The sequence below is a fragment of the Streptomyces sp. NPDC001530 genome, from assembly GCF_042894545.1.
Lineage (GTDB): Bacteria > Actinomycetota > Actinomycetes > Streptomycetales > Streptomycetaceae > Streptomyces.
Genome location: NZ_JBIAVS010000027.1, coordinates 1 through 57,671 on the forward strand (window position 1 = coordinate 1; position 57,671 = coordinate 57,671).

The 57,671-nt window shown below is 70.1% G+C and carries 44 protein-coding genes and 4 pseudogenes (1 of these 48 running past the window's edge); 11 read left to right on the forward strand and 37 right to left on the reverse strand.

What is annotated here, in order from left to right; genetic code table 11:
* The first annotated feature begins 434 nt into the window (after window positions 1-434).
* From ACFY0T_RS41300 to ACFY0T_RS41315, 4 genes and pseudogenes are all read left to right on the forward strand, one after another.
* Window positions 435-725 carry a hypothetical protein gene (locus ACFY0T_RS41300; RefSeq protein ID WP_388883251.1) on the forward strand — a complete coding sequence of 97 codons (291 nt, stop codon included), beginning with the start codon at window positions 435-437 and terminating at the stop codon, window positions 723-725.
* A gap of 465 nt (window positions 726-1,190) precedes the next feature.
* Window positions 1,191-1,781 (forward strand): hypothetical protein, encoded by a 591-nt coding sequence (locus ACFY0T_RS41305; protein WP_388883253.1) that lies wholly within the window; start codon window positions 1,191-1,193, stop codon window positions 1,779-1,781.
* 60 nt (window positions 1,782-1,841) lie between these two features.
* A pseudogene (locus ACFY0T_RS41310) lies at window positions 1,842-2,198 on the forward strand (S9 family peptidase); the annotation flags it as partial.
* 1,002 nt (window positions 2,199-3,200) lie between these two features.
* A pseudogene (locus tag ACFY0T_RS41315) lies at window positions 3,201-3,365 on the forward strand (AraC family transcriptional regulator); the annotation flags it as partial.
* A 71-nt stretch (window positions 3,366-3,436) separates the two neighbouring features.
* Here the strand turns inward: ACFY0T_RS41315 and ACFY0T_RS41320 are convergent.
* From ACFY0T_RS41320 to ACFY0T_RS41365, 10 genes are all read right to left on the reverse strand, one after another.
* Complete coding sequence (locus ACFY0T_RS41320) at window positions 3,437-4,039, reverse strand: sarcosine oxidase subunit gamma (protein WP_388883255.1); 603 nt, start codon at window positions 4,037-4,039, stop codon at window positions 3,437-3,439.
* A complete protein-coding gene (locus ACFY0T_RS41325; RefSeq protein ID WP_388883257.1) occupies window positions 4,032-7,325 on the reverse strand; it encodes a sarcosine oxidase subunit alpha family protein in 3,294 nt (1,097 codons plus the stop codon). Before ACFY0T_RS41325 ends, ACFY0T_RS41320 begins: the two co-directional genes overlap by 8 nt.
* Window positions 7,326-7,337: 12 nt before the next feature.
* Window positions 7,338-8,570, reverse strand: a complete 1,233-nt coding sequence (locus tag ACFY0T_RS41330) for a sarcosine oxidase subunit beta family protein (RefSeq protein WP_388883259.1) — start codon at window positions 8,568-8,570, stop codon at window positions 7,338-7,340.
* A complete protein-coding gene (gene glyA / locus ACFY0T_RS41335; protein WP_388883261.1) occupies window positions 8,567-9,859 on the reverse strand; it encodes a serine hydroxymethyltransferase in 1,293 nt (430 codons plus the stop codon). Before glyA ends, ACFY0T_RS41330 begins: the two co-directional genes overlap by 4 nt.
* The gene (locus tag ACFY0T_RS41340; protein ID WP_388883263.1) at window positions 9,856-10,716 is read right to left on the reverse strand and encodes a bifunctional methylenetetrahydrofolate dehydrogenase/methenyltetrahydrofolate cyclohydrolase; all 861 of its coding nucleotides are present in this window, start codon (window positions 10,714-10,716) and stop codon (window positions 9,856-9,858) included. The genes glyA and ACFY0T_RS41340 overlap by 4 nt, the downstream gene beginning before the upstream one ends.
* Before the next feature lie 36 nt (window positions 10,717-10,752).
* On the reverse strand, window positions 10,753-13,191 hold the full coding sequence (locus tag ACFY0T_RS41345; protein WP_388883265.1) for an FAD-dependent oxidoreductase: 2,439 nt from the start codon (window positions 13,189-13,191) through the stop codon (window positions 10,753-10,755).
* Between the two features lie 237 nt (window positions 13,192-13,428).
* Window positions 13,429-14,397, reverse strand: a complete 969-nt coding sequence (locus ACFY0T_RS41350; protein ID WP_388883267.1) for an ABC transporter substrate-binding protein — start codon at window positions 14,395-14,397, stop codon at window positions 13,429-13,431.
* A gap of 13 nt (window positions 14,398-14,410) precedes the next feature.
* Window positions 14,411-16,420 carry an ABC transporter permease gene (locus ACFY0T_RS41355; protein ID WP_388883269.1) on the reverse strand — a complete coding sequence of 670 codons (2,010 nt, stop codon included), beginning with the start codon at window positions 16,418-16,420 and terminating at the stop codon, window positions 14,411-14,413.
* A complete protein-coding gene (locus ACFY0T_RS41360; RefSeq protein WP_388883271.1) occupies window positions 16,420-17,508 on the reverse strand; it encodes a glycine betaine/L-proline ABC transporter ATP-binding protein in 1,089 nt (362 codons plus the stop codon). The genes ACFY0T_RS41355 and ACFY0T_RS41360 overlap by 1 nt, the downstream gene beginning before the upstream one ends.
* A 20-nt stretch (window positions 17,509-17,528) precedes the next feature.
* Window positions 17,529-18,998, reverse strand: coding sequence for an aldehyde dehydrogenase family protein (locus ACFY0T_RS41365; RefSeq protein WP_388883273.1), 1,470 nt, complete (start codon window positions 18,996-18,998; stop codon window positions 17,529-17,531).
* A gap of 219 nt (window positions 18,999-19,217) precedes the next feature.
* On the opposite strand from ACFY0T_RS41365, the gene purU reads away from it, so the two are divergent.
* Window positions 19,218-20,090, forward strand: coding sequence for a formyltetrahydrofolate deformylase (purU, locus tag ACFY0T_RS41370; protein ID WP_388883275.1), 873 nt, complete (start codon window positions 19,218-19,220; stop codon window positions 20,088-20,090).
* 248 nt (window positions 20,091-20,338) lie between these two features.
* Here the strand turns inward: purU and ACFY0T_RS41375 are convergent, their stop codons facing one another.
* On the reverse strand, window positions 20,339-21,175 hold the full coding sequence (locus tag ACFY0T_RS41375; RefSeq protein ID WP_388883277.1) for a 5,10-methylenetetrahydrofolate reductase: 837 nt from the start codon (window positions 21,173-21,175) through the stop codon (window positions 20,339-20,341).
* 3 nt (window positions 21,176-21,178) lie between these two features.
* The gene (gene betA, locus ACFY0T_RS41380) at window positions 21,179-22,849 is read right to left on the reverse strand and encodes a choline dehydrogenase (protein ID WP_388883279.1); all 1,671 of its coding nucleotides are present in this window, start codon (window positions 22,847-22,849) and stop codon (window positions 21,179-21,181) included.
* 201 nt (window positions 22,850-23,050) lie between these two features.
* Here betA and ACFY0T_RS41385 point away from each other — a divergent pair.
* The 4 genes and pseudogenes from ACFY0T_RS41385 to ACFY0T_RS41400 all read left to right on the forward strand — a co-directional run.
* Window positions 23,051-23,197: pseudogene (locus tag ACFY0T_RS41385) on the forward strand (IS5/IS1182 family transposase); the annotation flags it as partial.
* A gap of 491 nt (window positions 23,198-23,688) precedes the next feature.
* Window positions 23,689-24,162, forward strand: coding sequence for a DUF1348 family protein (locus ACFY0T_RS41390; protein ID WP_388883281.1), 474 nt, complete (start codon window positions 23,689-23,691; stop codon window positions 24,160-24,162).
* An 848-nt stretch (window positions 24,163-25,010) separates the two neighbouring features.
* Complete coding sequence (locus ACFY0T_RS41395; protein WP_388883440.1) at window positions 25,011-25,421, forward strand: ATP-binding protein; 411 nt, start codon at window positions 25,011-25,013, stop codon at window positions 25,419-25,421.
* A gap of 115 nt (window positions 25,422-25,536) precedes the next feature.
* The gene (locus tag ACFY0T_RS41400) at window positions 25,537-26,139 is read left to right on the forward strand and encodes a TetR/AcrR family transcriptional regulator (RefSeq protein ID WP_388883283.1); all 603 of its coding nucleotides are present in this window, start codon (window positions 25,537-25,539) and stop codon (window positions 26,137-26,139) included.
* An 80-nt stretch (window positions 26,140-26,219) separates the two neighbouring features.
* Here ACFY0T_RS41400 and ACFY0T_RS41405 read toward each other — a convergent pair.
* The 3 genes and pseudogenes from ACFY0T_RS41405 to ACFY0T_RS41415 all read right to left on the reverse strand — a co-directional run.
* Window positions 26,220-26,500, reverse strand: a pseudogene (locus ACFY0T_RS41405) (IS5/IS1182 family transposase); the annotation flags it as partial.
* Window positions 26,501-26,815: 315 nt separating this feature from the next.
* On the reverse strand, window positions 26,816-27,286 hold the full coding sequence (cynS, locus tag ACFY0T_RS41410) for a cyanase (RefSeq protein ID WP_388883285.1): 471 nt from the start codon (window positions 27,284-27,286) through the stop codon (window positions 26,816-26,818).
* A 110-nt stretch (window positions 27,287-27,396) separates the two neighbouring features.
* Window positions 27,397-28,005, reverse strand: coding sequence for a carbonic anhydrase (locus ACFY0T_RS41415; protein WP_388883287.1), 609 nt, complete (start codon window positions 28,003-28,005; stop codon window positions 27,397-27,399).
* A 123-nt stretch (window positions 28,006-28,128) separates the two neighbouring features.
* Between ACFY0T_RS41415 and cynR the strand changes: the two genes are divergently transcribed.
* Window positions 28,129-29,037 carry a transcriptional regulator CynR gene (cynR, locus tag ACFY0T_RS41420; RefSeq protein WP_388883289.1) on the forward strand — a complete coding sequence of 303 codons (909 nt, stop codon included), beginning with the start codon at window positions 28,129-28,131 and terminating at the stop codon, window positions 29,035-29,037.
* Between the two features lie 429 nt (window positions 29,038-29,466).
* Here the strand turns inward: cynR and ACFY0T_RS41425 are convergent, their stop codons facing one another.
* On the reverse strand, window positions 29,467-30,285 hold the full coding sequence (locus ACFY0T_RS41425) for a hypothetical protein (protein WP_388883291.1): 819 nt from the start codon (window positions 30,283-30,285) through the stop codon (window positions 29,467-29,469).
* 65 nt (window positions 30,286-30,350) lie between these two features.
* Between ACFY0T_RS41425 and ACFY0T_RS41430 the strand changes: the two genes are divergently transcribed.
* Complete coding sequence (locus ACFY0T_RS41430) at window positions 30,351-31,037, forward strand: phosphatase PAP2 family protein (RefSeq protein WP_388883293.1); 687 nt, start codon at window positions 30,351-30,353, stop codon at window positions 31,035-31,037.
* Between the two features lie 7 nt (window positions 31,038-31,044).
* On the opposite strand, the gene ACFY0T_RS41435 is transcribed toward ACFY0T_RS41430, so the two are convergent.
* From ACFY0T_RS41435 to ACFY0T_RS41535, 21 genes are all read right to left on the reverse strand, one after another.
* On the reverse strand, window positions 31,045-32,370 hold the full coding sequence (locus ACFY0T_RS41435) for a glutamate-1-semialdehyde 2,1-aminomutase (RefSeq protein ID WP_388883295.1): 1,326 nt from the start codon (window positions 32,368-32,370) through the stop codon (window positions 31,045-31,047).
* Between the two features lie 7 nt (window positions 32,371-32,377).
* Window positions 32,378-32,929 carry a dTDP-4-dehydrorhamnose 3,5-epimerase gene (gene rfbC / locus ACFY0T_RS41440; protein ID WP_388883297.1) on the reverse strand — a complete coding sequence of 184 codons (552 nt, stop codon included), beginning with the start codon at window positions 32,927-32,929 and terminating at the stop codon, window positions 32,378-32,380.
* On the reverse strand, window positions 32,926-34,158 hold the full coding sequence (locus ACFY0T_RS41445) for a polysaccharide pyruvyl transferase family protein (RefSeq protein ID WP_388883299.1): 1,233 nt from the start codon (window positions 34,156-34,158) through the stop codon (window positions 32,926-32,928). Before ACFY0T_RS41445 ends, rfbC begins: the two co-directional genes overlap by 4 nt.
* Entirely contained in the window at window positions 34,155-35,102 is a 948-nt protein-coding gene (locus ACFY0T_RS41450) for a glycosyltransferase family 2 protein (protein ID WP_388883301.1), read from the reverse strand. The genes ACFY0T_RS41445 and ACFY0T_RS41450 overlap by 4 nt, the downstream gene beginning before the upstream one ends.
* Entirely contained in the window at window positions 35,099-36,397 is a 1,299-nt protein-coding gene (locus ACFY0T_RS41455; RefSeq protein ID WP_388883303.1) for a hypothetical protein, read from the reverse strand. The genes ACFY0T_RS41450 and ACFY0T_RS41455 overlap by 4 nt, the downstream gene beginning before the upstream one ends.
* Window positions 36,394-37,668, reverse strand: coding sequence for a DUF4910 domain-containing protein (locus ACFY0T_RS41460; protein WP_388883305.1), 1,275 nt, complete (start codon window positions 37,666-37,668; stop codon window positions 36,394-36,396). Before ACFY0T_RS41460 ends, ACFY0T_RS41455 begins: the two co-directional genes overlap by 4 nt.
* Complete coding sequence (locus ACFY0T_RS41465; RefSeq protein WP_388883307.1) at window positions 37,665-38,690, reverse strand: NAD-dependent epimerase/dehydratase family protein; 1,026 nt, start codon at window positions 38,688-38,690, stop codon at window positions 37,665-37,667. The genes ACFY0T_RS41460 and ACFY0T_RS41465 overlap by 4 nt, the downstream gene beginning before the upstream one ends.
* Window positions 38,691-38,693: 3 nt before the next feature.
* Window positions 38,694-39,341, reverse strand: coding sequence for a PIG-L deacetylase family protein (locus tag ACFY0T_RS41470; RefSeq protein ID WP_388883309.1), 648 nt, complete (start codon window positions 39,339-39,341; stop codon window positions 38,694-38,696).
* A complete protein-coding gene (locus tag ACFY0T_RS41475; RefSeq protein WP_388883311.1) occupies window positions 39,338-40,147 on the reverse strand; it encodes a sugar phosphate nucleotidyltransferase in 810 nt (269 codons plus the stop codon). The genes ACFY0T_RS41470 and ACFY0T_RS41475 overlap by 4 nt, the downstream gene beginning before the upstream one ends.
* Entirely contained in the window at window positions 40,144-41,379 is a 1,236-nt protein-coding gene (locus tag ACFY0T_RS41480; RefSeq protein ID WP_388883313.1) for a class I SAM-dependent methyltransferase, read from the reverse strand. The genes ACFY0T_RS41475 and ACFY0T_RS41480 overlap by 4 nt, the downstream gene beginning before the upstream one ends.
* Window positions 41,376-42,620, reverse strand: a complete 1,245-nt coding sequence (locus ACFY0T_RS41485; protein ID WP_388883315.1) for a glycosyltransferase — start codon at window positions 42,618-42,620, stop codon at window positions 41,376-41,378. Before ACFY0T_RS41485 ends, ACFY0T_RS41480 begins: the two co-directional genes overlap by 4 nt.
* A 2-nt stretch (window positions 42,621-42,622) precedes the next feature.
* The gene (locus ACFY0T_RS41490; RefSeq protein ID WP_388883317.1) at window positions 42,623-43,927 is read right to left on the reverse strand and encodes an O-antigen ligase domain-containing protein; all 1,305 of its coding nucleotides are present in this window, start codon (window positions 43,925-43,927) and stop codon (window positions 42,623-42,625) included.
* 1 nt (window position 43,928) lies between these two features.
* Window positions 43,929-45,461 carry a right-handed parallel beta-helix repeat-containing protein gene (locus ACFY0T_RS41495; RefSeq protein ID WP_388883319.1) on the reverse strand — a complete coding sequence of 511 codons (1,533 nt, stop codon included), beginning with the start codon at window positions 45,459-45,461 and terminating at the stop codon, window positions 43,929-43,931.
* A gap of 8 nt (window positions 45,462-45,469) precedes the next feature.
* The gene (locus tag ACFY0T_RS41500) at window positions 45,470-47,437 is read right to left on the reverse strand and encodes an alginate lyase family protein (protein ID WP_388883321.1); all 1,968 of its coding nucleotides are present in this window, start codon (window positions 47,435-47,437) and stop codon (window positions 45,470-45,472) included.
* Window positions 47,434-49,623, reverse strand: coding sequence for a bi-domain-containing oxidoreductase (locus tag ACFY0T_RS41505; RefSeq protein ID WP_388883323.1), 2,190 nt, complete (start codon window positions 49,621-49,623; stop codon window positions 47,434-47,436). The genes ACFY0T_RS41500 and ACFY0T_RS41505 overlap by 4 nt, the downstream gene beginning before the upstream one ends.
* Window positions 49,624-49,660: 37 nt before the next feature.
* On the reverse strand, window positions 49,661-51,595 hold the full coding sequence (gene asnB / locus ACFY0T_RS41510; protein WP_388883325.1) for an asparagine synthase (glutamine-hydrolyzing): 1,935 nt from the start codon (window positions 51,593-51,595) through the stop codon (window positions 49,661-49,663).
* Window positions 51,596-51,598: 3 nt separating this feature from the next.
* Window positions 51,599-53,113, reverse strand: a complete 1,515-nt coding sequence (locus ACFY0T_RS41515; protein WP_388883327.1) for a Wzz/FepE/Etk N-terminal domain-containing protein — start codon at window positions 53,111-53,113, stop codon at window positions 51,599-51,601.
* On the reverse strand, window positions 53,110-54,477 hold the full coding sequence (locus tag ACFY0T_RS41520; RefSeq protein WP_388883329.1) for a Wzz/FepE/Etk N-terminal domain-containing protein: 1,368 nt from the start codon (window positions 54,475-54,477) through the stop codon (window positions 53,110-53,112). The genes ACFY0T_RS41515 and ACFY0T_RS41520 overlap by 4 nt, the downstream gene beginning before the upstream one ends.
* On the reverse strand, window positions 54,474-55,739 hold the full coding sequence (locus ACFY0T_RS41525; protein ID WP_388883331.1) for a glycosyltransferase family 4 protein: 1,266 nt from the start codon (window positions 55,737-55,739) through the stop codon (window positions 54,474-54,476). The genes ACFY0T_RS41520 and ACFY0T_RS41525 overlap by 4 nt, the downstream gene beginning before the upstream one ends.
* Window positions 55,729-57,045 carry a nucleotide sugar dehydrogenase gene (locus ACFY0T_RS41530; protein WP_388883333.1) on the reverse strand — a complete coding sequence of 439 codons (1,317 nt, stop codon included), beginning with the start codon at window positions 57,043-57,045 and terminating at the stop codon, window positions 55,729-55,731. Before ACFY0T_RS41530 ends, ACFY0T_RS41525 begins: the two co-directional genes overlap by 11 nt.
* A gap of 70 nt (window positions 57,046-57,115) precedes the next feature.
* Window positions 57,116-57,671, reverse strand: the final stretch of a protein-coding gene (locus ACFY0T_RS41535) for a sugar transferase (protein WP_388883335.1). It continues 923 nt past the right edge of the window; 556 of the gene's 1,479 nt are visible here — the last part of the coding sequence; the start codon falls outside the window, past its right edge; it ends in the stop codon at window positions 57,116-57,118.

Genomic DNA, 57,671 nt, shown 5'->3' on the forward strand with positions numbered 1-57,671 from the left:
CCCGGTCTTTTCACACTTTTTTGCGGTCGGGGGGCCCCCCCTTGTTTTTGCCCCACTCGCCCCCCTTTTAACCTCGGGGTTTTTGGCCCCCGCGGGGGGGGGGGGGGGGGGGGGCCCCCCCCCCGACGCTCCTTGGAGAGGGCCTTTCAGCCACGCTGGGCGAACACGAGGCGTGGCATCCAGCGCGCGGCTGTCACAGCTCCCGCAGCTGTTCGGTCAATGCGGGTGGCGGCTTGCACGCCACCCGCACAAGCCCTCGCAGCGAGGAAGGGAGCACGTATGGCCTCAGAAGTCAGGGCTCGCCGATGTATCCGTGCGACACCTGTGCACGGGTCCCTTGGCCGGCCGGGCCAGCCTCAGGGCATCCGCATCGCCAGGTCCCAGTCGTCCCCCAAGGTTTCGTACGACTCCCGGCTTGAGCCGAAGAAAGACGCATGATGCCCCGAGATCCTGACAAACACTCCGATCCTGCCGCCTCCAGCGTGTCTCTGGCAGCCGAAGCCGCTCTGCTCGAGGCCCGCGTCCGCCTGCTTCAAGAGGAAATTGACACTGTCGACGCACGCATCAAGGCAGTCTCCGACGCGCTGCGCCTGCTGCGCCGCACATCCTCCGCCTCCCCCCAAGCTGCAGACAACGCAGATCAGTGCGGGCCATCCGGCCGCAAGGACGCCGACGGTCCCACCGACGACGCCGGGGAGGCGGCGAAGCGTTCCACGCCCTGCTGACCGCGACAGTGCGGAACGGCCGGCAGGACTCGGCCCGCACATACCGGTGGGCGGCGTGGTCCGTCCACCGGTTTCGGGGCTGCACTCGGAAGAAGGCGGGCCGAAGACCATCAGACTACTGACAACCACCGTTTTCATACCCGTTGCGCCTGCCGCAACCAGTGGCAATAATCGGTGTGATACTTTACTCAGTGTGTGCCGCACTGTCCTCAGCATCCTCCGGTGGGTCGGCCGTTCCCACTGCCTCCGGGACAGCCTTCCGGCTCCACGGTGACCTGCCCTGTTTCGCGTCCCGTCATCAGTGGGTTGCGTCTGTCGGGAACCAGTGGGGCCCGTCTGGTGCATCTACATTCAGAACGGGTCACTGCATATGATGTCCGGGGGAACCCATTCCCGCGTTCAGACCGAGCGGCACCGCACGTGAGTCTTGGGCGCGGCACGAGGGGTTGAGGATGAGAGGAACACATGGTCTCTGTAAGCGACACGGCGCATAACATTGAGATCACCGCTGAGAGCCTTCAAGAGGAACTTGCCCGCCTGCAGGTCCAGAAGCAGGCGCTGGAAAGGGAACTGGCCGCGGTCGTGGCGCATCTCGGCTCGGTGCAGCGGGCCCTCAGTGCCCTCGAGACCCTGATGCTCAACGCAGCCGTTGCGGCCTCGACGGCTACGGCCGGTGCTGCAGGCACGCAGCGCGGCCAAGCTCTGGCGACCGCCGAACCGCAGACCGACAGTGTCTCCGCCGAGCCTGCGGACACCACAACGAAGGCCGCGCTGCAGCCTCGGAAGCCGCAGAGCGGCAAGGCCGCGAAACGTCCTCTTGCTGCCGGCACAGACACGGACGGGCAGAAGCAATACGGCAAGCTCACCGAGCAGATCATGGAGTACTTCGCGAGCGTCGGCGACGTAGACGTGCGGGCCCGTGATGTTGCCGCGGCGCTCGGCCGTGACACCGACAGCGGAAGCATCAACGGCGTCCGCAGCACCCTCGACCGCCTTGTCGGTACCTCCCGTGTCCAGCGGACCGGCCGGGGCCTCTACCGCGCCAAGCGTTCCTAGACGGCAGCCCCCGCAACCGGCAGCAGGCTGGACGCCTTCCGTATCGAGCGGGGTCTGCCCAGCGCCCCCTTTCCGCTGACGCCGGTGGGCGGCGGTCTTCGCTGGGCCGAGCCGGTTGTGGATCTCGAGCAGGGCGAAGTCCGCTGTGTGCTGGAGGAGTTCACCGGCAAGGGTGGCGGTGATGTCCGGCGCATCCACGCCGCGGTGCCCCTGAACGGGTCGGCGGCCGCAGACCGCCTGGCCGTCCGGGAACTGTCGTCGGCAGCACACCGCTTCATCTCCCAGGCACGGCTGTCGCCCGATGGACGCCGCGCCGCATGGCTTGCCTGGGACCACCCCCACCTGCCCTGGGACGCGGCTGAACTGCGCATCGCCGAAGTGAGCGACGACGGCTACCTGCGGCAGGCCCGGACTCTGCGAGCCGTCGCCCGCGGCCGGTTCCCGTCCCTCCGTCCGAAACAAAGGCCTGCGGGGCGCCATCGGGCCCAAGGTCTCTGCGGAGCAGTCGACAGCCTCTGTGGCGCCAGCTGGGCCAACGGGGCGGTGGATGCTCCCGGGCGCCACCCATCGGGGGATCGCGTGGCGCCCGGGCGCTGCACCTGCGGGCTCTAGTCGCAGGTGTCGCGTTCCGGACACCGATCACGGGGGATGTGTCCACGGCACCCGGAACGCTGTGATCAGCCTATCAAAGCTTTGCTTTCCTACTGACCGATCCGACACTGACGCGAAGACAGTGTTCGGCGTGGGCGGATCAACAATTCGGCACCTTTTGCCCGATATGCCCGCATGCCTTGCCAGCTTGAAACGGGACAAATCACCGAATCGATGTAAGTGCGAGTGCCTCGCGGCGGATCCCCGTATCAGTGTCATGACATGCTTCACAATGTCTTGAGTGTGGTCGATCGTGGGCGCAGCATCTGGGAAGTGTGAACCGAGCAGCGCTACCACGTCGCCGGCACAGGTCCCGTGTGCATCGCCCGCTCCGGAGGGCCCGGCATCGACTGGGAGTATCTGCGCATGCCCCTACACGCGGTGATCGAGCACCTCGCACTGCGCGAGATCGCCCTGCTCGGCCATGGACTGCGCATATATGCCGCACCCTCGCGGGGCGAAGGCCCGCCTTTCCACGTCCGAGCGGAGCTGTCCGGCGTTGGCGCGCCCACGCTGGTCCTGGTCGGAGAGGCCGACTTCATCTGCGGGCCGCGCCCTCGAAGGACCGGCCGCGGCGGCGGACCGGCACGAAAGGCGGCGCCTGGGGCTGGTCTGTATGCCGGTGCGTGCCATCAGGCCTCCCCCGCACGGCGGGTCCCGGTGGGCTGCCGCAGCGTGTGCTCGCGGCCCCCCGGCGGTCAGGGGGTGACGTGGCGGATCCGGTCCGCAGTGCAGACGTGAGCTGAGCGGCGCCGGTGGTCCAACGATCCGCGCCGCCGCTTGCTCGCGGCGGCCGGCGAAGAAGGCCGTTGCGGACCGCAGGGTCTGGAACTCACCCCGCCGTACGGCCTGAAGGCGATCTCCCGGGCGGGCACGGTGGTCGTGCCGGCCCGTCGCTCGATTACCTCGCCGCCGTCGGAGGAGGCGACGGATCCGGACAACATCGGCCTGTCGGCCGCGGCCTCCTCCCAACTGCTGTGAAGATAACGCCCTGTTGAGCTCGTTCAGACGTATTCCGCCGCCGCGTCCAGCAGCCAGTCCGCCAGGTAGCCGGCGAAGGAGGAACGGACCAGTACCCAGAATCCGGCCCTGGGTTCGTCCCGAGCGACCAGGACGATCTGTGTACGGCCCAGGGTGGTCTGGGCGCAGCATCCGGCGCCGAAGACACGCGGGTGCAGATCCAGCGGGCAGCCGTGTGCCAGCAGGTCGCGGGCGCGTGGACCCGCGACGAGGAGGGTGGTGCGCTGGGCGGAGACGTCGGTGACAGACACGGGCTCGTCGCCGCTCGCCGCCCTGATCCGGCTCTCCAGGTCCCGCTGGCTGCCGGGCGGACCCACCACCAGCCATTCGTCGGGGCCGAGCCACACAGCGGTCAGCTCCCCTGCGCGTACGACGGTGTTGGGTTCGAGGGGCAGTTGGAGGCCCAGCGCGAGCCCGATGGCGTCCGCCGCCGCTCCCTTGGCGTCGAGCCGGACGTTGACCTGGGCCAGGAAGGGGAGTTCGGCGAGCCTGACCGCGCCCCGGGAAGTGCGTGTTGCGGCGGCCAGGCGATCGGCGGCCCCTGACAGGGGACTGCGGCGCGGGACGGTAAGGGCGGTGTCAGCCATCGCGGCGGGCTCCCTCGGGGTCGTAGAGGACGGGGCTTGCGACGGTCACCGGGACCAGCCGGTCGCCGACGGGGGCGTAGAGCCGCTCGCCGATGCGGTCCCGGCCGCCCTTGATCAGGGCGAGGGCGAAGGTCCGGCCGAGCGCCGCGCTGCGGTAGCTGGAGGTGACATGGCCGAGCATCGGGACGGGCGGGGCGGGCAGCACGCTGTCGGCGACCAGGTGGGTGCCTTCGGGGAGGAAGGTGCCCGGGTCCTCGGGGAGCAGGCCGACCAGGTGCTTGCGGTCGGGGCGGACAGCGTCGGCGCGGGCGTAGGAGCGCTTGCCGATGAAGTCGGGCTTCTTCTTCGACACCGCCCAACTCATGCCCAGGTCGTGCGGGGTGACGGTGCCGTCGGTGTCCTGGCCGATGATCGGGTAGCCCTTCTCCGCGCGCAGGACGTGCATGGTCTCGGTGCCGTACGGGGTAATGCCGTACGGGGCGCCGGCCTCGTACAGCGCCTCCCACAGGGCGAGGGCCTCCCACGGTGACACGTTGATCTCGTACGCGAGTTCGCCGGAGAAGCTGATCCGGCACACCCTGGCCTCGATGCCGGCGACGGTCGTCTCCCGCCATGCCATGAACGGGAAGTCGTCGTTGGCCACGGCCAGTTGGGGCGCGAGCGCGCCGAGGACGTCGCGGGAGCGGGGGCCGACCAGGGCGACGGTGGCCCACTGCTCGGTGACGGAGGCGCAGTGGACGCGCAGCTCGGGCCACTCGGTCTGCAGCCATTCCTCCATCCAGTCCAGGACGGCGGCCGCGTTGCCCGTCGTGGTGGTGACCAGGAAGCGGTCCGGTGCGAGGCGGATGACGGTGCCGTCGTCGAAGACCATGCCGTCCAGGCGGCACATGACGCCGTAGCGGATCATGCCGACCTTCAGGTTGCTCATCATGTTGGTGTAGAGCCGGTCGAGGAAGACGGCGGCATCCGGGCCCTGTACGTCGATCTTGCCGAGGGTGGAGGCGTCCATGAAGGCGACGCCTTCGCGGGCGGCGGCGCACTCGCGTAGCACGGCGGTGTCCCTGTCCTCGCCGTCCTGCGGGTAGTACCAGGGCCGCTTCCACTGGCCGACGTTCTCGAACAGGGCCCCGTGCATGACATGCCAGTCGTGCAGGGCGGTCACGCGGACCGGGTCGTGGAGGGCTCCGCGGTCGCGTCCCGCGAGCGTGGCGAAGGAGATGGGGGTGTAGGGCGGCCGGAACGTCGTCGTGCCGAGGGCGGAGATGTCCACGCCGAGGAGTTCGGCGACGATGCCACTGGCCAGGACTCCTGAGGTCTTGCCCTGGTCGTTGGCGGTGCCGGCCGTGGTGTAGCGCTTGGTGTGCTCCACCGAGCGCAGACCGGCACCGGTCGCGCGGGCCAAGTCGTCGACGGTGACGTCGCGTTGGAGGTCGACGAACCGCGGTGCGCCGGCGGCGCCGGGGACGAGGAAGACCTGCATGGGCGGCGTGTACGGCTCGGCGGCCACGTCGGGAAGGCGGGGCACCTCGGAGGTGTAGCCCTCGGCCTCGATCGCACGGGCACCGGCGGCCGCGCCCTGCGCGAGGACCCCGGCCAGGTCAAGGACGCCGTTCGCGCTGCCCGCGACCTCGACGGACTGGCGGCAGGTGTCGGGGACGAAGGAACCGAGCGCCTCGTCGTAGCGCAGCTTTCCGCCCGCCTGGCTGAACAGGTGCGCGACCGGGTTCCAGCCCCCGGAGACCAGCAGCAGGTCGGCGGCGAACTCCCGGTTCCCTGCGGACTCCCCGTACGGGGCGACGGTCACCGCCGTGAGACGCGCGCCGCCTTCCGTGCCGGTGACGGCATGCCCGGTCAGCACCTCGATCCCGGCCTCGCGGGCACGGTGGGCCCACTCCCCCGCCTCGGGGCGGGTGTCGACGATCGCCGCTACGTCCACACCGGCCGCGGCGAGATCCAACGCGGCGGCGTAGGCGCTGTCGTTGGTGGTGAAGACGACGGCGTGGCGGCCGGGCAGGACGCCGTGGCGGTTGACGTAGGCGCGGGCCGAGGCGGCCAGCATCACGCCGGGGCGGTCGTTGTCCGCGAAGGCCAGCGAGCGTTCGTGGGCGCCGGTGGCAAGAACGACGCGACGGGCGCGGATACGCCAGACGCGCTCGCGGGAGACGTGCTCGGGGGCCTCGGCGCCGCGGTGGTTGGTGCGGCGCTCGACGGCGAGGAGGTGGTTGTCGTCGTAGTGGCCGAAGACGGTGGTGCGGCGCAGCACGCGGACCTCGGGGGCGGCGTCGAGCTGCGCGCCGATCTCCTGCACCCAGTCGGCGAGTTCGCCCGCGCCCAGCGGACTCGAGCCCAGCAGGCTGCCGCCCAACTCCGGCTGGTCGTCAGCGAGGATGACGCGTGCTCCGCTGCGGGCGGCGGCTGCCGCGGCGGCGAGCCCGGCCGGTCCGGCGCCGACGACGAGCAGGTCGCAGTGCGCGTGGACGGCGTCGTAGCGGGCCGGGTCCGGCTCGGTGGCGAGGCGTCCCTGTCCGGGGAGGCTGCTCGCCACCAGACCGTCGTACAGCTCCACGGTCGTCGCGGGCAGCATCGGCTCGGGGAAGGGGGCCTCGATCTGGATGACGGCGTTGGGTTCTTCGACTCCTGCCGAGAAGATGCCTCGGGGGCGGCCGAGCTTGATGCTGGTGCCGGCCTGGATCACGCCGTTGGCGAGGAGGGCGGAGGCGAGGGTGTCGCCACGGAAGCCGTAGTACGACTTCCCGTCGAAGACGAAGCTCAGCCGCTCGTCGCGGTGGAGGCGTCCGCCGGTGGGCAGCCGGAACGGTTGCGTGGCGGTGGCGCCATCGGAGACGTGCGGCTTCATCGCCGGGTGCGGGGCGGTGGCCGGGGCAGGTGTCTCCCCCATCCCGCCCGTTCCCGCTGCATCCGATATACGGCCGCCGCGTGGCACGGGCTCCGCCCCTGGGCCCCGCTGGGGGCTCTGCCCCCGGACCGCCGTCGCCCTGACGGGCTCGTCCTCAAGCGCCGGACGGGCTGAATCTGCCCGGTAGACGGCAAGGATCTCGTTCGTCCCCGTGTCCCGCACCGCGTTGAACCAGCGGCGGCAGCCCGCCGCGTGGCTCCACCGCTCGGCGAACGGGCCCTTCGGGTTGTCGCGGAAGAACAGGTACCGGGCCCACTCCTCGTCGGTCAGGGCCGCGGGGTCCTCGGGGTAGGGCACGTGTGCCTGGCCGCCGTAGTGAAACTCGGCCTCGTCACGGGGCCCGCACCACGGGCATGGGATGAGCAGCATGGGTTCGGCTCCCTAGTGGGCCACCGCGGCCGCGCCGTGCTCGTCGACGAGCGCGCCGGTGGTGAAACGGTCGAGCGAGAAGGGGGCGTTGAGGTGGTGAGGGGTGTCGTGGGCGATGGTGTGGGCGTAGACCCAGCCGACGCCTGGGGTTGCCTTGAATCCGCCAGTGCCCCAGCCGCAGTTGAGGTAGAGGTTGTCGACCGGGCTGAGTCCGACGATGGGCGAGGCGTCGGGGCTGACGTCGACGATGCCGCCCCAGGTGCGCAGCACATGGGCGCGGGCGAAGACCGGGAAGAGTTCCAGGGCGGCGGACATCTGCTCTTCGATGATGTGGAAAGCACCGCGCTGGGTGTAGGAGTTGTACGAGTCGATGCCCGCGCCCATGACGAGCTCGCCCTTGTGTGCCTGGCTGACGTACACATGGACCGCGTTGGACATGACGACCGTGGGGTGCACCGGTTCCAGGAGTTCGGAGACGAGTGCCTGCAACGGGTGGCTCTGCAGCGGCAGTTCGATGCCCGCCATGGCGGCAAGCACCGAGGTGTGGCCGGCCGAGCAGAGCGCCACCTTGCCCGCCGCGATGGGGCCGAGCGTGGTCTGTACGCCGACGACCCGGCCTCCGACGATGTCGAGGCCCGTCACTTCGCAGTTCTGGATGATGTCGATGCCCGCGGCGTCTGCCGAGCGGGCCAGGCCCCAGGCGACGTGGTCGTGCTTGGCGATGCCGGCCCGCGGCTGGTAGGTGCCCCCCAGGACCGGATAGCGCACGTCCGGCGAGATGTTGACGATCGGGCAGACGTCCTTGACCTGCTGCTCGTCGAGCCATTCGGCGTCCACGCCGTTGAGCCGGTTGGCCTCGACGCGGCGCACGCTGTCGCGGACGTCCTGGAGGCTGTGGGCGAGGTTGAGCACGCCGCGCTGGGAGAAGAGGATCGGATAGTCGAGCTCGTCCGCCAGTCCCTCCCACAGTTTGAGCGCGTGCTCGTAGATGCCGGCGCTCTCGTCCCACAGGTAGTTGGAGCGGATGATGGTGGTGTTGCGGGCCATGTTGCCGCCCGCCAGCCAGCCCTTCTCCAGCACGGCGACGTTGGTGATGCCGTGGTTCTTCGCCAGGTAGTGGGCGGTGGCGAGGCCGTGTCCGCCGCCGCCCACGATGACGACGTCGTACGAGCGCTTCGGCTCGGGCGTGCGCCACAGCCAGTCCGGGTGTTCGGGGAGCTCGGCGCCGGGGGTGCGGGGGCTCATCGGACGTCTCCGTCTTCTGAAGGATCTGAAAGGTGCGCGTAGAGCGGGTGCTTGGCGGCCAGCGCCTCCGTGCGGGCGCGCAGCGCCGCGATGTCGGGCTCGGGCTGGAGGGCCAGCGCGATCACGTCGGCGACCTCGACGAAGTCCTCCTCGGTGAACCCGCGGGTGGCCAGTGCCGGGGTGCCGATGCGCAGGCCCGAGGTGACCATGGGTGGGCGCGGGTCGAAGGGCACGGCGTTACGGTTGACGGTGATGCCGATCTCGTGGAGCAGGTCTTCCGCTTGCCTGCCGTCGAGTTCGGAGTCGCGCAGGTCGACCAGGACCAGGTGGACGTCCGTGCCGCCGGTGAGCACCTTCACCCCGGCGGCCGCCGCGTCGGCGCGGGTGAGCCGTTCGGCGAGGATGCGGGAACCGGCCAGCGTACGGGCCTGACGCTCGGCGAACTCGGGTGACGCGGCGACCTTGAACGACACCGCCTTCGCGGCGATGACGTGCTCCAGCGGCCCGCCCTGCATACCGGGGAACACCGCCGAGTTGATCTTCTTGGCGAGGTCGGCCTCATTGGTGAGGATGACCCCGCCGCGCGGACCGCCGAGCGTCTTGTGCGTCGTCGTGGTGGTCACATGGGCGTGCGGTACGGGACTGGGGTGCAGTCCGGCGGCGACCAGGCCCGCGAAGTGCGCCATGTCGACCATCAGCAGGGCGCCCACCTCGTCGGCGATCCGCCGGAAGGCCGCGAAGTCCAACTGCCTGGGGTACGCCGACCAGCCCGCGATGATCATCTTGGGGCGGTGTTCCTTGGCGAGCCGCTCGACCTCGTCCATGTCGACGAGGTGGTCCGTCTCGGCCACGTGGTACGGCACGACGTTCAGCATCTTGCCGCTGTAGTTGAGGCGCATCCCGTGGGTGAGATGCCCGCCGTGCGCGAGGTCGAGGCCGAGGATCGTGTCGCCGGGCTGGAGCAGGGCGAAGAAGACTGCGGTGTTGGCCTGGGCGCCCGAGTGCGGCTGGACGTTGGCGTAGCCCGCACCGAAGAGGGACTTGATGCGGTCGATCGCCAACCGCTCGGTGACGTCGACGTGTTCGCATCCGCCGTAGTAGCGGCGGCCGGGGTAGCCCTCGGCGTACTTGTTGGTGAGGACCGAGCCCTGCGCCTCCATCACGGCGGAGGGCGCGAAGTTCTCGGAGGCGATCATTTCAAGGGTGGACTGCTGGCGGTGCAGCTCGGCGGCGAGGGCGGCGTGGACCTCGGGGTCCAGCTCCGCCAGGGGGGTGTTCAGCGCGTTCATACGGCGTTCGCGTTCCTCTCGGCGGCCTCGACGACATTGGCAAGCAGCATCGCCCGCGTCATGGGTCCTACGCCCCCGGGCATCGGCGCGAGCCATCCGGCGACCTTGGCGGAGTCCGGGTGCACATCGCCGACCAGCCCGAGGTCGGTGCGGGTGATGCCGACGTCCAGGACCGCCGCGCCGGGGCGCAGCATGTCCTTGGTGATCAGCCCGGGCGAGCCCGCGGCCGCGATGACGATGTCCGCCTCGCGCACGTGCCAGGCCAGGCCCTTGGTGCCGGTATGGCACAGGGTCACGGTGGCGTTCTCGGACCTGCGGGTGAGCAGCAGTCCGATGGGCCGTCCGACCGTGATACCCCGGCCGATCACGCACACCCGCGCTCCGGCGAGCGGCACGTCGTACCGGCGCAGCAGTTCGACGATGCCGCGCGGGGTGCACGGCAGCGGGGCCTCGACGCCCAGGGCGAGCCGGCCGAGGTTGACGGGGTGCAGGCCGTCGGCGTCCTTGGCCGGGTCCATGCGTTCCAGTACGGCGTTCGCGTCCAGGTGGCGCGGGAGCGGGAGTTGGACGATGTAGCCGGTGCAGGCCGGATCGGTGTTGAGCTCGTCGATCACGTCCTCGACCTGCTGCTGCGTGGCGTCGGCGGGCAGTTCGCGGCGCAGGGAGGCGACGCCGATCTGCGCGCAGTCCCGGTGTTTGCCGCCTACGTAGGCGTGGCTGCCGGGGTCGTCGCCGACCAGGACGGTGCCGAGCCCCGGCGGGCGGCCGTCGATGGCGGTCAACTTGGCCACGCGCTCGGCGAGTTCGCGGCGTATCTCGGCGGCGGTCGCCTTGCCGTCGAGGAGCTGTGCGGTCACCGACGGTGCTCCTTCCGTCGAAGCCGACGCTGTGGATCAGCCACGGAGCCGGGACATGGTCGCGTCGAACAGGGGCTCCTCGGCGACGACCGCCGCGATGCGCTGGTCGAAGTAGCCGATGTGCAGGGTGGTACCGGGGGTGGCGAGCTCCGCGGGGAGCCACGCGTAAGCGATGCCCTTGCCGATGGTGTAGCCGTAGGCGGCGCTGGTGACATAGCCGACGGGGCTCTCGCCGTCGTAGACCGGCTCCTTGCCCATGACGACGGAGTGCGGGTCGTCGATCGTGAGGCAGGTCAGTTTGCGCCGTACGTCGGCCTTGCGCCGCTCGAGTGCGGCCTTGCCGATGAAGTCGTCCTTGTCGAGCTTGACGGCGAAGCCGACTCCGGCCTCGTAGGGGTCGTGTTCATAGGTCATGTCGGTGCCGAAGGAGCGGTAGCCCTTCTCCAGGCGGAGGCTGTTGAAGGCGCCGCGGCCGGCCGCGATGCCGCCCAGCGGCTGGGCCGCCTGCCACAGGGTGTCCCACAGCTTCTGGCCCAGGTCGGCGGTGGTGTACAGCTCCCAGCCGAGCTCACCGACGTACGACAGACGCATCGCGGTGACCGGGACGGAGCCGATGTGGGCGCGCTTGGCGCGGAAGTACTTCAGGCCGTCGTTGGAGAAGTCCGCATCGGTGAGCGGCTGCAGGACCTTGCGGGCGAGCGGTCCCCACAGGCCGATGCAGCAGGTACCGGGGGTGATGTCGCGGACCTGGACCGTGCCGTCGGCGGGGAGGTGGCGGGAGAACCAGTCGAGGTCCAGGTTGCCGTTGGCGCCGACCTGGAAGTGGTCGCGGGCCAGCCGGGCGACGGTGATGTCGCTGCGTATGCCGCCGTCGTGGTCCAGGAGCAGGGTGTACGTCACGGAGCCGACGGACTTGGCGACCTTGCCGGTGACCAGCCGCTCCAGGAAGTCGGCGGCACCGGGGCCGCTGACCTCGAGCCGCTTGAGGGCCGTCATGTCGTACATCGCGACGGTCTCGCGGGTGGCCTGCGCCTCGGCGCCGACGATGGGCGACCAGTAGCGCGCGGCCCAGTCGTTGGGGGTCGGGATGGAACGCCCTTCGACCAGGCCGGCGTTGGCCTCGTACCACTGCGGGCGCTCCCAGCCGTTCGCCTCCAGGAAGAAGGCGCCGAGTTCCTGCTGGCGGGCGTAGAAGGGGCTGGTGCGGATCGGGCGCGGGTCCCCCGACGGCTGGAGGGGGTGCAGGATGTCGTAGACCTCGACGAAGTTCTGGCAGTCGCGGGCCAGGACGTACTCCGGGGCGAGCTGGTGCGGCTCGAAGCGGTTGACGTCGCACTCGTGCAGGTCGAAGGACGAGCAGTAGCCGTCGACCAGCCATTCCGCCACGGCCCGTCCGACGCCGGCGGAGTGGGTGACCCAGACCGCCTCGGCGACCCAGAAGCCCTTGACGTCCGGGGATTCGCCGAGGAGGGGCAGGCCGTCGGTGGTGAAGGAGAACAGGCCGTTGATGCCTTCTTCGACCTTGGCCTCCGCGGTTGCGGGGAGCAGGGACTGGGTTTCGGTCCAGGCGTCCGCGAAGTCGTCCTCGGTGAACTTCAGGACCGACGGCATCTCGTCGGCCTCGTCCACGGAGAGGATGTCGTCGGCGGAGATGGGCATGGGTCGGTGTCCGTAGTAGCCGATGCCGAGGCCGTCGAAGCGGTCGCGGTAGTAGAGGTCGGCGTCCTGGTGACGCAGGATCGGGCGCACCGCCTCCTCGGTCTGGCCCGCCAGGGCCGGTACGGGGCCGGTCCAGGCCAGTTGGTGGCCGAGCGGGGTGAGCGGGAGGTTCATGCCGACCATGCGGGCGATCTTCGGGCCCCAGATGCCGGCGCAGCACACGACGATGTCGGCGGGGATCTCGCCCTGGTCGGTGAGGACGCCGGTCACCCGGCCCTCGCTCTGCTGCACGTCGAGGACTTCGTGGCGGGCGAGGAAGCGTACGCCGCGCTCGGTGGCGCGGCGGATCTGTGCCTCGACCGCGAGAACGGCCTTCGCGAGACCGTCCGTCGGGACCAGGAGGCCGCCGAGGACCCTGTCCGGGTTCACCAGAGGGTGCTGCTCGACGCACTCCTCGGGGCTGAGCAGCCGGGCCTCGATGCCCCAGGCGGTGATCCAGCCGTGGCGGCGGTGCAGTTCGGCGAGGCGCTCGGGGGTGGTGGCCACTTCGAGGCCGCCGACCTGCAGGAAGCAGGGGTTGCCGTCGACGTCGAGGGAGCAGAACTTCTCGACGGTGTAGCGGGCCAGTTCGGTCATGGTCTTGGAGGAGTTCGTCTGGAAGACCAGGCCCGGGGCGTGCGAGGAGGAGCCCCCGGTGGCGGGGAGCGGGCCCTGGTCGACCACGGTCACTTCGGTCCAGCCTCGCGCGGAGATCTCGTCCGCGAGGGCCGCTCCCACGACGCCCGCTCCGATGATCACCACTCGGGGTCCCGCCATCGCCGCACCTCCGACTAAAAGCAGTCCAGTTGCTGTCTGCGCAACATGCTTCAGGTTGCGCAACTCAATGTGCCCGTCGCGAGGAGTGGGTGTCAAGGGGTCCGTGACGTCGGAAAACAGCCCGAAACGCGACGGGGCCCGGCAGGCTGCCAGCGCAGCCTGCCGGGCCCGTTCCGGCGGGTTTCCGGGTCGTTCGTGCGGCAACGCTCCAGCTCCGGCGCGGTGCCGCGGTGTGCCCTACTTGATCCAGGCGTCGACCTTGTCGGGGTTGGCCTCGACCCACTTCTTCGCCGCCGCCTCGGCCGACATCTTGTCCACCGCGATGTACTTGGCGACGACGTTCTGGTCGTCGTTCGTCCAGCTGAAGTTCTTCACCAAGTCATAGGCGGGGCTGCCCGACTTGGCGAACTTCGCGCTGACGATCTTGTCGAGGTTGTACACGGGATAGTCGCAGGCAATCTTCGCCGCGTCGGCGTCACAGCCCGTCTTGTACGCGGGCAGATCGACCTTGACCAGCGGCACCTCGGACAGGAACCACTGCGGCTCGTAGAAGTAGCCGATCACCCATTCCTTGTTCTTCTCGGCCTTCCGGTAGGCCTGGATGAGCGCGGTCTCGCTGCCCGCGTACACCACCTTGAAGTCCAGCTTCAGGTTCTTCACCAGCGCCTCGTCGTTGGTGACGTACGACGGGTCGCCGTCGAGGAGCTGGCCCTTGCCGCCCGACTCGGAAGTCTTGAACTTGGACGCGTACTTGTTCAGGTTCTTCCAGTCCTTGATGTCGGGGTGTTCCTTGGCCAGCCACGGCGGTACGTACCAGCCGATGATGCCCTTGTTGCCGGTCTGGCCTGCGTCGACGGCGGTCTTCTGCTGGGTGATGTACTTCTTCTTCAGGTCGTCGTGCCCCCAGTTCTCCAGGACGGCGTCGACCTCACCCGTCCCGAAGCCCTGCCAGGCGATCTCTTCCTTCAGGTCCTTCTTGTTGACCTTGCAGCCGAGCTTCTGCTCCGCGACATACGCGACGACCGCCGCGTCCGCCTCATAGCCCACCCACGGGTTGACGGCGAGATTGAAGGTGCCGCACTTGCCCGAGCTGCCCGAGCCGGCGGAGCTGTCACCGACCTTCGCACCGCCGCAGGCGGTGAGAGTGAGGCCGAGGACCGCTATGCCGGCCGCGCCGACTCTCCACTGTCTTGCTTGCCTTGCCATGGTCAGTGCTCCCTTATGCGCTCGTACGTCGCGCCGCTGCCTGAGTGATCCGGTCGAACATGACTCCGAGCAGTACGATGGCGAGCCCCGCCGCCAGCCCCTTGCCGTACAGCTCGCCCTGCGAGAATCCGGCCACGACGTCGTAGCCGAGGGCGCCCGCTCCTACCAGGCCGCCCACCACAACCATCGACAGCACGTAGATCAGGCCCTGGTTGGTCGCAAGAGTCAGGGCACTGCGTGACATCGGCAGTTGAACCTTGGTGATGATCTGCCAGGTGTTGCACCCGGCAGCCGTGGCCGCTTCGACGGTGGTCTCGGGCACGGCCCGCACTCCGTCCGCGATGATCTTGATGGCGACCGGCACCGCGTAGACGACGGCGGCGACGATCGCCGTGAACCGCGTCGCGCCGAACAGCGCGAGAAACGGCACGAGATAGACGAACGGCGGCATGACCTGCGCCGCGTCCAGAGTGGGCCGCAGCAGCCGGTCCACCAGCATGCTGCGCCCCATCCACACTCCGAAGACGACACCGAGCAGCATCACCAGCACGGTCGCCACGGCGGTCGACGCCAGCGTCGTCATGCTGTCCGACCAGACGCCCGTGCCGACCAGCAAGCCCACGCAGACCGCCGCGGTGACCCCGGCGCGCCATCCGCCGAGCACCGTGCCGAGGGCGATCAGGACCGCGCCGACCAGCCACCACGGGGAGTCGGTCAGCACCGTCTGGAAGGGATTGAGCAGTCCGTTGGTGATCACGTCGCGGAACGCGTTCGTGATCCCCGACAGGTTGTCCTGCGCCCACGTGGTCACGCTGTCCGCCGCGCTCGCGATGTTGCTGCCGGTGCTGCCCTCGCCGGGAAACTCCGCTGCCCACAGGTACGTGTGCGACATGTAGATCAGCACCACCGCAACCACTGCGCCCGCCGCCAGCAGCGGCCGCCGCCACGTGGCGAAGCGGTTCCCCGAGCGCCGGGCCGCCTCCGCGCGTGCGCTCGCCGCGGTCGTGACCCGGTCCAGGACGATGGCCATCACCACAATGGCCAGGCCCGCGTTGAAGGCCGTACCGACGTCGAGCGACTGCAGGGCCTGGACGACGGTCTTTCCGAGGCCGGGTGCGTCGATCAGGGCCGCGATGGTCACCATGGCCAGGGCGGCCATGATGGTCTGGTTGACGCCCATCACCACGGTCCGCTTGGACATCGGCAGCAGGACTTTCAGCAGCGCCTGCCGCCGCGTCGCGCCCAGCGAGTCGGCCGCCTCGACGGTGGTCTCCGGTACGGAACGGATGGCGTGCGCGGTGATGCGGATCGCCGGCGGCGCCGCGTAGATCAGGGTGGCGATCGTGGCGGAGGCCGGGCCGATGAGGAAGAACAGGGTCAGCGGGGCCAGGTAGACGAAGGTCGGCATCGTCTGCATGAAGTCCAGGAAGGGCGTCATGATCCGGTTGAACCGGTCGGACAGCCCCGCCCACACGCCCAGCGGGATGGCGAACAGCAGCGCCACGAAGACCGCCGAGAGGGTCAGCGCCAGGGTGTCCATGCTCTCCTGCCACAGGCCCTGCAGCCCGAAGAAGGTGAAGCCGGCCACGGCCAGGAGTGCGACCCGCCAGTTGCCCACGGCCCAGGAGACATAGCCGGCGATGCCGACGACGCCGAGCCAGCCGATCTGCGGGACCGGGCGGTCGGCGGACGGCTGGGAGATCAGGTCCTGGATGAAGGTCACCAGATTGTCGATGACCAGGCGGATCTCGTTGAAGAAGTACAGGAAGAGCGGGTTGGAGTTGCGGTCGGCGCCGATCGAGTCGTTGACGTCGTTGAACCAGCGGTGCAGATCCGTGAGGTCCGCCGCCGCCAGCGTCAGGGTCTGCTTGCCGCGCAGCACGGCGAAGAGCACCAGCCACGCGACCAGGATCGCGGCCACCACCATGCCGCGGCTGACTCTGCGTGCGCCCGCGACGGGCGCGGTCTTCTCGACCTTGTCTGTCTTGTCTGCCTTCTCGGGCTTCTCCACGGCGACGGTCATCACATGTCGCCTTCCTGCCCTGCGACCACCGCGAGGATCTCCTCGTCGCCGACGATGCCGAGCAGCTTGCCGTGCTCGACGACCTTGACCGGTTTCTCCGCCGCCAGCACCGCCCGGGTGGCTTCCCTCACCACGACGTCCGGGCCCAACTCGGGACCGTCCAGGGCGTCGTGGGGCTCCGCCGGGCGCATGATCCACCGCAGGGTCAGTACGTCGCCGCGCGGCACGTCCTTGACGAAGTCGCGTACGTAGTCGTCGGCCGGGGCGCCTACCAACTCGTCGCCGGTACCGCACTGGACCATCTTGCCGTCGCGCATGATGAGGATGCGGTCGCCCAGCTTCAGCGCCTCGGAGAGGTCGTGGGTGATGAACACCATCGTCTTGCCGACCTCGTGGTGCAGGCGGATGACCTCGTTCTGCATGTCACGGCGGATCAGCGGGTCGAGCGCCGAGAACGGTTCGTCGAAGAGGAGCACGTCCGGATCGCCGGCCAACGCCCGGGCGAGGCCGACGCGCTGCTGCATGCCGCCGGAGAGCTGGTCGGGGTAGGAGTTCTCATAGCCGGAGAGGCCGACCAGTTCGACGACCTCCAGGGCCCGCTTGGTGCGCTCCGCCTTGCCCATGCCGCGGATCTCCAGGCCGAAGGACACATTGTCGACGACCCGGCGGTGGGGCAGCAGCCCGAAGTGCTGGAAGACCATGGAGAACTTGCTGCGCCGCAGTTCGCGCAGGCGCTTGTCGTCCGCGTCGCGGATGTCCTCGCCCTCGAAGACGATCTCCCCGGCGGTGGGTTCGATCAGCCGGGTCAGACATCGCACCAGCGTGGACTTGCCGGAGCCGGACAGGCCCATGACGACGAAGACCTCGCCGGGCGAGACCTCGAAGTTCACGTCGCGCACGGCGGCGGTGCATCCGGTGCGGTCCATCAGCTCACGGCGGGTGAGCCCGCACAGCTCCGCGGAGTCCGGTACCTGGTCGGCTTTCGGCCCGAACACCTTCCACAGCTTGCGCACGGATATGACCGGGGTGGGGGCCGAGTCCTGGGGCGTGCCGCGCCGCTGCGGCACCTCGGTCTGTGCTGGGGTCACGATCGACCTCTTTTCGGCGTTCAGCCGCGGAACCAGTGCTGCGGCCGGGGTTGGATGTTCTGCCAGATGTGCTTGGGCTCTCGGTACTCGTCCAGGCCGGTCGGTCCCAGCTCCCGGCCCACGCCCGAATGCCCGAAGCCACCCCATTCCGCCTGCGGCACATAGGGGTGGTAGTCGTTGATCCACACCGTGCCGTGGCGAAGCCGCCGGGCGACCCGCTGGGCCTTCCCGGCGTCCTGCGTCCAGACGGCTCCGGCGAGTCCGTACTCGGTGTCGTTGGCGATGCGTACGGCGTCTTCCTCGCCCTGGAAGCGTTCGACGGTGAGCACGGGACCGAAGGACTCCTCGTGCACCACCCGCATGTCCTGGCGGCACTCGTCGAGCACGGTGGGCGGGTAGTAGTGGCCGTTCGCCAGCGCGGGGTCATCGGGGCGTGCGCCGCCGCAGCGCAGCACCGCGCCTTCGGCGAGGCCCGCCGCGACGTACGCCTCGACCTTCTGCCGGTGCTGTGCGGAGATCAGCGGTCCGGTCTCGGCCTCGGCGTCGAAGGGGCCGCCGAGGCGGATCTGCCGGGCGCGGCGGACGATCTCGTCGACGAAGGCGTCGTGCAGGGAGTCCTCGACGATCAGGCGGGCACCGGCCGAGCAGACCTGCCCCGAGTGCAGGAAGACGGCCGTGAGGGCGAAGTCCACGGCCGTCTCGAAATCGGCGTCGGCGAAGACGACGTTGGGATTCTTGCCGCCGAGCTCCAGCGCCACCTTCTTCACGGTCGAGGAGGCGGTGGCCATGATCCTCTTGCCCGTCTGCAGGCCCCCGGTGAAGGAGACCAGGTCGACGGCCGGGTCCTCGGAGAGCGGTGCGCCCACCTCGGGCCCGTTGCCCAGGACGAGATTGGCGACGCCGGCCGGGAGCCCGGCCTCCTGAAGGGCCTTCATCAGCAGGATGGAGGTGGAAGGGGTGAGCTCGCTGGGCTTGAGGACGATCGTGTTGCCCGCGAGGAGGGCGGGCGCGACCTTCCACGACGCCTGGAGCAGCGGGTAGTTCCAGGGGGTGATGAGTCCGCACACGCCGACCGGCTCATAGACGACGCGGCTGACGGCGTCGTCGCGGCCGGTGTCGATCACCCGGCCGGCGTCGGTGCCCCCGATCCCGCCGTAGTAGCGGAAGCAGGAGACGACATCGGCGATGTCGTACTCGCTCTCCACCAGCCGCTTGCCGGTGTCCAGCGATTCGGCGCGGGCGAACTCCTTGGCGTCGCGCTCCATGAGGTCGGCGGTGCGCAGTAGCAGCGCACCGCGCTCCCGCTCGGGGGTGCGCGGCCAGGGTCCTTCGTCGAAGGCCCGGCGGGCCGCGGCGATCGCGGCCTCGGTATCGGGACGCGTCCCCTCGGATACGGTCGCGGCGAGCGTGCCGTCAGCGGGACAGCGGATTTCCCGGTGACCTCCGGCCACCGGATCGCGCCATTCTCCGTCCACATACAGGTCTGCCACGTGTGGAGCCCTTCGAGCGAATTCCGTTGCGCATCGTGCACCGTATTGCTTGTGGTGGAACACCCTGGCGAATGTGCGGACATACGTCAAGGGGTTGGCGGATGACGATTTCACCATGCGGGCAGTTGCCCGGCCGCTCTTGACCACACGCCGCGCCAAGCCCAACCATGTTGCGTATCGCTCACCATGTTGTGCAATACGCACCGACGGAGGCTGCACATGTCACCTCGACCGCATCCTGGCCGTGAGTACGTCCTCACTCTCTCGTGTCCGGACAGCGCCGGACTGGTCCACGCCGTGAGCGGCTTCCTCGTCAGGAACTCCGGCAACATCCTGGAGAGCCAGCAGTTCGATGATCGACTCGAGGACCGTTTCTTCATGAGGGTCCACTTCGACGTTTCCGATCCAAACGCCGACTTGAAAAATCTGCGTTACCGATTCGGGCCCGTCGCCGAGGCCTACCGGATCTCCTGGAGCCTTCGGGACGCCTCGACCCCGACCCGGACGCTCATCATGGTGTCCAAGTTCGGTCACTGCCTCAACGATCTGCTCTTCCGCCGGCGCACCGGCGCCCTCAATATCGAGATCCCCGCGATTGTCTCCAATCACCGGGATTTCGAGGGCCTGGCCGAGACCTACGGCGTTCCCTTCCACCACATCCCGGTGACCAAGGACACCAAGGCCGACGCCGAGGCGCGCCTGCTGGAGCTCGTGCGCGAGCTGGACATCGATCTGGTGGTGCTGGCCCGCTACATGCAGATCCTCTCCGACGACCTGTGCAAGCAGTTGGAGGGCCGCGCCATCAACATTCACCACTCCTTCCTGCCCAGCTTCAAGGGCGCGCGCCCCTACAACCAGGCGTACGAGCGCGGGGTGAAGCTCGTCGGCGCGACGGCGCACTATGTGACACCGGACCTGGACGAGGGACAGATCATCGAGCAGGACGTGGTCCGGGTGGACCACTCGCTCGACCCCGAGGAGCTGGTCACGGTCGGGCGGGACGTGGAGGCGCAGGTGCTCGCGCATGCGGTGAAGTGGCACAGCGAGAGCCGCGTCATGGTGGACGGCCACCGCACGGTCGTCTTCCGCTGAGCCATACGCGATCGCCGGGCGGGGGCTGGATTCCAGCCCCCGCCCGGCGTTGTATACGCGCTCCGGGAGGGTAAATCAGCCCGTCGTGACAGCCCGTCGTGGGGGTCCCCCCGCTCGAGCGAAGCCGAGAGTGGGGGAGTTTGAGGACGAGGCCGTTCAGGCCAATGGGGGTCTGGGGGCGCAGCCCCTAGCAAGGCCCGGTGGACCCCGGACACCCATCACCGGGGCCAACGGCGCAGGAGCGGGACTCAGCCCCCGAGCCGGTCAAGCAGCGCGCAGCGCCACCGCTCGGTCTCGGCGATCTGGTTGAAGGTGAAGAGGTGCAGGCCGGCCACCCCCGCCGCGGGGGAAGAGAGCGCGCCCGCGGAGCGGGCGAGCAGCCGCTCGGGCGAGTAGCCGCCGGGCGCCGCGAAGCGCAGGAACCAGGAGGCGTGCCGGGTCAGAAAGCGGGTGGACTCCCCCACGCCGATCTTCGCCGCCATGGACAGGAGCTTGGCCCGCTGCACGGGGCCCGCGACGCCCACGTGCACGGGCAGGGTGACACCGCGGCGGCGTATCCGGCCGACCCAGTCACCCAGCACGCGCGGGTCGAAGCAGAGGTTGCTCACGACGTACGTGGCGTGCGTGTGCTTGTCCCACATCGCCTGGATGGTGATGTCGTCGTGGATGAGCGGATGGCTCTCGGGATAACCCGTGATGCCGACGCGAGCGAAGGGGCTGCCCAGCTCACTCAGCCTGCGCAGCACGGGCAGTGCTCCGGTATAGGTCCCGGCCGGCGGATCGGCGTCGCCCGCCGGGACGAACACGTCGTCGACGCCCGCCTCCAGGAGCCGGTCGACGACGTCCTTCAGGTGCGCGTCGTCCTGCAGCAGCCGCGCGGGCACGTGCGGGACGACGCGATAGCCGTGCGTCGCGAGCCGGCTGGCGAGATCGAGCGTCGGTTCCAGGCCCTTGACCGGCGACGCCGTCACGGTGACGACGACGTCGCGCGGGACATGGGCGAGGACCTTGTCCTCGGTCGCCCTCGCGGGCAGCACCTCGTAGCGGACGCTGTGCAGCAGCGTCCGGAACCCTTCGGCGCCCAAGGTCTACCCGGCCTGCTTCCGGGCGTCGCGGTGCCGGTAGTACGCGGCCTTGGAGGGGGCCAGCGGCTCCTTGCCGAGGATGAGGTCCGCCGCCTTCTCCGCGATCATCATCACCGGCGCGTAGATATTGCCGTTGGTGACATAGGGCATCACCGACGCGTCGACGACACGCAACCCCTCCACGCCGTACACCCGCATGCTGGTGGGATCGACGACGGACATCTCGTCGGTGCCCATCTTGCAGGTGCAGGAGGGATGCAGGGCGGTCTCGCCCTCCTTCGCGACCCAGGCGAGGATCTCCTCGTCGCTCTCCACGGACGGGCCGGGTGAGATCTCCCCGTCGTTGTACGGGGCCAGCGCGGGCTGGTTGAGGAGCTTGCGGGCGACGCGGATCGACTCGACCCACTCGCGGCGGTCCTGTTCGGTGGACAGGTAGTTGAAGCGCAGCGCCGGGTGCTCGTCGGGATCCTTGCTCTTGATCTTCACCGAGCCGATGGCGTCGGAGTACATGGGCCCGACGTGCACCTGGTAGCCGTGCCCGCCGGCGGGCGAGGAGCCGTCGTAGCGGACTGCGATGGGCAGGAAGTGGAACATCAGGTTGGGGTAGTCCACGTCCTCGTTGCTGCGGGCGAAGCCGCCGGCCTCGAAGTGGTTGGTCGAGGCCGGGCCCTTGCGGAAGAGCCACTGCAGGCCGATGAAGGGGGCGCGCCACTTCGCCATGTACGGCTGCATGGAGACAGGCTGCTTGCAGGCGTACTGGATGTACACCTCCAAGTGGTCCTGCATGTTCTCGCCGACGCCCGGGAGGTCGTGGACGATGTCGATGCCGAGCGCGCTCAGTTCCTTGGCGTTGCCCACGCCGGAGAGCTGGAGCAGCTGAGGAGAGTTGATCGCACCGCCGCAGAGGATGACTTCGCGGGCGTGCACCTGCTGGGGCTTGCCGCGGCCGCGCCGGTACTCGACACCGACGGCACGCTTGCCCTCGAAGAGGACGCGGGTGACCAAGGCGCGGGTGGTGATGGTGAGGTTGGGCCGCTTCTTCGCGGGCTTGAGGTACGCCTTCGAGGCCGACAGTCGGCGGCCCCGGTGGACGTTGCGGTCGAAGGGGGCGAAGCCCTCCTGCTGGTAGCCGTTGACGTCGTCGGTGCGGGGGTAGCCCGCCTCCTGGACGGCCTCGAGGAAAGCGGTGAACAGCGGGTTGGAGGCGGGGCCGCGTTCGAGGACGAGAGGGCCGTCATGGCCGCGGAACTCGTCGTCGGGGTCGGCCGCGAGACAGTTCTCCATCCGTTTGAAGTACGGCAGGCAGTGCGCGTAGTCCCAGGACTCCATGCCGGCATCGGCGGCCCAGCGCTCGTAGTCCATAGGATTGCCGCGCTGGAAGATCATGCCGTTGATGCTGCTGGAACCACCCAGCACCTTGCCGCGCGCGTGGTAGATGCGCCGGTCGCCCATGTGGGGCTCGGGTTCGGACTCGTACTTCCAGTCGTAGAACCGGCTACCGATCGGGTAGGTCAGCGCCGCGGGCATGTGGATGAAGACATCCCACGGATAGTCGGGCCGGCCGGCCTCCAGGACCAGCACCTTGTTGCCCGGGTCGGCGGAGAGTCGGTTCGCCAGTGCACTGCCGGCCGATCCACCGCCGACGATGACGAAGTCGTATTGCAGGGGAGCCATAGTGCCTCGTCTCGCTCGCGCCGTAGATACGCGTGGCATGCTAGTACGGGTATCGCTATACGCACTAGGTTGCGAGCCACGCAACTTGCAAGGTCTACGTTTCGACGCCGTTACTTGCGCTGGTGTTGTTTACTGCGCGGAAAGCAGCGGGGCATACACACGCTGCGTCGGACCTGCTCGGACGCTCTGCGGGCGCCGCAACACACCCACGCCAAGATCCCCTGCGTTGGCGAGCAAGCCATGGCCGTTCCGAAGGACTGGCGCCTGCTCCGCAAACTGCGCTGCAGCACCAACCGGATCACGGACATCCTGAAGGCCGTCCTCGTCCTCCACCACGGAGCAACGTGAGATTGAAAAGGCCTCACGGTCTCGCACCGGAGTTCAAGACCCCGACCCGCCCGGGCCCCCAGGCCCGGCGCCCCGCACCGGCCGAGCGCGGCGGCGGAGCCGACGCGGAGCAGAGTTCCAGGCCGCGCCCCGATCCCCGAGGCCGCCGCTCGACCACGCCCACGTCCCTCACTCATCGTCCAACCGGCGCGGGAAAGTGGCAGTAGAGGGGATGTCAGACCCCAAACCATACTCGAAAACCATGGTTGACCTGCGGAAACGTTGCTCCTGCTTGAAGGGCTCGCGCAAGAGATGTTGCAAGAGGCGCAGGGCTGCCAAAGAGCTGCCACCCGCCCCAGATCCCTCGGATCTTGAGACTTCGTATGCCACACCCCCTTGCGGGAGAACCATCGTTCTCATACGGTTGGACTCGAAGGTGAGAACGATCGTTCTCTGCCCGTGCCAACGGCCCCCGCGCCTGTGGCGATACGGCACGAACCCAAGGAGACAACATGACCGACAATCCACGCCCGCCGCTCCCGCCGTTCACCCGGGAGACCGCCATCGAGAAGGTCCGCCTGGCAGAAGACGGCTGGAACTCCCGAGACCCGGAGAAGGTCGCCCTGGCTTACACCGTGGACTCGCGCTGGAGGAACCGCGCGGAGTTCGCCACCGGCCGCGACGAGATCATCGCCTTCCTCACCCGCAAGTGGGACCGGGAGCTGGAGTACCGGCTCATCAAGGAGCTGTGGGCCTTCGACGGCAACCGCATCGCCGTGCGCTTCGCCTACGAATGGCGTGACGACTCCCGCAACTGGTTCCGCTCCTACGGCAACGAGAACTGGGAGTTCGACGACAACGGCCTGATGCGACGACGCTATGCCTGCATCAACGACCTCCCCATCAAGGAGTCGGAGCGCAAGTACCACTGGCCGCTCGGGCGCCGCCCCGACGACCACCCCGGCCTGAGCGACCTCGGCCTCTGACCGCCCGATCGCCCGCCGTAGATCCAGCGCCGGATCTACGGCGGGTCCCGTGGGGAGAGACCACACCTGCGGCAGAGACCGCCAACCGGCCCCCGCCACGGCGACGCGGCCGGTGCCTTCACGCGCTGCGACCGCGCCAAGCGGCTCCTCGGCTGGGAGCCCCGCCACAGCATCGCGGACGGCATTCGGAGCTCCTTGCGATAGGCCGAGATCCGTGATGAACGGCTCTCGGACGATGCCTGACCGGTGGAGAGCGTCCTGATCATCGTGCGTCGGCGCCGGTACGCGGCGCGACGTGCAACGCATGCGGGCTGTCCTGGCCGACCGGCGACCGCCGACCGGGGCCGTGATGGGGCGGCTGTCTTGCGCTCCCCATCACTTGCCGCTCACCGGGGTGGGCAGGACTTCCCCGCAGACCCTGATGACGCTCTCACCTGCAATGATCGTGGGACGCTGCTCCAGATTCAGCAATCTCCCCCGACACTCTTGCGCGGAGAACCATCGTTCTATAATCTGACGGCAGACCGTGAGAACGAGCGTTCTCGAGTGGAGCCTCACGACACTTCCGCCGTTGACCGGGCAAATTGCCGGTTCAGCCGCCACGAGCGCCGCGGGGCCGCCGCCTCGACCCTGACGCCGACCCAGTCCAGGGCCATGGGCAAAGAATCCGCAGAACGTGCGCCCCCGATGCGGGGCCCGGAAAGTTCAAATGGGGCGTTCCCGTGACCCTCTCGCAATCCGCAGCACAACTCCCGCTGGCGGCCCTGCGCGCGCCCAACGGGCGGCCCCGGGCCGCCCTTGCGACTCCTGTGCCGTCTTCCGTTCTTACGGACATGTACCGGCACGGCATGATCGCCCTTCCCTCCGAGGAACGCTGGGTGTGCACAGCCCGCCACTTTGCGGCGTCTCTTTTGGCCCGATGGGACGTTGCCCCAGAGGACCAGGACTCCGTCCTGCTGATCGTCGGTGAGCTTGCGGGGAACGCAGCCGTGCACGGACGGGCCGACATGACCGTGAGCCTCACGTTCGAAGGCTGGGCCGTGTGCATTGAGGTTGCAGACTCGGGCGCCTCGGCGCCCTCGCCCGCCCCCCGCTGCGCCGGTCCCTGCGACGAGCACGGCCGCGGCATGGGCATCATCGAACTCCTGGCGGACTGGACCGAAACACTTGAGGAGCCCGATCGCCGACGGGACCGCGCCGGCCTTCGCGTAGCCACCGCACCGGCCGAGTCGTCCCGGGCGGGCCTTGTGCCCGCTTGAGCGAGGCAGCGGGCAGCGCGCCCGGCCCTCGTCCGGGCACAAGCGCGTGCGGTGACAAGCCGGCCCCGCTCGGGAATGTACCTTGCGGCTTGGTGCGCTATACGGTGAGAGAACGATGGTTTTCGAGAACGAGGTGATCGAGGTGGAACTCGAAACGACTGAGCAGCAGATCCTCGACGCCGCCGAGGAACTGTTCTACGGCCAGGGCATACAGTCGGTGGGAATGGATGCGATTCGCACCGCCTCTGCAGTGCCCCTCAAGCGCCTGTACCAGGTCTTCCCTTCCAAGAATTCCCTGGTCGAGGCGTACCTGAGGCGGCGGGACGCGATCTGGCTCCGCGATCTGGCTCAGTATGTGGATACCCACGACTCTCCCACGCAACGGATTCTGGCGGTCTTCGACTGGCTGTTCCTCTGGTTCAACGAGCCGGGCTTCCGTGGCTGCGGCTTCATCAACTCTTTCGGGGAACTGGGAGCGACCTCCCAGGCTGTGGCCGATATCGCGAAAGCCCACAAGAATGACTTCCGGCGATATCTCGCCGATCTCGTGGCCGCCGCGGAGGCGCCCACGTGGCTGGCCGACCACCTCGTCCTCCTCGCCGAGGGCGCGACGACCACAGCGGCCATCTCCGGATCTCCAGAGCCCGCCCGTCACGCCAAGGACGCCGCGCGCATCCTGCTGCGGAGCGCTCACGCAGGGATCGTCGCCGCTGTCTGAGCACGCAGCCGCCTTCACGCACAGCCCGCCTTCCTGTTCCCCAAGGGGCGCCGCCCCGGGGAGCACACACTGGGCCTTTTTCAACCTCGGTTTGGGGTGTTGAGGTGCAGGGTGAGGACAGTTTGGATGAGGTCGGTGATCCGGGCGGTGCTGCACCGCAGCTTCCGCGGCAGCCGCCAGGCCTTGAGCGTGGCGCCATGGCCTGTTCGCCCCGTGGCCGGATCCGGGCGCGGGAGACATTGACGGCACGCCGACCGGCGGACAGCCCCTCCCAGCGGCCCCGGCAGGGCACCCGCACCGCACCACCGGCACCGCGGTAGCCCTCGTTCGCCCAGCAGCGCACGCCCACGGCGGCCAGGGCGTGGGGGCCGACGCCCAGCTCATGCCAGCCTTCCGGTCTCGCCCTCGCTGGTGCGTCGGAAACCCCTGAGCCCCCCGGAGATACCGCCGTGGTTTGCCTATGTGAGGCGCTCTTCCATCGCCCCCCTGGCTGATCTCGTGGCCGGAGCGGGCCCAGGACCCCTCCCTCCTCGCCGCGAGCCCCCTGTCGTGCTGGAGGCGCGGGAAGCAGCAGGGGTCGCAGGGACCCGCAGCGAAAGCCCTGATCGCTCGAAGCTGATCGGCGTGCCCGCGGGGCGCCTCATCGGCAGTGGCCCGCGACGCAGCGAATTGCCGATCAGAACGGCTTGGTGGGCAGGTACTTGCCGTCCAGGGTGATCACCGCGCGCTCACCGCCTTCGGGGTCGGCGACCTTCTTGACGTCGAGCTTGAAGTTGATTGCGCTGATGATGCCGTCGCCGAATTGTTCGTGGATCAGGGCCTTGAGCGTGGTGCCGTAGATCTGGACGATCTCGTAGAAACGGTAGATCGTCGGGTCGGTGGGAATGCCGCCGGGAATGGAGCCGCGGGTCGGGATGCTCTGCAGCAGTACTGCCGCCTCCTCGTCCAGGTCCAGCAGCTCGGCGACCGCCCTGGCGGCGGCCTCCGGCAACGGGTGCTGACCCAGCAGGGCGGCGGTGGTGAAAGCGACCGACAGGCCGGAGACGTCGGCGATCCGCTGCCAGGACAGGTCCTTGCGCGTCTTGGTCTCAACAACCGCAGCGGCCAGGGCCTGGCGAGCGGCAGGGGCGAACTGAGCGTGCACCATGAGGGTGTTCCTTTCCAACGTGCTGGCCCGCACCATGGCGGGAACAGCGGACTCGTACGTCGGGGGATCAGACCGCCGGATGGCGGCCTGGACAAGCGGGGCCGGGCGGCTCAGGCCGCGAGGGCGGCGGAGCGGCCTGTGGCTGGGTCGAGTTGGTCAACCGTGCCGGTGGGGATGTCGTAGACCCAGCCGCGCAGCGTGACGGTCTTTGCTGCCAGCGTCCGGGCGACGCAGGGGTGCGTTGCCAGGTTCGCCAGCTGGGCGATCACGTTGTTCCGTACCAGATCACTTACCTTGTCCGGCCCGGGCTCGGCACAGGCCGCACGGGCCCGGGAGGCGTCCGCGTGCCGTAGCCAGCGGGCGACGGCCGGCAGGGCGGCGAGGTCGTGGTCGTCGGCCAGGGCGGTCATCGCACCACAGGCGGAATGCCCGCAGACGACGATGTCGGACACGCCCAGGACGGCGACGGCGTACTCGATGCTTGCCGCGACCCCTTCAGCGCTGGGCGCGTAGGCGGGCACCAGGTTTCCGGCGGTACGGATGACGAACAGCTCACCCGGCTCGCTCTGCGTGATTAGCTCTGGTATGACGCGGGCGTCGGAGCAGCTGATGAACAAGGTGCTGGGCCGGTGCGTGGTGGCGAGGTGCTGGAAGCGCGCCGCCTTGGCAGGAAAGACGCCCCGCTGGAAATGTGCGACTCCCTCTACGAGGTCTTGCATGGTCACTCCCTTCGGCGAGTGCCGGTCTTGTGGGCTGGCGAGATCCACCATGCATGAGCTGTGCTTATAGCGTCCAAGGCGCAGTAGATATAAGATCTATTGATCGTGCCTATAGTGGGTGCCATGGGCTTCGAACTCCGTCATCTGCGCTATCTGCTCGCCGTCGCCGAACACGGCAGCTTCACCCGCGCCGCCGAAGCCCTGCACATCTCCCAGCCGACCCTGTCTCAGCAGATCAAACAGATGGAACGCGCGATCGGCGCGCAGTTGCTGGACCGCACCGGACGTACCGTACGGCTCACTGACGCCGGTGAGACCTACGTCCACCACGCCCGTCGCGCCCTGCAGGAGCTCGCCGCCGCCGAACGCGCCGTCCACGACGTGGCCGACCTCTCCCGCGGCAGCCTGCGCTTGGCGGTGACCCCCACTTTCACCGCCTACCTCATCGGCCCCCTCGCCGGACACCTCCACGCCCGCCATCCCCAAATCAACCTGAATATCAGGGAGATGACGCAGGATCGCATCGAATCCGCCCTCCTTGCCGACGACCTCGACCTCGGCATCGCCTTTCGCGGTTCCCACCTGCCCGGCATCACCGCAGGCGACCTGTTCACCGAAGCCCTCAGCCTCGTCGTCGGCACCCACCACCCCTACGCCGACCGCACCGGACCGCTACCCGTGCAAGAACTCGAGGGACGCCCTCTGGCCCTGCTCAGCAGCGACTTCGCCACCCGCGGCCACATCGACTCCTACTTCGGCCAGCACCACACCACACCGCACATCGCGGTAGAAGCCAACTCGATCAATGCCGTCACCGAAATAGTCCGGCGCACCCCCCTGGCCTCTGTCCTGCCCGAGGCCATCGCCCACGATCACCCACATCTGCACCCCCTCCCCCTTGACCCGCCCCTGCCCGAGCGCACCGTCACCTTGCTCCGCCGATCGGGCTCCTACCAGAGCGCTGCCGCCAAAGCCTTCGCCCGCCTCACCCGACAATGGGTTGCCTCCAGCGGGAACTCCACCTCCACGTGACCCGCGGGGGCGCTTGCACAAGAACGCCTACACGCCGGGGACGGCCCGCGGGTGAGGCCGACGGGTGCGGGGCCCTATCTCTTTCATCAAGGGGCCGGACGGCTGTTCTGTGGTGGTTCAGATGGTTTGGGGGCAGGGCTGTTTCAAGGTCCAGGTGGTGGTCGAAGTTGCTGCCCGCCGCACACGGGTGCCCCAGGGGCGCATGCTGTCCCGGGCACTGCTCGTACGGCGGGACTACTCCTGGGCTGCGAAGCCGGCCGCGGCCTCGTCGCCCCCGTCCCGGCGTGGGTAGCTCCATGTGGCCGGCGGCCATTGTGTGCCGGTAGATGTCGTCCCCGCCTGCGCGGGGGTAGTTCCGACAACGAGGCGGACCATGGCAGACCCCAACGGTCATCCCCGCGGGGGGAAACTTTGGCCCTCCAGGCAACCTCAGAGCGCAATCACCATCCGTGACACCAAAGACCGTCCGACGCAATTCACCCCAAATGAACGATGCTCCCGGACCAGCCACGGACCAGTTGGAGTCTCTCGGCTTCCCCGGGGAACGGGTATGGGCTGCTCGCTCGGCCTCGTCCGGGAGCGGTCGATCTCATGGACAAGAAACACCGAAGCGGCCTTCAAGATCTTGTTGGCCCGCTTTAACTCCGCTGTTTCCTTGCGGAGTTGTTTTGGCACTGCTCGTGCGACCGGATTGTTGGTTAGGGTGACAAGTAGAGGCTGATCCCGATGCCCTTGGCCAGGGCGATGGCCAGGCTGGCGAGTTCGGGGCTGCACAGGCTGACGGCTCCCGCGGAGTCGTACAGGCCAGGAGCGGCTCTTCGCGGGGCGGTTATGGTCGCTGGAGGGTGGGTCGGACACGACGGGGGGCTCGCGTTGGATCGCCTGGCCGGAGCGGACCTGGAAGTCGGCCCAGCCCAGTTCGTCCTTGGTTGCGACGCGGTCGAGTTCGGTGATGAAGTGCGGGCTTCCGCTGGGGCCGTAGAAGCAGTCGGCGACCAGCGCCCGAAACGCGATGCCCTTGGCGCGGGCCCGGGCGGTGATGGCCGCAGCGATGCCGTTTCCGACCTGCCCGCGGGAGCCGAGGTACTGACGGGACACATAGGCCGTGGCGTGCCCGGACTTCCGGGCACCGGAGTCGTCCGGAAACAACACCCCGCCGTCGTGGGGCGCGGTCACCGGCTCCGCCAATGTGGTCAGCGTCTTGTTGCGGTCCCGCGGCGCCGGCAGGGCGGCGACGTAATCCCGCAACGCCCGACGCTGCGCACGGCGGACAAGAAGGTCACCACCGCAGGTCGACCGGACGCGGTGGGCGTGTGACCGGCCGGCCGGCGCCCGCGGTGCTGCCCCCATCGCTGCGCGTGCGGTTCGGGCTGATCGCGGCCCTCGCCGCGCTGGTGGTCGTCGTGCTCGGGGTCCTGTACGCCGGCCACAGCGAGCCCGGCAGGGTGGACAGGTGGATCGTCCCGCCGACGGCGGACAGTGTGCGGCCTCCGTGGCGGGGCGTCGCTCTGTTCTTGGACTTCTTGGGGGAGCCCGCCGGATCGGCGATGTTGGTCGTGGCCGCCGTGGGCGGCTGCCTGCTGCTTCGGCGTCCTCGCGCGGCGGTGCTCGTCGTTGCCGGCGTCGTTGTGACCGTGGGGACGGCGACGCTGCTCAAGCACGTGGTGGGACGCACCATCCACGGCGCCGGCAACCTGTCCTATCCGAGCGGGCACACCGCCTTCCTCACCGCGCTCGCCCTCATGGTGGCGCTGCTCGCGACCGGCCGGCTCGGCCTCGGCAGGACGGCCGGCACGTTACTCGTGCTCGCCGCGGCGCTGGTTGCCGGCGCCGCGATGGGATGGGCGCAGGTCGCCCTGGGCGCGCACTACCCGACCGACGTCCTCGGCGGCTGGTGCACCGCGCTGGCGGTGATTCCGGCGACCGCGTGGCTGGTCGACCGGACAGCCGACCGGCTGGCAGATCGGATGGCCGACGCCGGTCGGCTGGAGCGTCGCTGACATCACGTCACGCCAAGCGGCGGAATACGGGCTTCACCGGCCGCCCGGCCAGCCAGGGGGTGGGGTCAGCGGCGTCCAGTGCCTTGCGGTACACCGCACATGCCTGGGCCACCACGTCGACGGTGCGGTCGATGTCAGCGTCGCTGAGCGCGCTGCTCACCACGAACGACGGGGCCAGCACCCCACCCGCGAGGAGCCTGCGCAGGAACAGGGTGCGGTACTCCTGCGACGGCTGCCGGTTCTCGTCGAGGGTGGCGAAGACCAGGTTGCTGGCCCGGCCCCGGACGACGATGTGGTCGCCGACGCCCATGCTCGCCGCGACGTCGCGAACACCGGCGGCCAGCCTCTCGCCGAGGACGTGCAGCCGCGCCGTGATGCCCTCCTCGACGTAGGTGGTCTGCACGGCCATCGCGGCTGCCAGGGAGTGCGTTTCCGCACCGTGGGTGGTGGACAGCAGGAACACCCGCTCGCCGGAGTGACGCAGCCCGCCCCGCTCCATCAGCTCGCGGCGCCCGGCCAGTGCGGAGACGGCGAACCCGTTGCCGAGCGCCTTGCCGAACGTGGAGAGGTCGGGGACGACGCCGTACAGGCCCTGGGCGCCCGCCTCGGACCAGCGCAAGCCGGTGATCATCTCATCGAAGATCAGTACGCAGCCGTGCCGGTCGGCCAGCTCGCGCAGGCCGGCGAGGTACCCGGGCGGCGGCTCGGTGTGAGAGGCAGGTTCGAGGATCAGGCAGGCGACCTCGTCCTGGTACCGGGTGAGCAGCTCCTCCGTGGCGGCCAGGTCCCCGTAAGGGAACGCCACGGTGAGCTCGGTGGTCGCCGCCGGAATGCCGGCGGACATCGGCGTGGTGCCGATGAACCAGTCGTCGACGGAGAAGAACGGATGGTCGCCGCAGATGGCCACCCGCGGGCGCCCGGTGACGGCGCGGGCGAGCCGCACCGCGGCGGTGGTGACGTCGGAGCCGTTCTTCGCGAACTTCACCATCTCGGCGGTCGGCACCGTAGCCAGGAAGCGTTCCGCGGCCTCGACCTCCACGATGGACGGCCGGACGAAGTTGCTGCCGCGATCGATTTCACGCCGCACCGCCTCGTTCACGCGTGGGTGGGCGTGGCCGAGGCTGACCGACCGCAGTCCGGACCCGTACTCGATGTAGCGGTTGCCGTCGATGTCCCACACATGGGCACCGCGGCCGTGGCTGATGACCGGGGCCAGGTTCTCGGGGTACTGGTCGTCGCCCTTGGCGTAGGTGTGCGCACCCCCGGGGATCATGGCGTGCAGCCGCTCGTTCGCCGTCCGCGACCGGGGCAGGAGGAACTCTTCGGTGTCCACGCTGACTTCAGCTCTCTTTCTGCTTCAGGACCTCGGCGAGGCTCGGCGCCTCCCGGTCCCGCTGGGACATCGATGTGGCCGGCAGCGGCCAGGGAATGGCGAGCTCCGGGTCGTCGAAGGCGATCGTCACGTCCTCGGCCGGATCGTGCGGGCGGTCGATCCGGTACGAGGTGTCGGCGGTCTCGGTCAGCGCCTGGAAGCCGTGCGCGCACCCCGCCGGGATGTACAGGGTCGTCTGTGTCTCGCCGGACAGCTCGAAGAAGGCCCGGCCCAGGTAGGTCGGCGAGTCCGTCCGCAGGTCCACGACGACATCGAAGATCCTCCCGTACGAGCACCGCACCAGCTTGGCCTCGCCGGCGCCGGAGCGCAGGTGCAGGCCGCGCAGCACGCCCCGGACCGAGCGGGACATGCTGTCCTGGACGAAGGCGTCCGGGTCGAGGCCCACCGAGCGGACCACGTCGGCGTCGAAGGTGCGGCAGAAGAAGCCGCGTTCGTCGGCGTACGGCGTCGGCTCGAAGAGGTACGCGCCGGCGATCTCCGGGACTTCGGTCGCTTTCATGGAGCCTTCCGCGAGGTGGGGGCGTGGTCGGCCGCAGGGAACAGGGCCGTGGTCAAGGAGTTGAACTGGTGGTCAAGTCGGCGGGCGGCGGCCTGGTTCCGCTCGGTGAGGGTCTGCCGCAGCTCGGCCGATCGCTTCTCCAGCGCACGGAACTGCTCGAGCAGCCGGTCGGCGTCGACCTCGCGCGCCGGGTGGCAGTACGCGCCGAGGCCCATCTCCGTCATGAGCGCGTCGCTCTTCGCCGCGTAGCAGAGAGCGAGCACCGGCGTACCGGTCTTCAGCGCGCAGATCAGGTTGTGGTAGCGGACCGCCACCACGGTGTCGGCAGCCGCCATCTCCTTCATCAGGTCGGCCAGTGAGGCCGGTTCGGCAGCGGTGACCAGCGGTGAGTCCACCGCGTCGAGGATCGCGGCGACCACCGACGCGTCGCATTCGTCGCCGGTGAGCAGCCGGACCGGCCTGCCCTCCTCGACCAGCGTGCGGACGAACCGGATCGTCCCGTCGAGGTAGCGCCGGTATATCTCCTCGGCCCGGGCGCGGTCGTCGTTGCCGCCGTGGAAGTCCATGACACCGACGCAGACCGGGCCCGGCGAGCCCGAGGGCGCGCTCGCCCGCGGCGTCGGCAGGGCGAACGCTAGGTCCGGGTAGACCTCGTCGTGCGCGGTGTCCACGCCCATCGCCCGCATCGCGTCGCGGGACTGGGCATCCCGGTACGACCGGTACGCGGCCAGCCGCGCCGACCAGCGCACCAGGGCCCGGGTGGGCCGGTTGCCGATCTCGGCGGCGCCGACGCTGACGAGCGCGACCCGGGTGCGCAGCAGCCGGCCGCTCGCGCAGAGCAGGAACAGCGAGTAGGGAAAGCCCCACGGCCGCAGCGGCAGTGTGGCCTCCAGGACGCCCATGCCCGGCACGATCACCACGTCGTGCCGGCGCACCCAGGCGGCGGTGCGGAAGACGTCGACGAGTTTGCCCAGACCCTTCGCCGCGATCGCGCCCGCACGCGACGCGGTCCGGTACTCCGCGCGGTTCCAGTGCAGCCGCGTGGCGGGGATCCCGAACCGGGTCGTCACGGCCTCGGGCCCGCCGCACAGCGCGTCCACGACCGCCTCCGGGTGCTCGGCGCGGAGGTACCCGAGGACGGCCTCGAGCGACCCGTCGTTGCCGAGGTTGCCGGAGCCGAGCAGGCCGAACACCCCGACGCGCACCGGAGTTTCGTCCGCGGACGTCATGCCTGCCTCCCCTCACGGCCGGCGACGAGGGCGTCGACGGAGACCGTGAGCAGGGCCGGGTCGACCGGGGCGCGGTCCTCGACCCGCTCACCGGCGCCCGGCCGGACCCGGCTGGTCATCCACGCGGCCAGGTGGCGGTAGCACGCGCGCCGGTCGGCCGGGGACAACGGCGCCCGCCGGATCGCCGAGGCGAAGCCCCAGATGTACTCGGCGAGCAGCCGGGGCGTCGGGTGCAGCGGGCCTGCCCGGCGCGGGTCCAGGTTGATACACCGGGAGCGCTTGGAAGGGTTCGCCCGCTCGGCGCGGGTGGGGTGGTCGCGGCGGAAGTACAGGAGTTCCGGCACCTGGTGGAAGCGCCCGTGCAGGGTGATCTCGGCGACGAAGGTGCGGTCCGCGTGGTGGTAGCTGTCCATCGGTTGCACCCGGCGCAGCGCGTCGGCCCGGATCACCCCGTAGAAGTCGTCACCGCCGGGCTCGAACAGCAGACTGCGGAAGCGCTCCGGCGCGTGCGGGGAATCGGTGGCGAGCGTGTACTCGTACGGGACCTTCACCTGGCCGTCGCCGTCGATGACCGCCTGGTCGGCGTGCGCGAGGATCACGTCCGGCCGCTCGTCCAGCGCCTGAATGCAGCGCTGCAGCAGGTCGCGGGCGTAAAGGTCGTCGTGCGAGGCCCACTTGAACAGCTCGCCGCGGGACTCGGCGAACACATGGTTGTGGTTCGGCGTGGCGCCGATGTTGCGGGGCAGCCGGAGGTAACGGATGCGCGAGTCCCGCGCGGCGTACTTGCGGCAGATCTCCTGGGTCCCGTCGGTCGAGGCGTTGTCGGAGATGACCAGCTCGAAGTCCTCGTAGGTCTGGCCGAGCAGGGCGTCGAGCGACTCGGCCAGGTACTCCTCGCCGTTGTACACGGGCAGGCCGATGCTCAGCCTGGGTTGGGCGGTCATGAGGTCCTCACTTCGGGGATGGGATTGCGGTGGCGCTCGCGCAGGGCGGACCGCAGCTGCAGCCACCACACGGCCGAGCCGCTGACGGTCGCGGCGGCGACGCCCCAGGCCGAGCCGACCGTGCCGGCCATGGCCGCCCCGCCGAGCCCGCCACCGACGTAGCAGGCGGAGGCGAACAGCTGGCAGCGCAGGCTGCGTCGGGCCGCGCCGAGCGCGCGCAGCCCGGCCGCCGCGCCGGTGCCGAGGCCCGCGCCCGCCACGCCGAGGGTGATCGGCACGATGAGCTGTGCAGAGGAGTGCCAGACGTCGCCGAGGACGAGTTCGCCGAGCCGGTCCGGCATCAGCAGCAGCGCCGCGCCCCACAGCAGCGCGGCACCGGCCTGCCCGCCACCGAGGAGGAGACAGAACCTGCCGAGGCGGTGCGGGGCCTGCCGCAGCACGCGTGCCGCTTCCGGGACCGTGACCAGCGAAAGACCCATGAGCACGGCGAGGAAGGGACCCATCAGGAGCTCGGCACCCCGCACCGCACCCACCGCGCCGAGCCCGACGATCGCGCCGAGCCCGTAGGCCCGCACCTGGCTCGCGCCGCTGAGGCTGACGTTCTCGACCAGGTACCGGTAGCCGAGATCGCGCTGCTCGCGAAGCCACCCGCGCGCCTCGGTCACCCGGGGCCCGATGTCGGACTGGAAGTAGCCGTACGCAGCCGCCACCGTGGCGGACGCGCCCCAGGCGAGCACGAACGCGGCCACGCTGCCCACGCGGGCCGCCACCACCATGGCCGGGACGAGCGCGATGCCCCACACTACGTCGTTGACGAACGCCTTCCTCCCGGTGCCGGCGGCGAAGAACGCAAACCGCCAGGCGTCCTGGAGCAGCAGCCCCGGCAACATGACACCGAGGCAGGCGAACGCGGGCCCCACGCGGCCGCCGAGGCCGAGCCCGGCCACCAGACACGCCGCACCGAGGGCTCCACCGACGCCGAGCGCGGTACCCGTCGACCGGGCCACCGCCCCGCGCCAGGACGCGTCCGGAACGCCGCTGAAACGCACCACGAGCGGATCGGTGGCAAGGCCGCGGGAGACGTTGAGCACCACACCGTAGGTCACCCAGGCCAGGCTGAACACGCCGAACGCGGTCACGCCCAGCGAGCGGGCCACGTAGATCCCCACCGCGAAGTTGGAGATGCTGGAGGCCGCCTGGTCGGCCAGCCCCCAGGACAGCCGGCCGACGAGGGCCCGCTTGGCGGATCCGGCCCGTCTCGTCGTCTTCTCCCCCTCGGTGGTCATCGGCGTCATGCCTTGATCAGCCCGGCGCCGTGCAGGGCGTCGGCCGCGACGGCAACGGTGTCGAACGGCAGCCCGGACCGCTCGGCGACGTCCAGCAGACTGTGCTCGCCGTCGGAGAGGTTGAGCACCCAGAGCATGGCCATCTGGGCCTGCTTGGTGTCGCTGCGGCCGCCGAGCGCGTCGTACAACCCGCGCCGGCCCAGCTGTGGTTCGCCGTAGGGGCTGAGGTTGAGGTACCGCCGGTTGCGGTCGAGGACGGCGAATGCCTCGCGGCAGACTGCAAGGGTGTCCGCCATCGCCTCCGGGGAGACGAAGTCCGGGTTGTCCGCCGAGGTGTGGTACTCGGGGTAGCCGGCGTACGGGGTCCGGCTGAGTGAGCCCACGCCGAGATTGAACCCGGGCGAGCAGTACTGCCGCTCGTCGTAGCCGTACGGGGTGAACTCGTTGACGCGGTGCGGGCGTTCGGATGCGGCCAGCACATGCCGCATCACCCGGTCGATCTCCGCGTCGCCGCGTCTGCTCTGCTTGTACGTCAGTTGGCCCGAGTCTCCGGCGCAGGCGAGCACGAGGCCGTGCTTGACCCCTTCCACCCGCTCCGCGTTGCGGGCCAGCCACGTGATCGCCCCGATGGTGCCGGGCGCGTAGATGAACCGGTAGGTGTAGTACGGCGTTTCCTGTGCCAGCGTCCGGGCCAGGAACGTCGCCACCGCGATGCCTGCCAGGTTGTCGTTGGCCAGCGACGGGTGGCAGACGTGGCAGGAGACGATCACCTCCTCGGGGACCTGCCCGGGGACCACGTGCTCGGCGTAGGTGAGGTGGCCGTCCGCGAGTGTGGAGTCGATGCATACCTCGTACTCGCCGTCCGGCAGCGCGTCCAAGGTCTCCTGGGCCAGGCAGAACCCCCATTCCGGCTTGTAGTAACTCGTGCGGTACGGCACCCAGGACGGGTGGTCCGGCAGGGTGTGCAGGTGTCCGCGCAGCTCGGACAGCGGCATGGTCGCCGACACCGGCACGCTGTAGCCGAGCACGTGCAGGCTGGACGCGGCGAAGTCGACGACCCGGTGGCCGGCGGTGTCGGCGATGTACGCGTCCCGGATGTTCCACTCCTGCGGCACCGTCCAGTCGAGCACTTGCGTCCCGGTCGGCACCTCGTGCACCTGCAGCGGGACGTACTCGCCGACGATCTCCAGGGTGGCGCGCACACCGTCGCCGGTGATGCTCCGGCACAGCGGGTACAGCCGCTCCACCAGTGCGTGCATCTCTTCACCGACTGCGGTCATCGGCGCCACCGCAGGGTGTCGTCGACGGCGCCGGCTTCGGTCGCCGCGCGCAGCACGGCGAGGCGGGTGAAGCGTCGCTCGAAGTCCTCCCGGGTCAGGTCGAACTTGCGGTAGGCGTCGGCGAGTTCGAGCGCGCCCTGCTTCACCGTCCACTCGCAGTCGAATCCGGGTATCGCGGCGCGGAACCGGGAGAAGTCCACTCGGTAGGACCGCGGGTCGGCACCGGTTTCCCCGGTGATCACCACCTTCGCGCCGGACACCGCCTCGGCGACCTGTTCGGCGATCTCGGCGACCGTGACGTTGTTGGTCTCGCTGCCGATGTTGAACGCCTGGTCGTGCACCGCCTCGCGCGGCGCGGTCAGCGCGGCCGCGAAGGCCCGTGCGATGTCGGCGGCGTGCACCAGCGGGCGCCAGGGGGTGCCGTCGGAGAGCACCAACACCTCGCCGGACAGGAGGGCGTGGCCCACCAGGTTGTTCAGCACGATGTCGGCGCGCAGCCGGGGCGAGTAGCCGAAGGCGGTGGCGTTGCGCATGAACACCGGGGTGAAGTCGTCGTCGGCCAGCGCGTGCAGGTCGTCCTCCACCCGCACCTTGGACTCCGCGTACGGCGTCACCGGGCGCAGTGGCGCGTCCTCGGCCACCAGGTCGTCGCCGCCGGCGGCGCCGTAGACCGAGCAGGTCGACGCGTACAGGAAGCGCCGCACTCCGGCGTCGCGGGCCAGCCGCGCAAGGCGGACGGACGCGTGGTGGTTGATGTCGTAGGTGAGTTCCGGCGCCAGCGATCCCAGCGGGTCGTTGGAGAGCGCGGCCAGGTGGATCACGGCGTCCACCCCGGCCACATGCTCGGCCGTGACGTCGCGCAGGTCCACCCGGTGCCCCGGCGGGTCGGCGGGCTGCTCGCCCAGCACGCAGTCGGCGAACAGGCCGGCGTCGAGGCCGACGACCTCGTGGCCGGCGGCCGCGAGGACCGGGGCCATCACGGTGCCCAGGTAGCCCTGGTGTCCCGTCAGTAGTACGCGCATAGTTCAGTCCCCCAGGTTGAGCGTGAGTTTGGTGACCGCGAACGCCTCGGCGTAGCGGGCGTGGCATTCGATGCCGCGGATCCGTGCGAGGCCGAGGAAGGCTTCGCGGTCGTACCAGGGCCGGTGCCGCTGCGAGGGGTAGTGCTCCTGCAGCAGTTGCACCTTTTGTTCGGCGATCTCCGGCGACAGCGGCTGGTACGCCGACGGACGGCCGAGATCGCCGTCCCACTTGACGATCTCGTAGCCGAGGACCATGTGGTCGCGGAACGCGGTGGGTATCAGCTTCGCCAGGCCGCGGTGATCCTGGTGCGCGTCATCGGTACGCGGGGCGAGGACGAGATCCGGCTCGGTCCGCCCGCGCAGCTCCTCGACCGCGGCCTTGGCCTCGTCCCAGTGCACGGGCATCCGCCCGTCCGGCAGCTTGAGCACGGTCAGCCGCAGGTCGGCGCCCGGGCAGAAGGCGGCGAGCGCGGCCCGCTCCTCCTGCTCCCGCTCGCTGCCACCGCCGGAGAGCACCAGCGCGTCGACGCGGGTGCCCGGATGCGCGAGGCACATCGTCAGCAGCGTGCCGCCGGCGCCGATGGCGATGTCGTCGCAGTGCGCCCCAACCGCGACGATCCGGTCCAGGCGCCCGGCCCCGAGCCGGATCACGCGGTCCTCACCCCGGCGTTCGCCCCCGCGCCGTCCCGTTCCCACACGGCCCACGGGCGGTCGCCCCGGGCGTACGCGTCGTCGAGCGCGGCCCGCTCCTTCACGGTGTCGGTCGGCTTCCAGAAGCCACGGTGCTGATGCGCCACCAGCCGCCCGCGCTTGGCCAGTTGGGCGCATCCGTCGGCGACCAGGTCCCCGTTCTCCGGTATGTGGTCGAAGACCTCCTGGCGGAGCACGAAGTAGCCGCCGTTCTCCCACAGCGGCAGTTCGCTCACCGCGGTGATGCCCCCCACCAGGCCGTCCTCGCCCAGCTCCACGCAGTGGAACGAGGACTGCGGCGGCACCACCATCATCGACGCCCCGGCGTCGCGCCGGGCGAACCGGTCGATCATCTCCGGCAGCGGGGCGTCGGTGAGCACGTCGGCGTAGTTGGCGAGAAACATCTCGTCGCCGTCCAGGTGGTGCCGCACCCTGCGCAGCCGCTCCCCGATCGGTGACTCGATGCCGGTCTGCGCGAACGTGATCGTCCAGTCGGCGATGTCGGTGGACAGCAGCTCGGTCCGCCCGCCCCGCAGCACGAAGTCGTTGGACGTCGTCTCCTCGTAGTTGAGGAAGAAGTCCTTGATGTGGTGAGCCCCGTACCCGAGGCACAGGATGAACTCCGTGTGCCCGAAGTGCGCGTAGTAGCGCATGACATGCCAGATCAGCGGTCGCGGGCCGACCATCGCCATCGGCTTGGGCACGTCGTCGGAGGTTCCGTTGCGCATCCGCATCCCGTAACCGCCGCAGAACAGAACGACCTTCATGACTTGGCCTCGACAATGCTCAGTTCCGGGATGGGAAAGACCAGTCGGCCGCCCCAGTCGTGCACGAAGGACAGCTGCTCGACCAGTTCGGCCCGCAGGTTCCACGGGAGGACGAGGACGTAGTCCGGTTTGTCGGCGGCGATCTGCTCGGGCGGCAGGATCGGGATGCGGGTGCCCGGGGTGAACCTGCCGTGCTTGTACGGGTTGCGGTCGACCGTGTACGCGAGCAGGTCGGGCCGGATGCCGCAGTGGTTGAGCAGGGTGTTGCCCTTGCCCGGGGCGCCGTAGCCGACGACCGTCTCGCCGCGCTCGGCCGCCTCGATGAGGAACCGCAGGAGGTCCCGGCGCACCTTGGCCACCCGTGTGGAGAACTCGGTGTACCCGGACAGTTCCTGCAGCCCGGCGGCCTTCTCCCGGTCCAGCACGTCGGCCACCCGCTGGGTCGGCTCACCGGCCACCTCGGTCGGCCGGGCCCACAGCCGGATGGAGCCGCCGTGCGTGGGCAGCAGCTCGACGTCCACGAGCGCGAGTCCGCCGCTCGCGAGGGCGCGGATCGCGGACGCGACCGTGTAGTACTGGAAGTGCTCGTGGTAGATCGTGTCGTACTGGTTCTCCTCGATCAGGGTCAGCAGGTGCTGCACCTCGATGGAGACCCAGCCGTCGTCGGCGACCAGGGCGCGCAGCCCCTGGGTGAACCCGACCACGTCGGGGATGTGCGCGTACACGTTGTTGGCCACGACCAGGTTCGCCGGGCCGTGCTCGGCGCGGACGGCCGAGCCTGTGTCCGGGGACAGGAACTCCGTGAGCGTGGGCACACCCGCGTCGCGCGCCGCGGCGCCGACGTTCACCGACGGCTCGATGCCGAGGCAGCGGATCCCCCGGTCCACCACGTGCTTCAGCAGGTACCCGTCGTTGCTCGCGACCTCGACCACGAAGGCGTCGGCGCCGAGACCCAGCCGCTGTACGGCGCCGTCGACGAACGTGCGCGCGTGCTCCACCCAGGAGGTCGAGTAGGAGGAGAAGTACGCGTACTCCTTGAACGTCTCCTCCGGCGTGATCAGCGGAGGGATCTGCGCCAGCCAGCAGTCGGTGCAGACCCGCAGGTGCAGCGGGTACGCGGGCTCCGGTTGATCCAGTTGGTCCGCGGCGAGAAAGCTCTCACATGGTGGCGTCGCCCCAAGGTCGACGACGCTCGCCATCGCTTCCGAGCCGCACAGTCGGCATCGTGTCATCTACTGTCCCCATCCCCCCTGCTCGCGCGGGTGTCCCCGCCGCGAGCCAGTGCTGACCGACCCGCGATCGCGGTGCGGTACTCCTCCACCAGGCGCTCAAGGCCGACGGCCGGGCTGAAACCCTGCTCGTAACGGCGCCGGGCCGCCTGGCCCATCTCCCGGTTGCGGGCCGGCTCGGCCGCGATCCGGCGTATGCAGGACGCGAGCGAGGCGGACTCGCCCGGCCGGTGCAGCAGTCCGGTCACCCCGTCCTCGACGAGTTCGACGAAGGCGCCGTGACCGGCGGCGACGGTCGGGACCCCGGCCGCCATCGCCTCCACGACCACCAGGCCGAACGCCTCCAGCCACGTCGAGGGCGCCACCACGGCGACCGAACGCGCGATGGCCTTTTGGCACTCCGCCGGGTCCAACAGGCCGACGTAGCGCACGTCGTCCCGGCCAGCCGCCCAGGCGGTCACCTCTGGCTCCAGTGGCCCCGCGCCGGCGATCACGAGCGGGGCGCCCACGCCGCCGCTCGCTGCGATCTCGTCCCACGCGGCCATGAGCAGCCGTACGCCCTTGGCCTCCGCGAGCCGGCCGAGATAGAGCACATGCTCGCCGTCACTCGCTCGGCAAGTGCCCGGCTCCGGCACGAAGTTGTGCTTCACCGCCAGCCGCTCGGCCGGCATGCCGGACCGCACCAGGACGTCGCGCTGCGCCGCGGAGATGCAGAAGAACCGCTCCACGCCGGACCACCACCGCCGCCGGTTGACCGACAGGCTCACCGCGAGCGGCACCGTCGCAAGCCGGGAACTCCGGTAACAGCCGTGCCGGACGGCAGGCAGCGGGACGGCAGACCCGACGCACTCGGTGCACGGCCGGCCGTCCCGTTGCAGTGTGCCGGGCGGGCAGACCTGGGTGTAGTTGTGCAGCGTGGCGACGGCGGGCACGCCGGCGTCGGCGCAGGCGGCGAGGACCGCGGGCGACAGGAGCGGGAAGACGTTGTGGACGTGGACCACGTCCGGCCGTTCGGTGCGAAGGCGGGCGGCTAGTTCCGTGCGAACCGCCGGGTTCCACGGCACGAGCAGCGGCACCGCGACCTTGCCGAGCAACGACCGGTCGGCGATGGTGTCGCTGCGCCGCTCGAACACCTCGACCCGGTGGCCGGCCGCGCGCAGCAGCGCCACCTCCTGGTCGACGACCTTGTTCTCCCCGCTCGGCTGCGCCGAGTTGTAGCGGTTGTGCACCACGAGGACGTGCATGCTCAGGTCACCTCCGTTCTCCGGGCCCATCGTGGGATGCGTCGTCGAGGGACTGCGGGCGTCGTGAGGGGAGCGGCCGCGGCAGGTGCCGCCAGCAGCGAGGCGGCCAGGGCCAGATGCAGCAGATACGGCGAGGCGTCGCCAAGACCGGCCTCGGTGTACGACGCGATCGCGCAGTAGCTGATCAGGAAGATCGCGCAGGCCCTCTGCAGCGACGGTGGCCGCAGCAACGCGACGCCGGCAAGGACGATGATGATCGCCGCCACCAGGGCGACGCCGGTCAGACCTTGCTCCTGGTAAACGGCCAGCCAGCTGTTGTCGATCGGCAGCCCGCCGAACGACTTGTCGCCCAGGCCCATGCCGAACAGCTGCTCCGAGGTCGTCCGGGGCGCTGCCAGCAGGGCGTCCCAGACCTTGGCCCGACCGGTGAGGTTGGAGAAGTTCTCCTGGCTCTGCCCGCGCAGGAACCACGCCTGGAGCGCGGAGCTGAACCCCACCGCGGCCACCGTGGCGCACAGCACCGTCCAGGTGAAGAACCGGCGGGCGGCGGCGCTGGTCAGGATGAGTGAGCCGATCGCCAACGTCAGCCCGATGAGCAGGCCGAGCGTGGCCGTCCGGGTATGGGTCAGCGCGAGCAGGACGAGTGACGGCACGATGACCACCGCCGCGCTGGCCCTGTCGGTCCGGCGCCCCAGAACGAGCAGCACGGTGAGCCCGATGATCACCGCGGCGTACTGTCCGATCTGCGGCGGGGTGAGCGGCCACAACGCGCCGACAAGGCGCCCGCCGTAGAGCTCGGGCAGGGCCGCGCCCGGTGAGACGACCAGGCCGGCGGCCACCGATCCGAGCACCGCGAAGTACATCCGGATGTGGTGCCGGACGAACGTCGGGCTGCCGTCCCACCAGCGGCTGAGCAGCCACAGCGTGCCGATGAAGAGAGCCAGCCGGGCGCAGCGGAACAGCGCGCCGAACCCGGACTCCAGGTTCACGCTGGAGATCATGCTCGGCACCAGCAGCAGGGTGAGCAGGAGCACGAAGGCGCTGGCTCGGATGCGCAGCCGGAGATTGACCGTGAGCGCCAGCGTGAACGCGGCGACCAGCGCGCCCATGGTGACCATCTGGATGAGGGAGCGGGGCAGCGGGACGATGGTCTTCGCCCCGGCGGAGCCGAGCGTGTTGAGGATCAGCAGCCCCCAGACGATCCCGACGATCCTCGGTGTGCCAGCCGGGCGCGGTTCGGCGCCGGGCTGCGTTCCCGCCGTGTCCGGTCCGCCCGGCAACCCACCGCGCGTCAGGTTCCCGCCCATCTCAACCACCGGCCCGTGGGTCGAGGGTGCTGCCCGTGTCTTGCTGGTACGGCGTGCCCTGCCACTCCCCGAAGTCGAGCACCCGGCTCATGTCTTGGGCGACGAATTTCCATGGTCCGAGGTAGACGTTGTCGTGCCAGCGGTTGTGCTGCTTGGTAGTGATCGCGTCAGCCACCCGCTCGCCCTTGTACGGAGACCAGTCCGGATAGGTTCCGTAGTTGGCAAGGAGCGCCATTCGGTCGCACTTCTCCGTGCACTTGACGACGGACTTGTCCAGCACGAAGCGGTTGTCGTGGATGTCCACCCGCTGGGTCTTCCACCGGCAGTCCGCGTAGAGCGGCGCGGTGGCGATCGCCGGCTTCGCGCAGCGGTGGGTGTCCCCCACCAGCAAAGTGCAGTCACCGGACGAGGTGTTGGCCGGGCTGTTGCAGAACCGGTCGGCGTTCTCCCACAGAGTGATCCCGGACCAGTTGTTCTCCAGCACGTTCCGGTAGATCTCGATCTTGTTGGTGCGGGCTCGGATCCGTGGTTCGCCGCCGGACTCGGACAGGTAGATGGTCGCGTACGGGAAGTCGTCGCCGCGGTCGGATTCCCTGCGGCCCTCGACCCAGTTGTTCCGCCGGATCGTGTTGTTCCGGATGACCGCGTTGTAGCTGGTCTCGTAGATCAGCGCGGCACCGTCGTTGGCCTCGAGCACGTTGTCCTCGATGCGGAAGTCGTTGTTGTTGGTGTCCGCCCACAACCCGGTTCCGCGGTTGTCGTGCACCCAGTTGCCGCGCACGTCGGCGCCGTTGACGGCCCAGAACTTGATGCCTCCGGTGCAGCCGCAGCCCTCCCGCCGCCGCTCCCAGTCGCCGGTGTTGTTGCCCACGATCTCGTTGCCCTCGACCACCAGGCCGCTGATACGGCCGTTGGCCTTGTACGCGTTCATGCCGTACTGACCGTTGTCGCGCAGGCAGCTGGCGCGGACCCGCTGGCGGGCACCGGCCATCAGCCCGGCGCCGGAGTTGTCCTGGATCGTCGCGTGCTCGATCACCCACCCGTCGGCCGAGTCATGGTTGACCACGCCCTCGTCGGGCGGCGCCACGAAACGTTGCACGGTCAGGTAGCGGATGGTGACGTTGCGGGCGCTGCCGCCGAACGCGTACTGGTTCTTCTTCCGGCCGTCGAGCACCGCGCCCGGCGCACCGAGGTAGCGGTTCCCCTCCTTGGGGATGACCTGGGCGTAGCGGTCCGGGTCGAGCCTGTGCTTGCCCGGTCGAAGCCAGAACGTGGTGTTCGGGGGGCTGCTCTTGGTCTTCGCTGCCAGGTCACCGACCACCGCGGGGTCGACGGTCACCGCGCCCGCCGGCGCCTTCGCCGGCCCGGCCGCGGGCTTGGCGCACACCCGGGCCACGGATCGGGCTGCGGACGTGGATGGCGCGGCCTTCGACTCCGCCCCGGCGCTCGGCGTGCTCTCACAGCCGGTCGCCGCCAGCAGGGCCAGCGCCAGCGGTGCCGCCGCCAACGCCCAAAGCCGCCTCTTGATCCCCACGCGCCCCCCTAGCCGCGGAACCTGAGTACGGTGGTGAACCCCTCCGCGCCGTCGGCGAAGCCAGTGCCGACCAGCGTGGTGGCTGGTTCCTTGCGCCCGAAGCCGGCGGAGTACCAGCCCAACGGTGGGTCGGTCTCGCCGCGATGCGCCCGCCAGGACAGCTGTCCGGGTAGGTCGAGCACCGCGGAGCGGTCCTCGCCGTCCCGGGACCAGGTGAGCACTGCCCGGTTGCCCACCAGGTCCGCGGCGATCGCCGGACCGAGGTGGAACGCCAGGTGCACGGCCCGGCGCGGGCCGCGCACCTCGTCGACCACCCGCAGCTCCTGGCTCGCGGCCGTCAGCTCCACCCGGCGGCGGTGCACGGAGCGCTGGTAACCGTCATGCTCGGCACACCAGCGGGCCGTCCCCCCATCGGAGGCGTCGGATGTATCCGCGGCCAGGACGCGGCTGCGGGCCTGCCGGGTCCACAGGAACGGGCCGCCGGAGACGGACTGGTCACTGCCGTCCAGTTGCAGGGTGTTGTGGCCGAGGGTCGACCGGAAGTACTGCCGCCACTCGGGTTGCCCGTGGTAGCAGAACGTCCCCGGGTCGGCGAGCACGTCGACCCCGTCGTGCCGGACCTCCACGGACAGCGCGTCCGCGTGGGCATGCGCGGCGATGGACAGGAAGCCGTGCGGACCACCGTCGCAGCGGCACCAGATCTCTGCCGGACCGTGCAGGATGGTCATGCCCGCGTCGGCGAAATGGGCCGGCCGGCTTGCCGGGCGGGTCACGGCCGGTGCGGTTCCATTCTTCGAGTACGGCCGGATGAGCGCGGCCAGCAGCGGGGTGCGCACATCGGTGCCGGTCACCGCCGGCCACCAGGCGAGCCGACCGAACACGGCGTCCCCGGTGGCCAGCAGCGAGGCCCAGCGGTCGGTGCCCGCGCCGTCCACGACCAGACCGTGCCCGTCGTCCGCGTCCCCCTGGCGCGGCGGCCGTAACCGGCTGTCCACGATGGCCGCGAGCGCGTCGGTCATCCGCAGCAGCACCAGCCGGATCGACGCGGGGACCGGCACGCCGGCGGCATCCGCCTCGGCCACCGCCGCCAGGCCGAGCTCCAGCACAAGTCCGTGATATTCGGTGGCCAGCTCGCGGTTGAGGCCGGAGTCGAAGGTGTTGCTGTGCAGATGCCGCTCCAGCGACCGCAGCGCGTCGGCTCGCCAACGCGCCGAGGAGGGGAACCACCCGAACGCGCAAGCTGCGGCGAACTGCCCGGCGGCCTCGGCGATGACGTGGTTGTTCGCCGAAGACCCCCGGCTGGGGAAGGCGGCCAGCCAGCGCTGGTGGTGCCAGATCTGGTTCAGCGCCACCGGGTTGCCCTCGAACAGCCCGGCCGCGCCCGGCCAGCCGTCGAGCAGCCGGCGGATCCACACCCAGGACAGCAGCCGGATGCCCAGCTCGATGCCGCTGATCCAGTGCACGCCGCGCAGCGGTGGGTTGGCCGCCCACCACGACCGCAGGTGCTCGGCCACTCGCTCGGCGTACCGCTCCTCCCCGGTGACCGCGTAGGCAGCGGCGAGCACGGTGAGGTACTGATGCCGGGACAGCTCCCAGATCTGCTTGATGTCCCCGACCGCATCCTCGTTCCGGTACGGCACGTCGAAGGCATAGCCCCACGGAGCCCGGCGCCCGGTCTTCGGGTCGCACCACCAGTCCGGGTCGTCCAGGTCGTCGCGGACCACCCCGAAATACTCGACGTGCCCGTACATCAGCCGGTCCGCCTCGGCGATGAGACGTTTCGCGGCGTCCGGAGGTATTGCGGCGATCGTCCCGGCGGGCAGTACCGCGGTGAACCGGACGCCGGTCATGCTCGGGCAGTTCGGCCGCGCCGACCGCCACCGCCGCCTGCGCACCGCGTCGCCCACCCGGCCCGCGACCTCCTGCGGTCCCATCCGGGACAGCCGCCGCAGGTACCAGCCCGCGCTCATGGTCATCGCGCCGTCGCCAGCGTCACCGGCGCGCCGCCGACCAGGCCGGCCTGCACGGCGAGGGTGGCCGAGGTGGTGGCGACCAGCGACTCCAGCGGCACCGGCATCGGCCCGCCGGTCCGCACGGCCTTGATGAACGCGGCCAGCTCGGCGTTCTGGCCCTTGTCCCGGGCCTTGGGCAGCCGCGAACTGACCCACTTCTTGCGGCCGTAGACCGAGGCACGGACGAAGTCGTCGAGCCGCAGCACCTTGCCGTCCGCGACCAGGTCCAGCGTCTCCTTGGGGAAGCCGGGCGCGCCGGTGGTGACGTAGCTGATGGTGGCGGTGGACCCGTCCGGGTAGCGCAGCACGACCTGCAGGTCCTCGTTGCCGGACGTGGCGACCGCGTACACCGAGACCGGGTCGGCCTCGAGCAGCCAGCTCGCCGTGTCGATGAAGTGTCCGCCCTCGCCGGCGAACCGCGAGCCCTCGGTGCCCTGTTGGAGGTACCAGCTGCCGTGCGCCAGCCGGCCCGCGTTGACCAGGTAGCGCAGGCTCGCCGGACCGGTCCGGGCGCCGAACCGCTGCCTGGCCTCCTGCAGCAGCGGCGCGAACCGGCGGTTGAAGCCCACCTGCAGCCGGTCGTTGCCGGACTCCTCCACCGCCGCGAGTACGCCGGCCAGGTCGTCCTCGGTGAGGGCCAGGGGCTTCTCCACGAACACGGTCTTGCCGGCCAGCAGTGCTCTTCGGGTCAGTTCGGCGTGCGAGCTGTGCCGGGTGACCACGAACACCGCGTCGATGGACTTGTCGCCGAGCACGGCGTCGAGATCGGTGGTCGCCTCGGCGAAGCCGAACTTCCGCTGCGCGTTGGCCGCGGACAGCGCCGTCGTGGTGACGACGGTCGACAGTTCGACGCCCTCGCGCTGTGCCAGGTGCGGCAGCAGCATCGACGTCGCGTAGTTTCCGGCGCCGACGAACGCAAGGCGCACCGGCGTCTTGGCGGACCGGGCCGGGGTGGACGCTTTGCCGCCGCGTCGCACCGCGGGCACGGTCACCGCCGGGGCCTCCGCTTCCGCCGCCTCCTCCTTCTGTTCGGGGTACCGGAACAGCACGGCCACGGCCTTCAACTCGCCGTCCTTCAGGCGCTGGTACGTCTCGACGGCGTCGTCGAAGTCGGCGATGTGGGAGACCAGGGGCTCCACGTCGACGCTGCCGCGGGCGAGGAGATCGAGGAAGCACGCCAGATTGCGGCGCTCGGTCCAGCGCACGTAGCCGATCGGGTAGTCCCGCCCCTCCAGCTCGTACTCCGGGTCGTAGCGCCCGGGGCCGTAACTGCGGGAGAACCGGACGTCGAGCTCTTTCTCGTAGTACGCGTTCCACGGCAGGTCCAGGCGGCACTTGCCTATGTCGACGACCCGGCCGCGGTCCCGGCAGAGCCGGGCGGCCAGCTCGACGGGCTGGTTGCTGCCGCCGCCGGCGGCCAGGTACACCTGGTCCACGCCGTGACCGCCGGTGAGTTCGGCGACGGCGGCCTCCACGGCCGCGGACGCGGGATCGCCGCAGGCCGCGGCGCCCAGGCGCTCGGCGAGCTCGCAGCGCACCGGGTCGGGGTCGACCCCGACGACGCGGACCCCCGAGGCGGCAAGGAGCTGCACCACCAGCTGCCCGATCAGCCCGAGGCCGATGACCAGCGCCACGTCGCCGAGCTGTGGCTCGCCGCGGCGGACGCCCTGCAACGCGATCGACCCGACGGTGCCGAAGGCCGCGTGCCGCGGCGCGAGGCCGTCCGGCACCGGGGTGTAGAGGTTCTTCGGCACCCAGTTCAGCTCGGCGTGCAGCGCGTGCTCGTTGCCGGCGCAGGCCACGAGGTCGCCGACCTTCACGTCGTCGATCCCGGTGCCGACCTGCTCGACCACCCCGCACAGCGAGTAGCCGAGCGGCGTGTAGGAGTCCAGCTTGCCCATCACCTTGCGGTAGGTGGCGGGCACCCCGTTGGTGGCCACGCTCTGCATGACCTTGGCCACCTGGTCCGGCCGGGAGCGGGCCTTGCCCAGCATCGACATGCCGGCCTCGGACACCTTCATGAGCTCGGTGCCGGTGGATATCAGCGAGTAGGCGCTGCGGACCAGCACACCGCCCGGCTTGCACCCCGGCACCGGAACGTCGAGCACCGCCAGCTCGCCGCTCTTGTAGTTCTGCACAACCTGCTTCACCCAAGTCCCCTTGTTTCTACGCCGTCTTCGCCGTCTTCTACGCCGCCGAGCGAGTGCTCTGTCCGGACCCGGAGGTCGCGTCGCGATACCAGTACTCGAGGGTCAGTACGTGCCACAGATGCTTGGAGAAGTCCCGCTGCCCGGCGGCGTCCTCGGCGACCATGCGCGCCAGCGCGTCGCGGCGCAGGAGCCCGGAATTGACGAGCACGCCGTCGTTGACCACCTCGCGCACCAGCGGTGCCAGGTCCCGGCTCATCCAGGCGCGCAGCGGGGCGCTGAACAGGCCCTTGGGCCGGTACACGATCTCCCGGGGCAGGACCGAGGTGGCCGCCTCCTTGAGGACGGCCTTGCCCTGCCGTCCGACGATCTTGCGATCGCCGGGCACGGCGAACGCCGCCTTGACCACTTCGACGTCCACGTACGGCACCCGCACCTCGGTCGAGGCGGCCATGCTCGACCGGTCCGTGTAAGCGAGGTTCAGGCCAGGCAGGAACATCCGGGCGTCGGTCAGGCACATGCGGTTGACGAAGTCGTCGAGGTCGTTGTCCTGGTAGATGTCCGCGTGCTCGGTCAGCACGTCCCCGACCGTCCCGGCCAAGTCCGGATCGACCAGGGCGAGGAGCTCGTCCTGGTCGTACATGGTGTAGCTGCGCCGGAACGCGGTCTCCTCCGGCAGGTCGGCGAAGGAGAGGAACCGCTTCGCGAAGCGCACCGACCGGTACCCCCGGCGGGCCGTGGCGACCGGCAGCCGGTCCACGGCCCTGGACAGGCCGCGCCGCAGGGGTCGCGGGACGCGCTGGTAGCGCAGCGCGAGCAGGTTGGCCAGGTGCTTGCGGTAGCCGGCGAACAGCTCGTCGGCACCCATCCCCGAGAGCATCACCTTGACCCCGGCCTCCCGGGCGGCCGAGCAGATCAGGTACGTGTTGATCGCGGCGGGGTCGCCGATCGGCTCGTCCAGGTGGTACGTCATCTGCGGCAGCAGGTCGAGCACGTTCGGGGCGATCTCGATCTCGTGCAGGTCGACGCCGAACCGCTCGGCCACCTGCCGGGCATAGCGCAGGTCGTCCGGCATCGCCTCGAACTTGGCGTCCTCGGCGCGGAATCCGATCGTGTAAGCGGAGATCCCGGGTTGGTGGCGGGCCGCCAGCGCGGTCAGGTAGCTGGAGTCGAGCCCGCCGGAGAGGAAGGTCGCCACGGGTACGTCGGAGAGCAGGTGGCGCCGGGTCGACTCCTCGACGATGGCGGCCAGGTCCGGCTGCTCGCCGCCCCGGGCCCGCTCCCGGCCCTCGGCGGCGACGGCCTTCAGGTTCCAGTACCGGCCGCGCTCCACCCGGCCGTCGGGCCGGCACCGGAGCCAGCTCCCCGGCGGCAGCTTCTCCGCTTCGCGGAACGCGCAGCGCGAGTCCGGCACCCAGTAGTACAGCAGTGAGGCCACCAGCGCCGCATGGTCCACCTCCAGCGACCCACCGGTGGCGGCGGCGAGCGCCTTGAGCTCGGAGGCGAACACCAGACCCTCGCCGCGCCGGAGCAGGAACAGCGGCTTGATACCGAGCTGGTCGCGGGCGAGCACCAGGTCACCGGTTCGCTCGTCGAAGATCCCGAACGCGAACATGCCGCGCAGCCGGGGCAGGCAGTCCGTGCCCCAGCGCCGCCAGGCCTCAAGCACCACCTCGGTGTCGGAGGTACCGCGAAAGCGCACCCCGGCGGCCGCCAGTTCGGCACGCAGCTCGGGCGCGTTGTACAGCTCGCCGTTGTACGTAAGGGCGAGGCCGCCCGAGACCATCGGCTGGGCGCCGGTCTCGGACAGGTCGATGATGGCCAGCCGGCGGTGCCCGAGGTGCACTTCGCCGTCACCGGCGGGGTAGCTGTACCGGCCCGCCCCGTCCGGACCGCGGTGGGCGAGGGTATCGGTGAGCCGGTCGGTCACGACCTTCCCGTCCGGCCAGCGGTACGTGCCTGCGATGCCACACATGTCTTACCGCGCCTCCTGGTCGATGTCCGGGACTCGTGCCCATGACGGCCGCTCCGTCCGCGTCCGGCCCGTCCCGTTCTGCCGCGCAAGCCACTCGTTGTGGCCGCGCAGCGCGGTGTGCAGCCCGTCCCACAGAGTGCCGTCGGTCCGGTCCCGCGGATCGGGGTCGATCAGCACCACACCGATCACCGGAATGCGCTGGTCCGCGAGCTGCCGCGCCACGGTGTGCAGCCATGCGGCGCTGCCGTGCCCGGCACGCACGACGAGCACGGTCTGGGTACCGAGGTCCTGGAGGCCGGTCCACGCCGTGCCGGGCGCCACCGAGCCGACGCCGAGCCGGCGCTCCTGATGCGACACGGCCGCGGCACGCTCGCCGCTGACCACGGTGGGGTCTCCTGGCTTCGGGCGGCGGCCTGCGAGCTGCAGGCCGGGCAGACCATCGATGATGACCACTGGCTCCTCCGCCGCCAGTGCCTTGGCGAGGTCCAGGGCGATCACGCTCGCGCTGCGCGCACAGCCCAGTTCCAGCAGCGACACCGGTTCCGCGGAGCCGCGCACGGTGCGGGCCAGGGTCGCGGTGAGCCGTTCGCGGGCCGCCCGGGTCCGTCGGCGCTGCCACCGCCTGCCCGACCGGCGGGGCAGCTCCGCGATGACCGAGGCGCCCAGGTTCGCCGCGATGTCCCGGCGCAGCACGGGGCGGTCCGCCACCACCGTGCCGACCGCGGCCACCGCGAGCCCGAGGACGAGCCCGAGGACGAGCCCGATCGCGGCGTTGGTGGCAGCGGCCCTGGGCAGGGAGTGCCGCACCGCGCGCGGGGCGTCCACGATCTGCGTGCCGGCGATGACCTTGGGCGTGCCGGTGCGTGCCTCCTCGGCGCGCTGGTCGAAATCGGCGATCCGTGAGTCGAGCTCGGCCCGGCGGGCGAAGAGCGATTCGATGCTCGCCGACGCCTTCGGGTCGCTCTCCGGCGATCTGCCCCCGATCTCCTTGTTGACCTGGGCGAGTTCGTCCCGCATGCGGTCACGCTGGTCGGCCAGGGCCTTGGACTCGGCCTTGGCGGCTTCCTGCATCCGCTTCACGTGGTCCGCTACGAACGCATCGGCCAGCGCCTTGGCCCGGGCCACCGCTTCCGCGTCGCTGTCACCTGTCACATCGATCTGCAGCAGGTTGTTGGTCAAGCCGGTCCCCCGGTAGTCCCGCATGAAGTCTTCTGGTTTTTCCGGGGACTTGAGGGACTTCAGGGCCTTGTCGGCGATCCGCGTGGTCCGCAGCAGCTCTACGTCGGTGCGGATCAGCGTTCCGGTGTCGTTCGGCTGGTCCTCCTGATGCGCGACCAGCACCTTGGTCACCGCGGCCGGCGGCGGCGGCCGCAGGACCGCCAGCGCCGCGCCGGCCAGCAGCCCCACGAGCGCCAGGGAGCACCAGAGGCGGCGGCGCCTGCGCACCGCCACCACCAGCGCCTGTAGGTCAAAGAGCGGAATGGCTGCCGACGACTCCGAAGTCGTGCTCGTCGTCACACCGAACCTCCCGTCACGTGACCGCGGACCGCGAGCGCCACAGTGGCGTCGTCCGGAGGATGGACGGCAGACCGCGTCGGACGGGCCCGGACCATGTCGGCGACGACGATGCCGACAACCTCGTGCCCGCCGTCCGCACACGCCTCGGCGATGCCGGCGAGCTCCTCGGCGGTCCAGCTGCCCGCGCTGAGCACGACCAGGGCACCGGACTCCGTGTCGCGGTCCGGCACTGTCGGCCGGTCCACCGAAACCTCCACCACCCGCAGTAGCGGATCGCTCTTGGCCTCGGCGACGAGCTGCCCGGCGGCCCGGCGGGCGGTCTCGTCGCCGTCCGGTACGACGACCAACAGCCGCCGGGGGGCCGGCAGCTGGTCACGGAGGCGAGCGCACACCCGCCGGTAGCGGATCCGTCTGCCGGCCTCGTCGCCGGACGTCTGCGGGGTCGGTATGTCCCACCGGGTGTCGACGCCGAGGAGTCGGCGGATCCGGGCTCGCGGGCCACGGCCTACTGGCCGGTGCGCGCGCCGTTCACCAGGCACGTCGACGGTGCCAAGCAGCGACGAGCCCAGCGCCGCGGCGATCTCCGGTTCGGTGCGCAGTCGGCGATTCACCCGTGCGGCGACGAGATGGCCGATGACCGCGAGCAGGAAGAACAGCACCGCCCCGGCGACGATGAGCTGCATCCTCGTCGGCGGCGCCTCGCCGGTCGGCCGGGCCGCCGGCCCCATGACGACCATGCCGGCCTTGTTGGTCGCCGGGTCGGCCTCGTCCAGCTTCGTCATGGCCTCCTCCAGCGAGGTGCGCAGCTTCTCGAGGTCGGTGCGGGCCTGCACGCTCTCCACGGTCTGCCCCGGATCGGCCGCATTGGCCAGGTCGGTGATGCGGCGGTTGGTCTCCGCCACCTTCTGCCGCAGCGCCTCGGTCCCGGTGGCCGCGTCGGGGTCGGTGCTGCCGCCTGCGATCCGCGCGGCGAATGTGACGAATTGCTGGGCCATCCGGTCGGAGAGTTGCTGCGCGCGCTCCGGGGTGTCGGCCGTACCCGAGATCTTGATGATGTTCCCGTCGGCAGCCTTGGCGCTCACTCGATCCCGCAGCTCGGTGCCGCTGACTCCACTCCAGTCGAGAGCGGCGGCCGCGCGGTCGACCACCGTCGAACTGGTCGCGATATCCACCTGAGTCAGCAGCTCGCGCTCTTCCCACTGACCCGGCAGCAGGACCGATGCCGACGTCGTGTACCGCGGCGGGAACACCACCGAGGCGCCGTAGCCGACGAGTGCGCCCACCACGGCGAGGACGGCGAGAAGCCGCCACCGTCGACGGAGAATCCGCCCGATCGTGACCAGGCGGATCGTGTCATCGCTCAACTGCGCTGCCTCTTCCCTGTGCGGACCGGGTCGCCCGCCGACACCGGGGTGTGGTCACGGCACGCAGCGGCGTAGGCGGCGAGCAGCGACGCTTGCGAGTTCCGCCAGGAAAGCTGTCCGCTGATCCGCTCCTGGCCGATCTTGCCCATCCGGGCCCGCTTCTCCGGATCGTCAAGGAGCAGCGCGATGAGCTTGGCGAATTCGGCCTCGTCGTTGGCGGGCGCGTAGAGGGCGGCGTCACCGGCGGAGACGCGCGCCTCCCGGAGGTCGAACGAGACGATGGGCCGGCCCATCGCCATGTACTCCAGGACCTTGTTCATGGTCGACACGTCGTTGAGCGGATTGAGCGGGTCGGGGGAAAGGCATACGTCCGCGGTGGACAGGTAGCGCACCAGGTCGGCGTCCGGAATGCGCCCGGTGAACTGCACCTGTTCGGAGAGCCCGAGCCGCCGGGACAGCTCCACCATCGCGTCGAAGGCGTCGCCGGAGCCGACGAACACCGCATGCCAGTCGGTCCGCCCGAACTCGTCGCGCAGCTTCGCGAGGGCGCGCAAGGCGTAGTCGACGCCGTCCTGCGGGCCCATGACGCCGAGGTAACACAGCAGATGAGGCTTGCCGCGCTTCAACTCCGGCTCGGGCGGCACCGGTTGGAACCGGTCGATCGCGGGTGCGCTGCGCACCACGAAAACGTCCGATGGCCGCCGACCACCACGGCGCAGCGCGACGTCCCGGTAGCTCTCGTTCGTGGCGAGCACGATGTCCGCGGCCCGGTAGGTCCGCCGTTCCAGCGCGCACACGGCGCGGTAGAGCAGGTCTTCGCCGCGGTCGAACCGGGAGAGGTACAGCTCGGGTACCAGGTCGTGCTGGTCGAAGACGAACCGCGCGCCGCGCCGCTTCAGCCACAGTGCCGGCAGGAACAGCAGGTCGGGCGGGTTGCAGGCGTGGACCACGTCGACCGGGCCGACTTTGCGAGCCAGCCGGACCGTGTGCCACAACGCCGATCCGTATTCCCGCAGGTAGCCGGCCGGCCCTCCGGTGGCCGCGCGCAACGGGTAGCGGTGAATCCGCACCCCGTCGATCACCGCCTCCGGCTCCGTGTCCCGCTTCTCCCCCCGGGGACAGATGACGTGCACCTCCCAGCCCGCGTCGCGCAGCGTCGTGCACTCCTGCCACACCCGCCGGTCGAACGGCACTGACAGGTTCTCCACCAAGATCAGCGCGCGACGGGCCGGCCCGTCGCCGCCAGTTGTGTCACCAAGCAAGGCCCACGTACCCAGGTTCGGCCCGGCGCGCCTCGGCGTCGGGAAGGTGGATGAGGTCGACAATCACCGGGCCGTCGCCATGGGGCAGCGCCGACAGGACGGCCGGATCCCTGGTCCCGACCAGGCACACCTCGGCGTGCTCGAGCACCTCGTCGACGGACTCCGCGAGCAGCTGCGCGAGGTGCGGCAGCCGGGTCTCGATGTACTCGCGGTTCGCGCCCATCAACCGGGAGAGACTCACGTTGGCGTCGTAGATCCGCAGGTCGTAACCCTTGCCGAAGAGCCTCTCCGCCAGCTCGACGAGCGGGCTCTCGCGGAGGTCGTCGGTGCCGGGTTTGAAGGACAGCCCGAACAGGCCCACCCGACGCTTGCCGGTGCGCTCGACCAACTCCACCGCGCGCTGCAGATGTTCGGAGTTGGAGGGCAGCACGTGGGCGAGGATGGGCACCGAGACGTCGGCCCGCTGCGCCGCATGGACCAGGCTGCGCAGGTCCTTGGGCAGGCAGGAGCCGCCGAAGGCGAAGCCGGGCCGCAGGTAGGCGGGGCTGATGTTCAGCTTGCGGTCGGCCAGGAACACGTCCATCACCTGGTGCGAGTCCACCCCGAGCGCCTGGCACACCGCGCCCAGCTCGTTCGCGAAGCCGATCTTGAGGCCGTGGAACGCGTTGTCCGCGTACTTGATCGCCTCGGCGGTCGGGACCGGCACCCGGAACACCTCGCCGGGCAAGCCGTCGTACAGCGCCAACACCGCATCGCCGCTTGCCGGGTCGAGCTCGCCGATGACGGTCTTGGGAGGGTCGAAGAAGTCCCGCACGCTCGTGCCCTCGCGCAGGAACTCCGGGTTGACCGCGACCCCGATGTCCACCCCGGCCGTGCTGCCGACGTTCTTCTCCAGGATCGGTACCAGCAGGTTCAGGCAGGTGCCCGGGAGCATGGTGCTGCGGAACACGACGGTGTGTCGCCCGCCCCGTTCGGCAAGCGCGGCGCCGATCTGTTCGGTGACCCGCTCCAAGTACGTGGTGCACAGGCTGCCGTTGGGCTCCGAGGGCGTGCCCACGCAGACCAGCGACACCGCGCTGTCCATGATCGCCTCGCGGACGTCGCCGGTGGCGCGCAACGCTCCGGTCCGCACGACCTCGGCGATGAGCTCGCCTATTCGCTCCTCGACCACCGGGGCCTTGCCGTCGTTGACCAGGTCGACCTTCACCTGGTTCACGTCCACCCCGATGACCTCGTGCCCCATGCTGGCCAGGCACGCGGCCGATACGCAGCCCACGTAGCCGAGCCCGAAAACGCTGACTCTCATTCCCCGTCTCTCCCCCCAGGCAGGCCCTTGCGGCCTGCGGTCCGCGCGCCGGTCGGACGACCCCCGCGCATCAGTAGGCCCCCTGCCCGTGGAGCACTGCACGCAGCGTCTTCCACAAGATCACTGTGTCCAAGGCGAGCGACCAGTCCTCCACGTACCGCAGGTCGAGGCGGACCGCCTCCTCCCACGGCAGGTCGCTGCGTCCGCTGATCTGCCACAGGCCGGTGAGCCCGGGCTTGACCAGGAGCCGCCGCCGGATGTCCGGGCCGTACGCGGCGGACTCCTCCGGTAGCGGAGGCCGCGGTCCGACGAGCGACATCGATCCGGTGAGCACGTTGAAGAGCTGCGGGAGCTCGTCGAGCGAGTACCGGCGCAGCACTGCTCCCACGCGGGTCACCCGCGGATCCCGGCGGAGCTTGAACAGCAGGCCTGCGCCCTCGTTGCGGTCGGCCAGCTCCGCACGTGCCCCGTGGGCCCCGGCGGCCATGGTGCGGAACTTGACAATGGTGAACTCGCGGCCGTCCTTGCCGACCCTGCGCTGGCGGTAGAGCGCCCCGCCCCGGCTGTCCACCAGCACGAGCAGCCCGACAAGCACCATCAGCGGCGCGAACAGCACCAGCAGGACC

Coding starts and splice junctions, on each gene's coding strand:
- ACFY0T_RS41300 (WP_388883251.1), top strand. CDS start 435: ATGATGCCCCGAGATCCTGACAAACACTCCGATCCTGCCGCCTCCAGC.
- ACFY0T_RS41305 (WP_388883253.1), top strand. CDS start 1,191: ATGGTCTCTGTAAGCGACACGGCGCATAACATTGAGATCACCGCTGAG.
- ACFY0T_RS41320 (WP_388883255.1), bottom strand. CDS start 4,039: ATGGCTGACACCGCCCTTACCGTCCCGCGCCGCAGTCCCCTGTCAGGG.
- ACFY0T_RS41325 (WP_388883257.1), bottom strand. CDS start 7,325: ATGCTGCTCATCCCATGCCCGTGGTGCGGGCCCCGTGACGAGGCCGAG.
- ACFY0T_RS41330 (WP_388883259.1), bottom strand. CDS start 8,570: ATGAGCCCCCGCACCCCCGGCGCCGAGCTCCCCGAACACCCGGACTGG.
- glyA (WP_388883261.1), bottom strand. CDS start 9,859: ATGAACGCGCTGAACACCCCCCTGGCGGAGCTGGACCCCGAGGTCCAC.
- ACFY0T_RS41345 (WP_388883265.1), bottom strand. CDS start 13,191: ATGGCGGGACCCCGAGTGGTGATCATCGGAGCGGGCGTCGTGGGAGCG.
- ACFY0T_RS41350 (WP_388883267.1), bottom strand. CDS start 14,397: ATGGCAAGGCAAGCAAGACAGTGGAGAGTCGGCGCGGCCGGCATAGCG.
- ACFY0T_RS41355 (WP_388883269.1), bottom strand. CDS start 16,420: ATGACCGTCGCCGTGGAGAAGCCCGAGAAGGCAGACAAGACAGACAAG.
- purU (WP_388883275.1), top strand. CDS start 19,218: ATGTCACCTCGACCGCATCCTGGCCGTGAGTACGTCCTCACTCTCTCG.
- betA (WP_388883279.1), bottom strand. CDS start 22,849: ATGGCTCCCCTGCAATACGACTTCGTCATCGTCGGCGGTGGATCGGCC.
- ACFY0T_RS41390 (WP_388883281.1), top strand. CDS start 23,689: ATGACCGACAATCCACGCCCGCCGCTCCCGCCGTTCACCCGGGAGACC.
- ACFY0T_RS41395 (WP_388883440.1), top strand. CDS start 25,011: ATGATCGCCCTTCCCTCCGAGGAACGCTGGGTGTGCACAGCCCGCCAC.
- ACFY0T_RS41400 (WP_388883283.1), top strand. CDS start 25,537: ATGGTTTTCGAGAACGAGGTGATCGAGGTGGAACTCGAAACGACTGAG.
- cynS (WP_388883285.1), bottom strand. CDS start 27,286: ATGGTGCACGCTCAGTTCGCCCCTGCCGCTCGCCAGGCCCTGGCCGCT.
- ACFY0T_RS41415 (WP_388883287.1), bottom strand. CDS start 28,005: ATGCAAGACCTCGTAGAGGGAGTCGCACATTTCCAGCGGGGCGTCTTT.
- cynR (WP_388883289.1), top strand. CDS start 28,129: ATGGGCTTCGAACTCCGTCATCTGCGCTATCTGCTCGCCGTCGCCGAA.
- rfbC (WP_388883297.1), bottom strand. CDS start 32,929: ATGAAAGCGACCGAAGTCCCGGAGATCGCCGGCGCGTACCTCTTCGAG.
- ACFY0T_RS41445 (WP_388883299.1), bottom strand. CDS start 34,158: ATGACGTCCGCGGACGAAACTCCGGTGCGCGTCGGGGTGTTCGGCCTG.
- ACFY0T_RS41450 (WP_388883301.1), bottom strand. CDS start 35,102: ATGACCGCCCAACCCAGGCTGAGCATCGGCCTGCCCGTGTACAACGGC.
- ACFY0T_RS41455 (WP_388883303.1), bottom strand. CDS start 36,397: ATGACGCCGATGACCACCGAGGGGGAGAAGACGACGAGACGGGCCGGA.
- ACFY0T_RS41460 (WP_388883305.1), bottom strand. CDS start 37,668: ATGACCGCAGTCGGTGAAGAGATGCACGCACTGGTGGAGCGGCTGTAC.
- ACFY0T_RS41465 (WP_388883307.1), bottom strand. CDS start 38,690: ATGCGCGTACTACTGACGGGACACCAGGGCTACCTGGGCACCGTGATG.
- ACFY0T_RS41475 (WP_388883311.1), bottom strand. CDS start 40,147: ATGAAGGTCGTTCTGTTCTGCGGCGGTTACGGGATGCGGATGCGCAAC.
- ACFY0T_RS41480 (WP_388883313.1), bottom strand. CDS start 41,379: ATGACACGATGCCGACTGTGCGGCTCGGAAGCGATGGCGAGCGTCGTC.
- ACFY0T_RS41485 (WP_388883315.1), bottom strand. CDS start 42,620: ATGCACGTCCTCGTGGTGCACAACCGCTACAACTCGGCGCAGCCGAGC.
- ACFY0T_RS41490 (WP_388883317.1), bottom strand. CDS start 43,927: ATGGGCGGGAACCTGACGCGCGGTGGGTTGCCGGGCGGACCGGACACG.
- ACFY0T_RS41500 (WP_388883321.1), bottom strand. CDS start 47,437: ATGACCATGAGCGCGGGCTGGTACCTGCGGCGGCTGTCCCGGATGGGA.
- asnB (WP_388883325.1), bottom strand. CDS start 51,595: ATGTGTGGCATCGCAGGCACGTACCGCTGGCCGGACGGGAAGGTCGTG.
- ACFY0T_RS41530 (WP_388883333.1), bottom strand. CDS start 57,045: ATGAGAGTCAGCGTTTTCGGGCTCGGCTACGTGGGCTGCGTATCGGCC.